This is a genomic window from Micromonospora aridisoli (assembly GCF_056150025.1).
In genome coordinates this window covers 1-50,775 of the sequence record NZ_JAXCFK010000024.1, presented here as the reverse complement: position 1 = coordinate 50,775, position 50,775 = coordinate 1, and the positions used below count along the sequence as shown (strand labels likewise).

Sequence of the window (50,775 nt, the reverse complement as noted above, 5' to 3'; positions counted from 1 at the left end):
CTCGACTTGCATGTGTTAAGCACGCCGCCAGCGTTCGTCCTGAGCCAGGATCAAACTCTCCAACAAAAACCTGAAGGAAAATCATCCCAGCAACAAAAAATGTTGCCAAAGAAACCCCAAACCAACCAGAAAAACTGGCCAGCCCGAGAAAAAAACTTGGCACTGGCTTATCAAGCACCCTGTTGAGTTCTCAAAGAACAACCACACACCATCCCCGGCCTCGCCTAGCGAAACCGTGTCCGGGGCAACCGCTCCAAACTATCCGAACCGCGCTCCGAGGTCAACCCGACGAATCAGGCTGATTCTTAGCTCGTCCGGGCCCACGCCATCGCGCGCCTTACGGCGATCGCGACTGTCGTGGAGAACCGCAGACCGGCCGATCGCCACTGAAGGCAACCCGCCCGGCTCCTGCCGGCTCCAGAACCTTACCCGGTCGGCTTCGCGATCGCAACTCCATCTCATGGAGCCGTACCGCACCGCCCGGTCTCAGCCTCGCGACGACTCATCGTCCCGCTGCTGGCGCCCGTTCTCGGCCGGTTTGCCCCGGCCTCCCGCGTGCAGAGAGAAAGTTACGCGGACGCCCCGGATAAGGCAAATCAACGACGGTCAATCGATGGTGAACCGACCTGCCCTCACGCCGCCGCAGGCTCAGGAACGGCCGCCAGGTTGGCGGGTGTCTTCGCGCCGACGACCACGAGGGGTGCAGACGTGCCAGAGTGTCTGGCATGGATGACGTGTCCCGGCCCGTGAGCCCGGTCCTCGCCGAGGACGCGCTGCTCGGCCTCCTCCTGCCATTCTGGCAGGTGATCATCGGGGCCTTCGTGCTCTTCGCCGTTCTGGTCTCGATCGGCCGCCTGGTCCGACGCGGTCCGTCCCGGATGAGCACGGCTCTCCTGATCACCGCCGCCGCCATCGCCGGCTTCGCGCTGATCGGCGTGCTGCTGCAGGGTTAGGGCCAGAGCCGGCGGTTGGCCAGACTCGGCAACTCGGCACGGATCCGCTCCAGACAGGCCAGGTCGATGTCGGTCACCGCGAGCCCGGGGCCGTCGGGCACCTGGGACAACACCGTCCCCCACGGATCGATCACCATGCTCCGCCCGTAACAGGTGCGACCGGGCTCGTGGTCACCCGTCTGTCCGGCCGCCGCGACGAAACACTGGTTCTCGATCGCGCGGGCCCGGAGCAGCACCTCCCAATGGTCTCGCCCGGTGTGCATCATGAAGGCCGCCGGCACCACCATGAGCTGCGCGGCCCCGGTGGTGGCCAGTTGCCGGTAAAGCTCCGGGAAGCGCAGGTCGTAGCAGATCGAGAGGCCCACCCGGAGCCCTTCCACGTCGACCACCACCGGCTGGTCACCGGGGGCGACGGTGGCGGACTCCCGATAGGAGACGCGCCCGGGGATCTCCACGTCGTACAGATGGATCTTCCGGTAACTGGCGGCGAGCGTGCCGGAACGATCGAAGACCAGCGTGGTGTTCCAGGTGCGCTCCGGGTCCGGCCCGGCCTCGTGGAAGGAGCCGGCGATCACCCAGACGCCGCGCCGGCGAGCGGCGGCAGCGAAGAACCGTCCGACCGTGCCGTCGGCGGCCTCCGGCGGTGGCATCCCGGCGCCGGGGCCCAGATAGTCGACGTACTCCGGCAGCAACACCAGGTCCGCGCCGGCCTCGGCGGCGCGGTCGATCAGAGCCCCCGCGGCGGAGAGATTCGCCTCTCGGTCGTCGCGGGAGTTCAGCTGGCAGACGGCGACACGCATGGCTGCCAGCGTACGGGCGGACGCGCCCCGGCCGCAGCGTGCGGCTCGGGGCCTGCGTCGGTCAGGCCGACTTCTCCTCGCGCTCACGCCGGGCACGACGGCCGGTGAACTCGCGCGGGACGATCGTCGGGTTGACGTTCTCCAGCACCGCCTCGCGGCTGATGAGCACCCGGGCGGCGTCGGGGTTGCTGGGCACCTCGTACATCACGGAGAGCAGGACCTCCTCCATGATGGCGCGCAGACCGCGCGCCCCGGTGCCACGCAGCATGGCCTGGTCGGCGATGGCTTCGAGGGCCGGCCGTTCGAACTCCAGCTCGACGCCGTCCAGCTCGAACAGGCGCTGGTACTGCCGTACCAGAGCGTTGCGCGGCTCGGTGAGGATCCTGACCAGCGCGGTGCGGTCCAGGCTGCGGACGCTGGTGATCACCGGCAGCCGGCCGATGAACTCCGGGATCAGCCCGAACTTGAGCATGTCCTCCGGCATCACCTGGCTGAAGATGTCATCGGTGGAGCGCTCGGAGACGGCTCGGAGACGGGCGCCGAAGCCCGTGCCGCCGTGCCCCGTACGCGCTTCGATGATCTGATCCAGGCCGGCGAACGCCCCACCACAGATGAACAGCACGTTGGTGGTGTCGATCTGGATGAACTCCTGATGCGGGTGCTTGCGGCCGCCCTGCGGGGGCACGTTCGCGACGGTCCCCTCGAGCATCTTCAACAGCGCCTGCTGGACGCCCTCACCCGAGACGTCGCGGGTGATCGACGGATTCTCCGACTTGCGGGCGATCTTGTCGACCTCGTCGATGTAGATGATGCCGGTCTCAGCCCGCTTGATGTCGTAGTCCGCGGCTTGGATCAGCTTGAGGAGGATGTTCTCCACGTCCTCACCGACATAGCCGGCCTCGGTGAGGGCGGTGGCGTCGGCGATCGCGAAGGGCACGTTCAGCATCCGGGCCAGGGTCTGCGCCAGGTGGGTCTTGCCGCAGCCGGTCGGCCCCAGCAGGAGGATGTTCGACTTGGCCAGCTCGACCCCGTCGTTACCGGAACCCGGCGCACCGGCCGCCTCGGCCTGGATCCGCTTGTAGTGGTTGTAGACCGCGACGGCGAGCGCCTTCTTGGCCTGCTCCTGCCCCACGACATAGTTGTCGAGGAACTGGCAGATCTCCATCGGCTTGGGAAGCTCTTCCCACTTCACCTCGCCGGACTCGGCCAGCTCCTCTTCGATGATCTCGTTGCAGAGATCGATGCACTCGTCGCAGATGTAGACCCCGGGGCCCGCGATGAGCTTCTTGACCTGCTTCTGCGACTTGCCGCAGAAGGAGCACTTCAGTAGGTCGCCGCCGTCACCGATCCGTGCCACCTACGTTCTCCCTGCACTCATCGGCCGGAGCCCCGGCCACGACCTGCGGACGCTGACGCTCCGCCCGTCTTTCTGCCACCCCGCCGGTCGCCCGGCTGAGCGGTACGGACCCGACGTTACCCGCTGCCGGAGGTTTCTCCGACCCCCAAAACGGGTGTGTCAGAGGTCGGCCGACGACAAGCCCGACCGACCTCTGACCCCGGTCACGGTCAGCTCGCGGCGTTGGCCGCCAGCAGACCCTTCTTACGACTGGTGAGGATCGTGTCGACCAGCCCGTACTCGCGGGCCTCCTCCGCCGTCATGATCTTGTCACGGTCGATGTCCTTGCGGACCAGTTCGACCGCACGGTTGCAGTGCCGGGAGAGCATCTCCTCCAGCTGCGTGCGCATCCGCAGGATCTCCCGGGCCTGGATCTCGATGTCCGAGCCCTGCCCGTAGCCGCCCTCGGTGGCCGGCTGGTGGATGATGATGCGCGAGTTCGGCAGGGCCATCCGCTTACCCGGAGTGCCTGCCGCGAGCAGCACCGCGGCGGCCGAGGCGGCCTGACCGAGACAGACCGTCATGATGTCCGGTCGGACGTACTGCATGGTGTCGTAGATCGCCGTCATCGCGGTGAACGAGCCGCCGGGCGAGTTGATGTACATGATGATGTCCCGGTCGGGGTCCGTCCCCTCCAGCGTGAGCAGCTGGGCCATCACGTCGTTCGCCGACGCGTCGTCCACCTGGACGCCGAGGAAGATGATCCGGTCCTCGAAGAGCTTGTTGTACGGGTTGGACTCCTTGACCCCGTACGACGTGCGCTCGACGAACGACGGCAGGACATAGCGGTTGTGCACGGCCCCGAACTGGGGCGGCAGGCTCAGGTCGGTCATCGTCTGCTCCTCGATCAGCTCAGGGTCCCGGCGCCCTCGGGAACCTGCGCGGCTCCCGTGATCACCTTGTCGATGAAGCCGTAGTCAACGGCCTCCTGGGCGGTGAACCAGCGGTCCCGGTCCGAGTCCGCCTCGATCTGCGCCGGCTGCTGACCGGTGTGGTAGGCGACGCGCTCCTGGAACATGCGCTTGGTGTACAGCATCTGCTCGGCCTGGATCGCGATGTCGGCGGCGGTGCCGCCCATCCCGCCGGAGGGCTGGTGCATCATGATGCGGGCGTGCGGGAGGGCGTAACGCTTGCCCTTCGTGCCCGCGCAGAGCAGCAGCTGGCCCATGGACGCGGCCATGCCCATCGCCACGGTCGACACGTCGTTGTCGATGAACTGCATGGTGTCGTAGATGGCCATGCCGGAGTAGACCGAGCCACCCGGCGAGTTGATCCAGAGGTTGATGTCGCGGTCCGGGTCCTCCGCGGCGAGCAGCAGCAGCTGCGCGCAGATGCGGTTGGCGACCTGGTCGGTCACCTCGCTGCCCAGGAAGACGATCCGTTCCTTGAGCAACCGGTTGTAGACCGAGTCGTCGAGGTTGCCAATGGTGTCACCGCCACGGGCGTCGATCGCCCGGAGCGGCTTCGCTGGGATGTGCATGTCGGTCATGGCAGCCCTTCGCTCTCCGTACCGTCGTGTCCGACACTAACCGCTGGGCCGGTCGGCAGAGTCCCGGTCCGGGCACTGTTCGCTCTCAGCGCAGCATGCCGGAGGCGTACCCGGAAAGGGATCGGGCCACCACCCACCGCGACCGGCGGACGGTGGCCCCACCCGGCGATCAGTGCTCGTGCGAGTGCTCCTGCTCGCTCGCCTCACGCAGCGCGTCCATGGTGACGACGTTGCCGGCCGAGTCCTTGATCGTGATGCGCTCCATCACCGCGGCCAGGGCCTTGCCCCGCCGGACGTCACCGTAGACCGCGCCGGCCGTGCCGGAGCGCACCAGCTGGTCGTAGTACTGCTGGGGTGCCATGCCGGCGCGCTGGGCGCGGTGGACGATCTCGTGACCGAACTCGTCGTCGGAGACCTGCACGTCCTCGGCGTCGGCGAGGGTGTCGAGCAGCAGCTGCACCTTGACGCCCTGGGTGGCGGCGTCGGTCAGCTCGGCGTCGATCTGCTCCTCGGTCTTCTCCTCGGCGGCGAGGTAGTCCTCCATGGAGGCGCCGATGCGCTCGAGCTGGTCCACCATCGCCTGCTTGCGACTCTCCACCTCGTCGCGAATGACGCCCTCCGGCGCCGGCACCTCGGCGGCCTCGACGATCTGCTCGAGGGCCTTGTCGCGAGCGGCGTAGATCTGCTCGACCCGCTTGCCCCGGGTGACCCGCTCGCGCAGGTCGGCCCGCAGTTCCTCGATGGTGTCGAACTCGCTGGCGAGCTGTGCGAACTCGTCGTTCAGCTCAGGCAGCTCCTTCTCCTTGACCGTCCGCACGGTCACCACCACGTCGGCGTCGCGACCGGCGAAGTCGCCGCCCACGAGCTGGGTGGTGAAGGTGGTGTCCTCGCCGGCGGAAAGGCCTACGACCGCCTCGTCCAGGCCCGGCAGAAGCTGCTTGCTGCCCACCTCGTGCGAGATGTTGCTGGCCGAGCCGCCCGGCACCTCCTCGCCGTCGACGGTCGCCCGCAGGTCGATCTGCACGTAGTCGCCCTCGGCGGCGGCGCGCTCGACGGTCTTCAGCGTGGCGAAGCGCTCACGCAGGCTGTTCACCTGCTCGTCGATCTCGGTGTCGCCGACCTGCAACTCGTCGACGGTGACCTCGATGCTCGCCAGGTCCGGCACGGTGATCTCCGGCCGGACGTCGACCTCGGCGGTGAAGTTCAGCGAGTCACCGTCGTTGAACTCGGTGATGTCGACCTCGGGACGGCCAAGCGTCTTCAGGTCGTGCTCACGGACCGCGGCGAGGATGTTCTGCGGGATCGCCTCCTGCACCGCCTCGTTGAGCACGGTGCCCCGGCCCACCCGCTGGTCGATGATCGCCGGCGGCACCTTGCCCCGACGGAAGCCGGGAATCTGGATCTGCTGACCGATCTCCCGGTACGCCTTCTTGAGGCTCGGCTCGAGCTCGACGAACGGCACCTCGATGGCGAGCCGCACGCGCGTCGGGCTCAGAGTCTCGACGGTGCTCTTCACAGGCGTACTCCTTGACGGATCTCGGTTGATTCTGGGCGCACTTTCGGCCCATCGAGTGTAGGCGAGCCGACACGACGGACCAGCAGCGCCCGGGACCGGCAGCGGGCCTGACCCGCGCGCCGGTCGTCCGGGTGCCGCCCTCCGGTGCTTGCGGCAGTCGGGGTGGCGGGATTTGAACCCACGGCCCCTCGCTCCCAAAGCGAGTGCGCTACCAAGCTGCGCCACACCCCGTGGCGACGAGCAGTCTATGCCGTCCCGCCGACAACAGGATGCCGGGGCGTCACCCAACGCGCCGAACGAGGACGAACCGGGCACCCCTTCCCCGGGCGTCGGGCGTCGGGCGTCGGGCGTCGGGCGTCGGGCGTCGGGCGTCGGGCGTCGGGCGTCGGGCGTCGGGCGTCGGGCGCAGTTTTCGGGATGTTGCGGTGTCCTGGGCGGCCGGTGGCTACAACATCCGGGATGTTGCGGTGTCCGGGGCGGCGGATGGCCACAACATCCCGGATGTTGGGTGGATCGATGACGGTGCGGCAGCGGGATACGGCCGCGCGGACGTCGACGGCATTGGGTAGGCTGTCGCTCGCGTCCGGTTCTGCCGGGCGTACGCGGGCGTAGCTCAATGGCAGAGCTTCAGTCTTCCAAACTGACGGTGCGGGTTCGATTCCCGTCGCCCGCTCCACAGCACGCGCCAGCCGTGGGCCACATCCCGCGAAAGGCTTGTCGAACAGCTTGGGTGCTGTTCAGACGCGGCCGCGCACGAGGGGCAGGAATACCTCGTCGACGATCTCGATCAGCACCTCGTCGGGTACCGAGGGGATGCCGCGCATCGCGTACTCGGCTCTCAGCAGCATCATCGGTGTGGTCGCGACGCGTGGGTGGGCGGCCTTCGGTGGCGCCTCGCCGCGTGCGACCGCGCGTTCGAGCAGGGTCAACCAGGTGCGGTCCATGACGTCCGCGCCTGATCGTTCGCGCATGAGGTCGAGCAGCGCCGGGTCATCGGCCGCCGCAGCCAACAGGCTACGGAGGACGGTTCCGTGCGGCGAGGACCACGTCTCGTTCGCCCGCCGCAGCATCTCGAGCGCGTCGCCCCGCAGAGTGCCCGTGTCGGGGTTCGGCATCGCTGCGTCGGAGAGGTGGCGGTACGCCGCGACGCCCAGCGCCGCCCGGTGTGGCCACCGCCGGTAGATGGCGTTCTTGTTGGTCCCGGCCCGGGCAGCGACCCGGTCCATGGTCATCCCCGCGTAGCCGGACCTGCTGAGTTCCTCGGCGGCCGCGTGCAGGATGGCCCGTTCCAGCTCCGCGCCCCGCCGTCTCGTGCCCACACCTTGCAGGCTACTGACCATCCCCTTAAGGTACGTCGCGTACCCTATAGCGAGGAGGACCCGGGTGCGCGTCTTCGGCATGAACTACGACACCGGCTTCGTGAGCGCCGATTCAACGACCCACGAGCCGTTCCGTCCCGAGACCGTGCGGCGCGACCTGCGCGTCATCCGTGAGGAGTTGCACTGCGACGCGGTGCGCCTCACCGGCGGCGTCCAGGATCGGCTGGAGCTGGCCGCGCGATTAGCCGCCGAGGCGGGGCTAGAGGTGTGGTACTGCCCGTTCACCAACGGCCTCGACCGCGACGGTCTCCTGGCGTTCGTGCTCGACGGCGCGGAACGGGCCGAACGGCTGCGGCGCAGCGGAGCCGCGGTCGTCTACCTCACCGGCTCCGAGATCTCCATGTTCACCGACGGCTTCCTACCCGGCCGTGACCTGGCAGAGCGCATGGCGCTACTCACCGATCCGCTGCGGATGCGGGAGGCAGTCCCGGCCGCACGCGCCGCGGTACGCGACTTTCTCGCCGAAGTGGTACCCGGGGTACGGGAGCGGTTCGGCGGCTCCGTCGGTTACGCCTCGATCCCACTGGAGGATGTCGACTGGGCGCCGTTCGACATCATCGCCAGTGACGCCGGCTACCGCGACGCGACCAACGCCGCAGCGTTCCCACAGACCCTGGCGGCGGCGGTGGGCCAGGGCAAGCCGTACGCCGCGACGGAGTTCGGCTGCTGCACATTCCGCGGCGCGGCCGACGTCGCGGGTGCGGTCGAGCCGGTGACGTACGACGAGCAGGGTCGCGCCGCGAAACTCACCACCGAACTGGTCCGTGACGAGGAGGGCCAGGCCCGTTACATCCTGGACCTGCTGCGCGACTACGAGCGTGGTGGCGTGGAGGCTGCGTTCGTGTACACGTTCGCAAACCGACACCTACCCACCACCGGCGACCCGCAGCACGACTACGACCTGGCCTCGCGGGGAATCGTACGGGTGCTACCGGACGGCTCGTGGACGCCGAAGGCGGCGTTCCACGCTCTGGCCGAATACGGCCGCACCCGCACGCAGACCAACGCTCACTGACCGTCCGGTCAGAGCCGCGATCAGCGCGATCAGGTGCCGCCCTGGGGGTACAACTGTCACGCTTGATTTCGTGACTGGAGTGGCCATGTCCGGTGAACCGGAGCCGGGTCTGCAGCCGGAGTTTCTGCGGCCCGGCCATGAGCGGGGTGATTCGGTCGTGGTGACGGTCGATGGGCAGGACTTTCGCGTACAGGCGCGGGCCGGGGCGCCCGGCACGTACGACTTCGACTGGCTCAGCGGGCCGCACGAGTACGGCTTCGCGCTCTCCAGGTCTGCCGGCCCGGTGATGAGCCGGGGTGAGATGGAGGCGGCGATCCGTGACTTCCTGGCCGGGATCGACCCCGACACCGGCTACCTGGCGGAGTGACGGGCGTCCGCGAAGACACCGGCGGCGGCAGAGCTGGCACCGTCACCGCAGCATCACCGGTGGCCGAGCCGGCGCTGCAACCAGGTGACGATCAGTTCGTCGAAGCCGGGGGCGCGTGCGGTGCCCCCGAGGATCCGGATGTTGTGGTCGGCCCCGGGGAACACCACGATCTCGTGGTCGTCGTGGCCCGCCTCGCCGAGGATGGCGGCGACGGCCCGTGCGCTCTCCCCCACCGGTACGAGCAGGTCGTCGGCTCCGAAGACGGCCAGCATCGGGCAGGTCAGTGTCCTGAGCGCGGCAGCCGGATCGTGGTCCGCGATGCCGGCGAGGAAGGCGATCGACCGGGGTGTCGTGCCGGCGAGCAGCGGATACCAGGCGGCGTTCTCCCAGCGCGCCTGTGCGGCGTGGACGCGTACGGGATCCTCGCCGGAGCGCACCCGGCGGACCTGGTCACGGAGCAGCGTCAGCGCCTGCTCGACCTCCGCGTCGGTGAAGCCCTCGGCGGGAAGCTGGTGGCGGAGGCGGTGCTCCTCCTGGGCCAGCACACCCACGCCCGGGCCCGAGACGCAGACCACCGCCGCCAAGGTGTCGCTCCGGGCGGCCGCCAGCTGCGCCACCCAGCCACCCTGGCTATGGCCGATCAGGGCGACCGCGTCGGCTCGTACGTCCGGCAGTTGGCTCAGGGTGCGTACCGCTGCCAGGGTCTCCCCGCACCGGTCGGTGAGGGTCTGTCTGGTCCAGTCACCGGTCGAGGCGCCCGAACCCGGCTTGTCGTAGGCGAAGCTGGCGAACCCGGCGGCGGCCAGGCGGGTCGGCCACGCGCCGAGGTCACGCCCGCCGGGCCCGGAACCCTCCACGAAGACCACCGCCGGATACGGACCGAGCCAGGGCGGCCGGACCAGGTCCCCGACCAGTTGGTCGCCGTCGTGCCGGAAGGACAGTTCCGTCGACACCGGCGCGAACAACACGTCGTCACGATATCCGTGCGGTCGGGGTTCAGCGCGTCGCGTGTTCCGCACGGGCCGGTGCGCCCACGTCGTGCAGGTGTCGCAGGGCCTGTCGGTAGGAGGCGAGGAGACCGGTCTGTTCGTAGGCGACGCCGATCTCGGCGCAGTACGCCTGCACGATCGGTTGGGCCCGGCGCAGGTTGGGTGTCGGCATGCCGGGGAAGAGATGGTGCTCGATCTGGTAGTTGAGACCGCCGAGCGCCACGTCGGTCAGCCAGTTGCCGCGCACGTTGCGGGAGGTCAGTACCTGCTTGCGCAGGAAGTCCTCGTCGCCGGTCGGGTGCGGCATGCCCTTGTGGTTGGGGGCGAACGTCATGCCCAGGTAGACGCCGAACAGGGCCTGGTGCAGCAGCAGGAAGGTGAGGGCCTGCGGCGGCGTGAGAACGACCAGCAACGCTGCGAGGTATCCGACGGCGTGCACCATCAGCAGGGCGCTCTCGACGCCGCGCCGCCGCACCGTACCGTCGCGCAGGGCCTTGACGCTGGACACCTTGAGGCTGATGGCGAGCAACGTGAGCAGCGGGAAGAACAGGGCGGCCTGGTTCCTGGTGATGAAGCCCTTCAGTCCGCGTCGGCCGACGGCCGACTCCGCGGCCCAGACGAGCACCTCCGGGGCCACGTCCGGGTCGAGGTCGTCGTGGTTGGGGTTGTTGTGGTGCCGGGTGTGCTTGTCCATCCACCACCCGTAGCTCATCCCGACGCCGAGGTTGCCGGCGAGCAGGCCGGCGATTTCACTCGGGCGTCTGGTGCGGAAGACCTGACGGTGCGCAAGGTCGTGCGCCACGAGTGCGACCTGGGCGAACGTGACGGCGAGGAACACGGCCGTGATCAGCTGCCACCAGGAGGAGCCGATCACGAGGAACGCCGTCCAGCCGCCGAGATACATGAGCGCGACGACGCCCAGCCGGGCGACGTAGTAGGCGGGCCGGCGCCGCATGAGTCCCGCCGCGGTGATCCGGCGAGACAGCGCGGCGAAGTCACTGCCGGTCGTCGTGGTAGTCATGGCTTCAGCAGACCGGGCCACGACCCAGGTCGTCAGGAGCGCTATCCCCTCCGGCGCAGGGGTGCTGGCACCACCGACGGACGGCGGAAAGCCGCGCACAATATGGCCGTGGACGTGGCCGGAGTTGGTGTGCGGGTGCCCCCGTGGGTACGGCGTGGAGTGCGCTCGGTGCTGGCCGGCGTTGCCGCGATCGGTCTGGCGCTCACGAACTTCCCGCTGCTCGTGCTGTCGTTGGTCGCGCTGGCGCTGGTCCCGGTGCCCTTCCTCGGCATGGCGCTGGTGCCCTGGACGGCGAAGCTGGTGCGCAAGCGGACCGATCTTGAGCGGCGGCTCGCCGCTCAGGAGGGCGTCCCGGTGGCACGTCCGTACCATCCGCCTCCGGAGCGGGCGATCCCCGGCGGATGGCGACGCTTCCGGTGGACCGTCACCGACCCGGCCACCTGGCGTGACCTCGCCTGGCTGGTGCCGGGCGCGATCGTCGGAATCGTCCTCGGCACGATCGCGGTGGCCGTACCGCTGTACGGGCTGGCGGGTCTGACGCTCACGCCGTTGTGGATCTGGTTGGGGACCGACTGGTACGGCTACGGCACCGTCTGGTCCATCGACACGTTCGGCGAGGGCCTGCTGTGTGTACCGCAGGGTGCCGTCATCCTGGCCGGCGGTCTGTGGCTGGCGCCGTGGCTGCGGCGCGTCAACGCGTCCTTCGCCCGGCTCCTCCTCGCGCCGACCAGAGCCGCCGAGCTTCGGCTACGCGTCACCCAGCTGACCGTCACGCGCGCCGACACGATGGACGCTCAGGCCGCCGAGCTGCGGCGCATCGAGCGGGACCTGCACGACGGCATCCAGGCGCGGCTCGTGTCGCTGGGCATGATGATCGGGCTCGCCGACGAGCTGATCGACCGGAACCCGGCCGGTGCCCACGAGATGCTGGCCGAAGCGCGGGAGGCGAGTGGAACGGCCCTGGTCGAGCTGCGGCATCTCGTGCGCGGCATTCACCCACCCGTGCTGGCCGAGCGTGGACTGGAGGGCGCGGTGCGGGCGCTGGCGCTCAGCCTTCCCGTGCCCATCACGGTCGACGTCGATCTTCCGGGCCGGCTCGACACACCCGTCGAGTCGGCGGCGTACTTCGCCGTGGCGGAGACCTTGACGAACATGGTCCGGCACAGTCGTGCCGGGCAGGCGTGGGTCTCGCTGCGCCACGCCGAGGGGCGGTTGGCGATGGTGGTGACCGACGACGGGACGGGAGGCGCCGACCCCACCGCCGGTACCGGTCTGCAAGGTATCGAACGTCGCCTCGCCGCCTTCGATGGCACGATGGCGTTGTCGAGCCCACCGGGCGGACCCACCGTCGTCACCATGGAGTTGCCGTGCGCGTTGTCATCGCCGAAGACCACGCACTCCTTCGCGACGGACTGACCCGGCTGCTGCGGGCCTTCGACTTCGACGTCGTCGCCTCCGTCGACAACGGCCCGGCCCTGCTGCCTGCCCTGGTCACCCACCGGCCGCAGGTGGCGGTGATCGACGTACGACTGCCTCCGACCTTCACCGACGAGGGCCTGCAGGCCGCGATCGCGGCCCGCACCCAGATTCCCGGGCTGCCGATCCTCGTGCTCTCCCAGCACGTCGAGCCCTTGTACGCCCGGGAACTGCTCGCCACCCCGCAGGGCGGCGTGGGCTACCTGCTCAAGGACCGCGTCGCCAACGTCGGCGAGTTCGTCGACGCGGTGCGCCGGGTGGCCGCCGGCGGCAGCGCCATGGACCCGGAGGTGATCTCACAGCTCCTCGCCCGCCGGGAACCGCTGGCGGTCCTCACCGCGCGCGAACGGGAGGTGCTCGGCGAGATGGCCGAGGGGCGCTCCAACGCCGCCATCGCCACCAAGCTGCGCATCACCGAGAAGGCGGTGAGCAAGCACATCAACAACATCCTCACCAAGCTGGACATGCCGCCGTCGGAGGACGACAACCGGCGGGTCCTCGCCGTGCTGGCGTACCTCAACGCCTGACGCGGAGCCGGCACGTACCGGCTCACGGGTCGGTGCGCGGCGAGTCCGCGGTGGCCGGCATCGGCGCGAGTCGGCGCAGTGCCCGGAAGGCCAGCACGGCAAGGGGTACGCCGACGGCCAGGACGGCGACGAGCTGCACCGCGGCGGTCGCCGCGAGTGCGGTGCGCTGCGTCTGGTCGGCGAAGTCGGGCAGGGTCACGGTACGCAGGGCGAGTGCGGTCACGGCGAGCAGGACGAGCGCCAGCGACCAGGGCAGCGTACGGGCCGGCGGGCGGGACGCCCTCCCGACCAGATGCACCGCCATCGCGACGACGACCAGCACACAGCACAGGCCGGGCCAGTCCAGCAGCAGCGACGCCGGCATGGCCGCCTGGATGGCGAACAGCGGCACCGGTACCGCCAGGATGCCGATCGGCAGGGCCAGGAGCCAGGGACGACGCGCCACCGGTGGGGCGTCGCGGTGGAAGGCCGCCATCGCGACCAGCAGGAGCAGTTCGACCAGCAGCATCGCCCAGGGCGACACGGTCAGCGGTCCGGGGCCGGTGGCCTGGTCGACGGCGATGGTGATGGCCTGCGGCACGATGGCGATCGCGGCGACGGCCTGGGCCACGCGCCGGCGCCCGAGGACCAGGGCGACGAAGGCCGGCAGCCAGGCGTAGCCGGCGAGGTTCCAGGTGGCCTGCCAACTGCTGCTGGGCGGGACGAGGACCCATTCGGACGCGGGTGCGGGCAACCAGCTCAGGCGACCGGAGAGCCAGAGCGTGAAGGCGAGTCCGGCGGTGGCCATGACCGCCTGGGTGAGCACTCCCGCCAGGACGGCCAGGCGGACCGCCTGCCCCCAGGCGTACGGGCGCGGTGGCGCGTCGGCCCCGCCGATCCGCAACCGGACGGCGAGGGACAGCACGCTGGCCGTCTCCGACAGGCTCGGGCGGCCGTGATCCGCGAGGTACTCATCGGTCTCGGCGTCGCCGGTCTGCATGGTCTCCAGGAAAGCGGCGACCATGTCCTCCTCCCACTGCCGTCGGTAGTCGGCGGGCAGCAGGCGCAGCACTCGGCGATAGCGCTCCTCCAGCCGGCTCATGCGGACGTCCCTTCGGCCGGGTTCGGGTGGTGCCGTAGCCGGGTCGAGGCGAGCCGGGCGTTGGCGGCCAGCCGTCGGGCCTCCGCGTCGAGGGCCTGGCGCCCACGTTCGGTCAGCCGGTAGTACCGGCGCAGCCGGCCCTGCCAGGCCTCCTCACGGTCCAGTTCGATCAGGCCGCCGCCGGCGAGTCGGTCCAGCGCTCCGTAGAGCGAGCCGATCTTCAGCTGCACGCGGCCCTGCGACAGGTCCGTCACGTCGGCGACGATGCCGTACCCGTGGCGCGGGCCGTCGAGCAGCGCGGTGAGAACGAAGAAGGTGGGTTCGGTCATCGCCCCGGGACTCATCAGCCCAATATAATGCCAGACAAGATATCTTGGCCACCCTGTTGTGGAGCGGCCACCGGCGGAGCCGGCCCAGGCATGGTGGCGTGGCGCCGGGGTATGGACGGCCGTGACCTTCTCGATCGTCGCCCGGTGCGGGCGTACCGGACAGTTGGGGGTGGCGGCGCTCACCGCCAAGCCGGGTGTCGGCAAGCTGGTGGCCCACGTACATCCCGACGGTGCCGTGGCCACCCAGGCAATACTCAATCCGTTCGTGGCCTACGACGGCCTGCCGCTGCTCGGCGAGGGTCGTACGCCCGAGGACGTGGTGACCGAACTGCTCGACCGGGACCCGGGTCGGGAGGTACGGCAGGTCGGGATGGTGGACCGCGAAGGTCGGGCGTACGCCTTCACGGGCGCCCGCACGCTGGACTGGTCGGGCCACCGCATCGGCTCGGGCTACGCCGTGCAGGGCAACCGGCTGGTGGGTGCCGAGCCGCTCGACGAGATCGTGCGGGCGTACGAGGGCAGCGATGATCTCGACCTGGCCGAGCGGCTGCTGCTCGCGATCGAACTCGGCGAGGACGCCGGCGGCGACCGGCACGGGGCCCGGTCGGCGACCGTCACGGTCATCGGCGAGCAGCCGTACCCGCTGTGGGACCTGCGGGTCGACGACCACGACCATCCGGCCAAGGAACTGCGCCGGCTCTACGACGTCTTCCATGAGGAGATGACCACCACCGTGCGGCAGATGCCCACCCGGGACGACCCGATGGGCGAGGCCGCCCGCAGGGCGCTCGGCTGACGGGTGAGGCCGTCACCCCGACGATCAGCGTGCCCCGCGGACGGCGGGGATGAATCGCGTCGGGCGGGGTAAGCAGGCCGCCGTCCTGGTGGAGTGACGACCTCGGTCGCGGTGCCACGCGACCGCCTCCCGGGCGGGCCGGCCGACGGGCCGGCCCGCCCGGTGACCGGGCACTCAGGTGGTCAGCCAGTTCCAGGCATCCATGATCCACTGGGTCTGTTGCAGGTATGCGACGCCCAGGCCGGTGAGGAACACCGCCGTGACCAGGTGCGCACCCCGTGCGGTGCGCCGTATCCGGCCCAACTGCCGCTCCAGCACCACCCGGCCGAGCAGCCGGGCCAGGGTGAACAGACCCGCCGCCACCAGCAGGCTCAGCACGAAGATCACGATCGGCCCGACGAGGTCGCCGCCACCCGAGATCGCCCAGATGCCCCAGCAGACGAACGCGAACAGCGCCCCTGCGGCGCTCCACTCGCCCCCTCGCTTCAGGCGTGCCACGTGCCAGCTCAACGGCTGGCGCGGCGCAGGCTCGCCCGGCCAGCCCGTCCCCGTCGGCTCGTGCTCCACCGCCGGAAACGACTCGGTACGCGGTGCCCGGGGGCCGACCTGGGCCACTCCACGGCGGTACGGGTCGCGCTGTGGCGGTACCCCGGTACCGGGCTGTGGCGGCACCTCGACGGTCCGCTCCGCCCACGGCTGCGTCTGCTCGGCCATGTCGTCCCCTCCCCTTCACCGGCGGCGACCCCGGACACCGCTGGAGACTTCGAGGGTAGCCACCCCGCAAATCGGTCGCCGTACCCGCACCGATCGGCTAGACACGAGCGGTGACCACCTCCACCCCGCCCATCGAGACCGCCAGCGCCGACGATTTCGACGAGATGAACCAGTTCCTCGGTTCCCTGTTCCACCAGGCGGTCGACGCCGAAGCCCGGGAAGTCGAACGTCCGATCTTCGAACCGGACCGCGCGCTGCTGCTACGTGACGGACCGGACCTGGTGGCCACCGCCACGGCCTTCACCCGGAAGCTGGGCGTACCCGGCGGGGACCTGGCCGCCGCCCACGTGAGCATGGTCGGAGTCGCGCCCACCCATCGTCGCCGCGGCCTGCTCACCGCGATGATGCAGCGGCAGCTACGGCAGATCCATGATGAGCGCCGGGAACCGGTCGCGGTGCTCTGGGCCAGCGAGGGCCGGATCTATCCGCGTTTCGGCTACGGCCTGGCCGCGCAGCGATTCCACGTCTCCGGCGAGATCACCGAACTGCGGCTACCGGCACCGACCCCGGACGAGGGCCGGCTGCGAGTGGACCGCCCGGCCGACCGCCAGGCCGACCTGGCCCGGGTGTACGACCGGGCCCGGGCCGACCGTCCCGGCTGGTCTGCGCGCGACGACCGATGGTGGCGGTACGTGCTGGTCGACCCGGAGGCACACCGCGGCGGCGCCACCGAGCGGCGGGTGGTGCTGCATGAGGGACCCGACGGAATCGACGGCTACGGACTGTTCCGCACCAAGGCCGAATGGGACGACGCCGGCCCGAACAGCCTCACCACGGTCGACGAGGTGGTGGCGACCAGTCCGGCCGGGTACCGGGCGATCTGGCGGATGCTGCTCTCGCTCGACCTGACCCGACGGATGCACTGGATGCGCGCGGCGGTGGACGAGCCACTGCTGCGGCTGCTGAACGAGCCGCGCCGGCTCAACTTCCGGCTGGTCGACGCCCTGTGGATCCGGGTGGTCGACGTGCCGGCCGCGCTCGCCGCCCGGCGCTACGCCACCGACGTCGACGTCGTCATCGAGGTGACCGACGACCTGCTGCCGGAGAACACCGGCCGGTGGCGACTCCAGGGCGGCCCGGCCGGGGCGAGCTGCACCCCGACGGACGGCCGGGCCGATCTGGCCTGCGACGTACGCTGCCTCGGCGAACTCTTCCTCGGCGGCGCGACACCGGTGGCCCTGGCCGACGCCGGCCGGCTCCACGAGCTTCGCCCCGGCACCCTCGCCACCGCCAGCCCAGCCTTCACCTGGCACCGTGCCCCCTCCGCCATGGAGATCTTCTGAACCCAAACCCTCCGCGATCTTGCACTTTCGGTCGCCGCTCTGTCCCCTTGCTCCCCTTCTGTTCCCGACGAAAAGTGCAAGATCGGCGGGGGAAGGGTGGGTGAGGGCGGGTGCGGGCGGGGGTACGGTCGGGGGGTGGCGGATGGCGGGGAACGGCGACGGCGACGGCACCGGCACCACGGCGGTCAAGGTGGTCAGGGCGGTCCGGGTGGCGGGGCCGACGGTGGTGCGGCGGCCAGCACGGCCGGGGTGCACGACGGGGGTGAGACGCCGCGCGGGCGGCGTAACGGTGCTCCCGAGGAGGGTGAGCGCGGGCTGCGCGGGCTGGTCGGCTCGGGCTCGTCGCAGGTGAGCGTGACCGCGGCGATGCGGGCCCGCGACGCCGCCCGGCCCACCGACGAGGACCTCGTCGCGGCGGCACACCGGGTCGTCATCGTCCGCCGGAACTGGACCCCCCGCGACGAACTGCCCCGCCGCTGACCCGGATCCGGTCCGGGGCCGGGTGACCAGCTCGCGGGCCACCCGACCCCGGATGATGTCTGATCGTCAGGGAATCGGCGGTCAGGGCAGGTCGGGCAACTGCCGGGTGCGCTCGTACTCGGCAACCTGGGCGATGCGGCGGGCGTGCCGCTCGCTGCCGGAGAAGGCGGCGGTCAGGAACGCCTCGACTATCGCGGTGGCCTCGTCGAGGGTGTGCTGGCGGGCGCCGACGGCGACCACGTTGGCGTCGTTGTGCTGCCGGCCCAGCTGGGCGGTCTCGACGTTCCACGCCAGCGCCGCGCGCACCCCCGCGACCTTGTTCGAGGCGATCTGCTCGCCGTTGCCGGAGCCGCCGATGACCACACCGAGGCTGCCCGGGTCGGCCACCACGCGGGTGCCCGTGTGCAGGCAGAAGGCCGGGTAGTCATCCTCCGGGTCGTAGGCGTGCGGGCCGATGTCGACCACCTCGTATCCCTGCTTGGCGAGGTGGTTGGCCAGGTGCACCTTCAGCTCGAAACCGGCGTGATCGGATCCCAGGTAGACGCGCATACCGGCAGTCTGTCAGGCCCGTCCCACCGGACGCCGCGGGGGCGGGGCCGGGTGGGACGGGCCGGACGGGTCACGACCGGTCGGGCAGTTCGGCGACGACCAGGCCGCCGCGCGCCTTCGGGGTGAACCAGGTGCTCTTGCGCGGCATCTTCTCCCGGGCCAGGTTCACCGCGACGAAGTCGTCCACGGTCACCGGCGCGATGAGGACGGCCAGCTCGGCTCGGCCGGCCGCGACCTCACCGGTCAGCCAGCTGGCCGGATAGTCACCGCCGACGTAGGTGATCCGCTTGTCGCCCGGATCCAGGCCCAGGGCGTCACGCAGCAGCAACCGCTCGACCAGGGCGTGATCGAGATTCTCCAGCCGGCTGGCGTCGGTGTGCGGCAGGGTCACCGCGTACGCCCGGCCGGGAAGCTGGAGCACGACGGTGCCGCCGGTGGCCGGGACCTCCACCGGGCCGTCGACCGCGGTGATCCGCGCGCCGCCGGCGGTCAGTCGCTCCAGCAGCTCCTCCGGAGTGGTGGTCAGCTCGCTGACCAGCCGGTTGTACGGCTGGATGCTCACCGAGGCCGGCGTCGTGACGACCGCGAGGAACCGGGACATGCCGCCGATCTGCGCGGCCAGGCTGCGGTGGTTGCCGTCGGCGACCACCAGCTCGCCACCGCCCGCCAGGGCGGTCAGCTCGTCCTGCTGCCGGCCGGGACCCACCAGCCAGATGGCGTGCGTACGCCCGGCCTGGTCGGTGTCGGTGGCGGCCGGCGCCCCGGCCGCGTCGGTGGCCGCCGCGAGCGCGGCGTGCAGCTCCTCGCCCCGCCCGGTCTGCAACAGCAGCACCGGCGAGAGCAGGTGGCCCAGCGCCTCGGCCAGCGCGACCCGCTCCCGCACCTTGTTGATGAAGACGTCCTCGTTACGGATGACCAGGCCGGGCTCGTCGGCCCGGGTGGAGATCTGGTCGGTGTCGACCATGGCGAACAACCCGTAGGCGGGCTCCTCCCCCGCCGCGCTGATCCGGTACAGCACCACCACCTGCTCGGCCGGGGTGTAGCTGCCGTCGGCCTTCGCCTCCGCGAGCCGGCTCACCGCGTCCGGCAGGGCGTCGAGGAAGGACCTGCCGAGGCTCTCCGGGGCCTTGTGCGGCATCTCGATGCCGAGGGCGCTGTGCGGATTCGCCTCGATGATCGCGGTGATCTCCGCGTCGTCGGCGAACTCGTCGTAGTTCTGGGCGCCGGTACCACCGGTGGTGATCCAGGCTCGGTTGATCGGGTGCACGACCGTCATGACCGTTGACGCTACCGGCGTCTCACCCGGCACCACCGCCGGACCCGCCTTCGCCCACCAGATGAAAGCAAGGGCCCCTTCTTAACGCCTCGTGCATAGCAAGGGCCCCTTCTTAACGCTCCGGCTCAACCGGTCGTCGATGGCGGCCCACGGGGGCTGGTAGCGCCGTGGCACGGCGTACCGGCACCGGGCGTGGACGCTGGTTTCGGATCTCCAGCCCTGGAGGGGTCAACCGCGACGTGGCGGGGACCGAAGCGACCCCCACCGCACGGCTCCGGCCCGAGTTCGGCGAACGATCCTGCCGGGGAGCCGACCAGTTGCCCGACCGCCCGTTCCGGGGTATCGGCGAGTTCCAGGTGACCGCCGATCGGGGCGTTCCCCCGCCGACACCCTCCTCCCGACTCCAGCGATCGTCGACCGGGGCACGATGCTTGGCCATCAGGCGCCTCCACGAGCGGTGGGCTGCGGCCAGCGGACACGGAGCGGCCAGCCGGATCTCTGCGGACATCCGGTCAACGAATCCGTTCGGGCACGAGTGACGCGTCCGGTCAGCCGCGCTGCCGCCCGGGCCGGCGGCGATGGTGGTGCTGTTAAGAAGGGGCCCCTGCTCTACACGAGGCGTTAGAAAGGGGCCCTTCCTTACACCTCAGTCGAAGATGGGGTCGAGGTCGCGGCTGCGCTTGAGTTCGAAGAAGCCGGGAGTACCGGCTACCAGCAGGACACCGTCCCAGAGACGACCGGCCGCCTCGCCCTTCGGCGCCGGGGTGACCACCGGCCCGAAGAAGGCGACCTGCCGGCCGTCGGGGCCGGGAGCGTGGATGACCGGGGTACCCACATCGGTGCCGACCGGTCGCATGCCAGCCTCGTGGCTGGCCCGCAACGGCGCATCGAGGTCGCGGTCCCCGGCCACCTCGGCCAGCGCCGGGTCGAGTCCGGCGTCGGTCAGGGCGGCGGCGTACAGTTCCGGGCCGAGTGGCTCCTTGCCGAGGTGGATCCGGGTGCCCAGGGCCGTGTAGAGGGCGCGCACGGCGTCGGAGCCGTGCCGCTGCTGCACGGCGACGCAGACGCGCACCGGCCCCCATCCGGAGCGCATGAGCTCCTGGTAGTCCGCGGAGAGTTCCCGGCCCTCGTTGAGCACCGACAGGCTCATCACGTGGAAGCGGACGTCGACGGGGCGGACCCGCTCCACCTCCAGCAGCCACCTGGAGGTCAGCCACGCCCACGGGCAGATCGGGTCGAACCACATGTCGACGTTGACGCGTTCGTTCACGACAAGTTCCCTTCACGTACGTTGCCGCCGCCTCGACGGCGTACCTCCGATCTTTGCTCCGCCGTCATCCATCCGCGCGAGGATCGACCCGTGACCTCGCCCACCACCGCCTGCCCGTACATGGAAGACTCAGGCCGGACCGGCCGTCACGAGCGGTCGACGGACGATTCGACCGTGCCGTGCGGCGAGAGTGGGATGGAGACGAACAGTGCCGGGAGTGCGCAACCTGACACAGGTCGAGGCAACCGAGCGGGCCCGCCTGCTCGACGTGACCGGGTACGACATCAGTCTGGACCTGTCCAGCGCCGTTCACGCCGCCGGCGGTCGTACCTTCCGGTCGACCACCGAGGTGCGCTTCAGCTGCGCCGAGCCGGGGGCCAGCACGTTCATCGAGGTGGCGGCCGACTCGGTACGCTCCGCCACGCTCAACGACGCCCCGGTCGACCTGACCGACTTCTCGGCCGAGAAGGGGCTCACGCTGACCGGGCTGGCCAGCGAGAACACGCTGGTCGTGGAGGCGGACTTCGCCTACTCCTCCTCCGGTCAGGGGCTGCACCGCACCGTCGACCCGGTCGACGGTGAGACCTACCTCTACAGCCAGTTCGAGACGGCCGACGCACAGCGGGTGTTCGCCTGCTTCGACCAGCCGGACCTGAAGAGCGTCTACACCTGGCACGCCACCGTTCCGGAGCACTGGAGGGTGGTCTCCAACATGCCGGTGGAGCGCGAGGAGGCGGCGGGCGAGGGCCACAAGACCGTCCACTTCGCCACCTCCGCCCGGATGAGCACCTACATCACGGCGCTGTGCGCCGGGCCGTACCACGAGGTCAGGTACACCCACGACGGCATCGACCTGGGCTACTTCTGCCGGGCGAGCATGGCCCCCTACCTGGACGCCGAAGACCTGAACCTGGTCACCACGCAGGGTTTCGACTTCTTCCAGGAGCAGTTCGGGGTGCGGTACCCGCTGCCCAAGTACGACCAGCTGTGGGTGCCGGACTTCAACGCTGGCGCGATGGAGAACTTCGGCTGCGTGACCCACGCCGAGTCGCACTACCTGTTCCGCTCGCAGGTCACCGACTTCGAGTACGAGCAGCGGGCCAACACCGTCCTGCACGAGCTGGCCCACATGTGGTTCGGCAACCTGGTCACCATGCGCTGGTGGAACGACCTGTGGCTGAACGAGTCGTTCGCCGAGTGGGCGAGCCACTGGTGCAACACGCACGCCACCCGGTTCACCGAGGCGTGGACGACCTTCCTGTCCATCCGCAAGAACTGGGGCTACCGGCAGGACCAGCTCTCCTCCACTCACCCGGTCTACTGCGAGATGCCCGACCTGGAGGCGGTCGAGGTCAACTTCGACGGCATCACCTACGCCAAGGGCGCGAGCGTGCTCAAGCAGCTGGTCGCGTACGTGGGTGAGGAGCCGTTCCTGGCCGGTCTGCGGGCCTACTTCGCCCGGCACGCCTGGGGCAACGCCACCTTCGACGACCTGCTGTCCGAGCTGGAGGCCGCCTCCGGCCGCAAGTTGACCACCTTCGCCTCCCAGTGGCTGGAGACCGCTCAGGTCAACACGTTGCGCCCGGAGTTGACCGTCGGTGCGGACGGCACGTACGAGCGGGTCCTGGTACACCAGGAGGCCCCGGAGGGTCACCCGACCCTGCGTACGCACCGGATCGGAGTGGGGCTCTACGACCTCAGCGACGGCCGGCTGGTGCGCCGCGAGCGGTACGAGATCGACGTCGACGGCGAGCGGACCGAGCTCACCCAGCTCGCCGGCGTGCCCGCGGCCGACGTGCTGCTGCTCAACGACGACGACCTCACCTACGCCAAGCTGCGACTGGACGAGCGGTCGATGGCGACGGTGGTGCAGCACATCGCCGGCTTCGAGTCGTCGCTGGCGCGGGCGCTGTGCTGGGCCGCCGCGTGGGACATGACCCGCGACGCCGAGCTGGCGACCCGCGACTACGTGGCCCTGGTGCTGGCCGGACTGCCGGCGGAGCGGGACATCAACCTGGTCACCGCCACGCTCCGCCAGGTCAGCACCGCGATCACCTTCTACGCCGATCCGGCCTGGGCGCCGACCGGCTGGGCCGAGCTGGCCCGTACCGCGAAGACCGCGCTCGCCGCCGCCGAGCCGGGCAGCGGCTTCCAGCTGGCCTGGGCCCGGGCGTACGTCTCCGCGGCCCGCTCCGGCGAGGACCTGGCGGTGCTGCGCGGCTGGCTGGAGGGTACGCAGGTGACCCCCGGCCTGACCATCGACACCGAGCTGCGATGGAGCGTCCTCCAGGCGCTGGTGGCCAACGGAGTGGCCGGGGCAGCGGAGATCGACGCCGAGCTGGCCCGGGACAAGACGTCCAGCGGTGAGCGGGAGGCCGCGTACGCGCACGCCCTGGTGCCGACCGAGGAGAACAAGGCGGCCGTCTGGGCCCAGTTGACCGGCCCCGAGGCGCTGCCGAACTGGCGACACCGGGCGCTGCTGCAGGGCTTCAGCCACCCGACGCAGGTGGAGCTGGTCACGCCGTACCGGGATCGGTACTTCGCCACGGTCGGGCAGGTCTGGGCGACCCGGGACAGCGAGCCGGCGCAGGAGTTCGCCATGCTCATGTACCCGGCGTACCTGGTGGAGGACGACACCGTCGAGGCCACCGACGCCTGGCTGGCGCAGGAGGGAAGCCCGGGGCCGTTGCGGCGGCTGGTCGCCGAGGGTCGCGACGGCGTGGTCCGTGCGCTCGCCGCTCGGGCCCGCGACGCCCGGACGGCCTGACGACAGATCGACCGGCCCGGGAGCGTCGTGGAACGCGATGCTCCCGGGCCGCATGAGCCTGGTCACGCAAGAGCCCGGCCGCGCGCGACGCGGGCCGGGCTCTTTGTCGTACTGGGTTGGCTCAGCCCTTGCCGGCGTAGCGGGAGAGCTGGTCGAGACCCTGGATGATGCCGCCGGCGAGGTCGCCGCCGCCGAACGCGGCCACCATCGACAGGGCCGCGATCTTGGCGTACGTGTCCGGGACCCGCTTGCGGGCGTACCGGCCGGTGACGATCTCCAGCTGCCGCTGGTTGGGTGACACCGCGATCAGCACCGACCGGTCAGGCTCGGCGAGCTGCCGGTGCAGCCGCTCGGCATGTTCCCGGATCGGCTCGTCGAGGCCGCCGACGAAGACGGAGAAGACCAGTCCGGTCGTCTTGTCGGCCAGGCGCAGCGCCTCGTCGATGCGCAGCAGCTGGCGGGTCGAGAACGGCCCGTCGAGCACGTCGGGCGGGGTTTCCGTCCCGGCACCGTGCTGCTTCTCACCAACGGTCACTTGCGCCTCCGGTTCCACCGGTCGGCGCCTCGACGCCGGCCTGTTCCTGCGTGCGGCTGGTCAGCGCGGGCGCCTGTGCCCCCACCGACAGCGAGGTGCCGGCGGAGTCGGCCAGCTCCTCCGGGCGGCCCAGGAACCACACCGGCGTGAAGCTGAACGGCCGGCCCGGCCGGTAACGCTTGGCACCGCCGCCACCACCCCGGCTGCCCGCGTAGACGAGGCCGGCGATCACCAGCACGATGGCTGCCGGGATGCCGACGAAGACCAGCAACGTGTCGGTTACAGACAATCCCAACGCCCCCAGGCGGAAAGAGAGACCTTCGACCGGGTCGGGTGGCGGATCACCGCGGTGACCTCCCGACTCCGCTGTCATTCACGTTAGCGGAGCCGACGCTCCGCCAGACTGCGGGGTGCCGATCCCACCCGCCACTGGAGGCCTCCAGTTGCGCAGCGGTCGCGATCAGCCTCGCGTCGTCGCCGTACTGCCCGGTGAGCAGCGCCCCGACCGGCAGTCCCTCGTCGGTCACCCCGACCGGCAACGAGACGGACGGCTGGCCCGTGACGTTGAAGACCGCGCAGTACGGGGAGAACCGGCGTTGCCGGTCGAAGTCCTCCTGCGGGGTACGCCCCTGGCTGAACCAGCCGACCGGTGCCTGCGGGGCCGCCAGGGTGGGACAGAGGAGCAGATCACAGCCGGCGGTACGGCTGGCGCCGAGGCGTACCTGGGCCTGTAGTTCACCGAGGGTCGCGGTGAGCGTGCCGACGGAGATCCCGGCCCCCTGCGTCCGGAGGAAGCGGGTCAGCGGCAGCAGCTCGGCTTCCCGTTGCGGCGGCACCGGAGCCAGCGCGAGGACGTACCAGATGATCTCGAACAACGGCCAGACCTGCGGACCGAGTGGCGCCGGCACCTCGACGACCTCGTGCCCGGCGGCGGCGAGCAGCGCGGCGGCCCGGTCCACCGCGGCGACGCAGTCCGGGTGGACCGGTTCGTCGGCGAGCATCGGGGCGATGAACCGGCCGACGCGTAACCGCCCGGGCTCGGCCGCGCGGGCGGCGGCCAGGAAGCCGCCCGGCGGCGGTGGGGGCGGCAGGTACGGCTCGCCGGGCACCGGCTCGGCCAGCACGTCCAGCAGCGCGGCCACGTCGGTGACGGTCCGGCCGAGCGGGCCGTTGGTCGGCAGGCCGAAGGCGCCGAAGCCGAGCGGACCGCCGGAGACCAGGCCACGGCTGGGCTTGTAGCCGATCAGGCCGCACAGCGACGCCGGGATCCGCAGGGAACCACCGCCGTCGGAGCCCTGCGCCACGGGCACCAGGCCCGCTGCCACGGCCGCGGCCGCGCCGCCACTGGACCCACCGGCGGTGTACGACAGCTCCCACGGGTTGCGCGCCGGTGGTGCCACCAGGGTCTCCGAGTAGAGCGAGCAACCCAGCTCGGAGGTGGTGGTCTTACCGAGGCTGACCAGGCCGGCGGCCCGGATGAAGCGCACCACGTCGGCGTCGAGGGGTGGTACGAAGTCGGCGAAGACGGCCGAGCCGAAGGTGGTGCGGACGCCGGCCGTCAGCGTCAGGTCCTTGATCGCGGTCGGTACACCGTGCAGTGGGCCACGCCGTTCGACCGGCGTCGCGTCGGCGACCCGCGCGGCCTGACGGGCCAGGTCCTCGGTGACGGTGACGAAGGCACCGACCGTGTCGCCGAGCGCGTCGATCCGCCGCAGGTGATGGTCGACGAGGTCCAGGCTGGACAGCTCGCCACGGGCGATGGCGGCGGCCTGTTCCAACGCGGTGAGGTCGTGCGGCTCGGCCATGCCGTCATCCTGCCCGCTCAGGTCACCCGCTGCCGCCTCGACACGAGTGCGACGGTCTCAGGACGGGGTGCCTGGCGGCGACGCGCCCTGTGTCTGTGTGTCGAACTTGCCGAGGAAGCGGAGGGCGTTGGTGGAGAGCAGGCCGGTGCGCTGGGCGTCGGTGAGGAAGTCGGCCTGATGGACCACCGCCCCGGCCGGGCGTTCACCCAGGGGGTACGGGTAGTCGCTGCCCACCAGCACCCGTTCGGCGCCCATGGTGTCCACGAGCAGGCGCAGTGCCGGGGACGAGAAGACCACCGAGTCGACGTAGAACCGGTCCACGTAGGAGCTGGGTGGGGCGGCGGAGGCGCCCCGTACCAGGTCGCCACGACGATGCCAGGCGTTGTCGGCGCGCCCCAGCCAGAACGGGAAGCTGCCACCACCGTGGGCGAAGCAGATCCGCAGCGTCTCCGGTACCCGGTCGAAGACGCCGCCGAGGATCATCGACAGCACCGACAGGTGGGTCTCGGCGGGCATGCCGGTGAGCCACCGGGCCATCCAGCGGTCGAGTCGGGGGCCGCCGGCCATGTCCCAGGGGTGGACGAAGACCGGCGCGCCGACCTCGGCGCAGTGGGTCAGGAACGTCACGATGCCGGCGTCGTCCAGGTCCCGTTCGCCGACGTGGTTGCCGATCTCCACGCCGACGTGGCCGGCCGCCAGGCAGCGGTCCACCTCGGCGCAGGCCGCGTCCGGGTCCTGCAACGGCACCTGACAGAACGGCAGCAGTCGACCGCCACCGGCGGCGGTGACCTCCAGGGTCAGGTCGTTGAAGATCCGGGCCATCTTCACCGCCTGGTCGGCGGGACGGTCGTAGCAGAAGAAGACCGGCGTGGGCGAGACCACCTGCACGTCGATCCCGTCGGCGGTCATGTCGGTCAGCCGGGTGTCGGCGTCCCAGCATTCGGCGCCGACCGGCCGGAACTCCGTGTCCCCGACCATGATCATGGCGGCGCGCTCCGAGTCGACCCGCAGCCAGGGCCAGCCGGACCCGCCGCACGCAGCGGTCAGATCCGGCCAACCCTTCGGTACGACGTGCGTGTGCACGTCCACCACCGGAGTCACCGAAGACCGGGCCGGGCCGACCGGACGCGCCATCAGCCCTTGCCCGGGTGCAGGGTGCCGCAGTTGTCACAGGTGCGCGCGGACTCGTCGGCGTAGAACGCGGCGAAGACCGGCGGTAGGTCGGCGGCGATGTCGCGCACCTGCAACTCCACCTCGTGCACCTTGTGCGAGCACTCGGGGCAGTACCACTGGAACTTCTCCAGCGTCCCCTCCTCGCGTACCCGCTCGATCACCATCCCGATCGAGCCGGCCTCGGGCCGCTGCGGCGAGTGCGGGGTGTTCCGCGGCAGCATCCACATCTGCCCCTCGCGCACGTGCACCGTACGCGGCCCCTCGGGGAGCATCAGGTTGACGTGCATGTTGCCCTTGACCTGGTAGAAAAACTCCTCGTACGGGTCGACGTGAAAATCGGTGCGCTGGTTCGGCCCACCGACCACCATCACGATGAAGTCGTCGGAGCCGGGCAGCATCTCCTTGTTGCCCACCGGCGGCTTCAGCAGGTGCTGATTCTCCGCGATCCACCCGGGGAAGCTGAACGGCTCGGCGATCTCACTCATGGCTGGCCTCCTTCTGGAGCAGGGCGACGGCCTGCATCTCGATCAGCAGGTGCGGATGCGGCAACTGGTGCACGGCGACCGTCGTCCGGGTCGGTCCGGTGGCGTCGAAGAACTCCGCCCACACCTCGTTGTACCCACCGAAGTCATTCATGTTGACCAGATAGGTGGTGACCTGCACGAGGTCGGTCAGCTCGGCGCCGACCGACCGGAGTAGATCGGCGACGTTCCCGATCACCGCCCGGGTCTGCGCCCGGATGTCCAGATCGGTCGTGCCGAACTCGTCCACCGAGACGCCCGCGAACGTGTTGTCCGGTCGCCGCGACGAGGTACCCGACACGAAGACGAACCCGCCCGCCACCTTCACGTGCGGAAACGCCCCCCGAGGCACCGCCTTCCCCGCCACCACCCGAGCATCACCACTCACGACAGACCCCGCAACGAAGCCGTACCGAGCTTCTCGACCACCGCACGCACATGAGCACCCGCCCGCAACGGCACCGCAGCCGTCGCCGCGCCGGCCAGGAACACCCAGCCCTCGCACAGCCGTACCCCGTGCCGCCCCGCCAGCCGGATGCCCTCGTCGAGCGCTCGTCGCGGATCGCCGAGGATGGCGGCGGTCGAGCCGACCTGGGTCGGGCGCCCGTCGATCTCCAGCAGCACACCGAGGTTGTCCAACCCGTCGGGCACCGGCGACCACGGCCCGATCACGAACGCGCCGGCCGACGTGTTGTCGGCGATCACGTCCGGCAGCGAGAAGGTGAAGTTCGCGTACCGGGAGTCGATCAACTCGATCGCCGGGGCGACCGCCCGGACGGCGTCGGTGAAGTCGCCGACCGGTTCGCCGGGCTCGGGCAGCCGGTCCAGTAGGAACGCCACCTCCGGCTCGACCCGGGGATGGATGAAGGCGGACACGTCGACGGTGCCGCCGTCGGGGACCCGCATCACGTCGGTGAGACGCCCCCAGATCACCTCGTCCACCCCGACCTGGGCCATCTTCGCCCGGCTGGTGAGCCCCATCTTCAACCCGACCAGCCGCTCGCCCCGGTCCAGCCGGCGCTGCACCAGGGCGGCCTGCACCGCGTACGCGGCGTCCACGTCCAGCCCGGTCTCGGCCGCGAGCTGACCGATCGCGGTGGCCGTGTCGGCAGCCCTGCCGAGCCTCTCGGCGATCCCGGCGATGTCCGGCCCGATCATGAGTTCTCCTTGCCGGCCAGGTCCAGCGCCACGTCGACGATCATGTCCTCCTGCCCACCGACCATCCGCCGCCGGCCCAGTTCCACCAGGATCGAGCGGACGTCCACGCCGTAGCGCGCCGAGGCCCGTTCGGCGTGCCGCAGGAAGCTCGAGTAGACCCCCGCGTACCCGAGGGAGAGGGTCTCCCGGTCGACCTGGACGGGTCGGTCCTGCAACGGGCGGACGATGTCGTCGGCGGCGTCCATCAACGCGAAGACGTCGCAACCGTGCCGCCAGCCGTGGAGCTCGGCGACCGCGACGAAGACCTCCAGCGGTGCGTTGCCCGCGCCGGCACCCATGCCGGCCAGGGAGGCGTCCACCCGGACGGTCCGGCCGGCCGGCGAGCCCACCGGGCCGGCGCCGACGACCCGGCCGTGCTCGACGGCGACCACGCTGTTGGCCACGCCCAGGGAAAGGTTGTGGTGGGCGTGGATGCCGATCTGCGTGGTCGGTTCGAGGACCTGCCGGTACGCGTCGATCCGCTGCGCCACGTCGGACATCAGCAGCCGCCCGCCCGAGTCCGTCACGTAGACGCAGTGCGCCCCGTACGACTCCATCAGCTTGGCCTGGGCGGCCAGGCCGGCCGGGTCGTTCATGTGGGACATCATCAGGAAGCCCGACACGTCCATGCCGTTCTCCCGGGCCCAGGTGATGTGCTGGGCGGAGATGTCCGCCTCGGTGCAGTGGGTGGCGATCCGGACGCTGGTCACCCCGAGCGCCCGGGCGGCCTTCAGGTCGGCGATGGTGCCGATGCCGGGCAGCAGCAGGGTGGTCAGCTTCGCGTTCGTCATCACCTCGGCCGCCGCCGAGATCCAGTCGGCGTCGCTGGCCGCGCCGTGGCCGTAGTTGACGCTGGATCCGGCCAGACCGTCGCCGTGCGCCACCTCGATCGCGGCCACCCCCGCGGCGTCCAGTGCGGCGGCGATGGTCCGCACCTGGGCGACGGTGTAACGGTGGGCGATGGCGTGCATGCCGTCGCGCAGGGTCACGTCCTGGATGTACAGATCAGTCATCGGACCGGCACCTCCGCGCGCTCGGCGGCCAGCCGCTCCGCGGTGCGCAGCGCGGCCGAGGTCATGATGTCCAGATTGCCGGCGTACGCGGGTAGGTAGTGTCCGGCGCCGGAGACCTCCAGGAAGACCGAGACCTGCAACGCGTCGAGACGTCGCCCGAGCGCGGGCAGGTAGGCGTCCACCCGGTCGAACTGCACGTCCTGCTTGAGCCGGTACCCGGGGACGTACTGCTGCACGGTCGCCACCATCTCCTCGACGGAGGCGGCGATCGCGCCGCGATCGGCGTCGACGTCCGGGCAGAGGCAGTACACCGTGTCCCGCATCAACAGCGGCGGGTCGGCCGGGTTGAGCACGATGATCGCCTTGCCCCGGTCGGCGCCGCCGACCACCTCGATCGCCCGGGCCGTGGTCTCGGTGAACTCGTCGATGTTGGCCCGGGTGCCCGGACCGGCCGAACGCGAGGCGATCGAGGCGACGATCTCGCCGTACGCGACCGGGGTGACCCGTCCCACCGCGGCCACGATCGGCACGGTCGCCTGCCCACCGCAGGTGACCATGTTGAGGTTGGTCTCGGTCAGGTGCTCGTCCAGGTTGACCGGCGGCACGACATACGGCCCGATCGCCGCCGGAGTCAGGTCGATCACCACCCGCCCGTGCGCGCGCAGCACCGTGTCGTTGTGCCGGTGGGCACTGGCCGAGGTGGCGTCGAAGACCAGCTCGACGTCGGCGAACTCGGGCATCGCCACCAGGCCGTCCACGCCCCGCGCGGTGGTGGCCACGCCGAGCCGGCGGGCCCGGGCTAGCCCGTCGGAGTCCGGATCGATGCCGGCCATCGCGACCATCCGCAACGAGTCCGACAGTCGAAGCACCTTGATCATCAGGTCGGTGCCGATGTTGCCCGACCCGATCACCGCCACACCCGTCATCAATCAGCCTCTCTGCTGAAACAGGTCCGGACCGAGCCGAGGCCGGAGATCCGGGCCTCGTACGCCGCCCCGGCGGTCACCGCCACCATCGGGCCGAGCGCGCCGGAGAGCACCACGTCACCGGCGCGCAGCGGGTCGTCGGCGCGGGCCATCGTGCCGGCCAGCCAGGCCAGCGCGTGCAGCGGGTTGCCGAGGCAGGCCGCGCCGGCGCCCACCGACACCGGCTCGCCGGCGTGTTCCAGCACCATCCCGCAGAGCCGCAGGTCCACGTCGGCGAGCCGGCGGGGCGTGGTGCCGAGCACGAACAGTCCGCTGGAGGCGTTGTCGGCCACGGTGTCCACGATGGAGATGTCCCAGCCGGCGACGCGCGAGTCGACGATCTCGATGGCCGGCAGCAGGTGGTCGACGGCGCGCATGACGTCGACGCTGGTGACCCGCTCGTCGGGCAGGTCGGCGCCGAGCACGAAGGCGACCTCCGCCTCCACCCGGGGTTGCAGCAGCCGGTCGACCGCCACCTCGGCGCCGTCGGGCACCGCCATCGCGTCGGTGAGCACCCCGAAGTCCGGCTCGTAGACGCCGAGACTCTCCTGCACCACCCGGGAGGTGAGCCCGATCTTCGCACCCACCCGGCGCTGCCCGCCCGCCAGCCAGTCGCCCACCTGGAGCTGCTGCACCCGGTACGCGGACGCCACGTCCCCCTCCGGCAGCAGTCGCCCACGCAGCGGCGGGCAGGGCTTGCCGCTCTCGCGCGCCTCGGCCAGTTCCCGGGCCGCCGACTCCAGATCGATCATGAGAGGTCCACGCAGACGTTGGTGAGTTCGGAGTAGAAGTCGAGCGAGTGCACGCCGCCCTCCCGGCCGATGCCGGAGGCCTTCACCCCGCCGAACGGGGTACGCAGATCGCGCAGGAACCAGGTGTTCACCCAGACGATGCCGGCGTCCAGCCGGGTCCCGGCCCGGTGCGCCCGGCCCACGTCGCGGGTCCAGACCGTCGCCGCCAGGCCGTAGTCGGTGCCGTTGGCCAGTTCGTACGCCTCGTCCTCGTCGTCGAAGGGCGCCACGTGCACCACCGGGCCGAAGATCTCCTCGGTGTTGGTCCGGGCGTCCGGGCCCAGCCCGGTCAGCACGGTCGGCTGCACGTACGCGCCGCCGTCGCGGGCGTCGCCGAAGCGCGGTACGCCGCCACCGACGAGCACCTGTGCGCCCTCGGTGCGGGCCAGGTCGTAGTGCCCGAGCACCTTGTCCCGGTGGCCGTGCGAGATGAGTGGCATGTTCACCGTCGCCTCGTCGGCCGGCCAGCCGTACGCCAGTTCCCCGGCGCGCTCGGCGAGCCGGGCGGTGAACTCCTCGAACACCGGCCGCTGGACGTAGATCCGTTCGGTGCAGAGGCAGACCTGCCCGCCGTTGGTGAAGCTGGAGCGCACCGAGCCGGCCACCGCGGCGTCCAGGTCGGCGTCGGCGAAGACCAGGCCGGCGTTCTTGCCGCCCAGCTCGAAGCTGACCGCCTTCACCCCGTCGGCGGCGGCCCGCATGATCGCTCCACCGGTGGCCGACTCACCGGTGAAGGTGATCGCGTCGACGCCGGGGTGCCGGGTGAGGAACTCGCCGGCCGAGTCCGGGCCGAAGCCGTGCACCAGGTTGAACACGCCGTCCGGCACACCGGCCGCCGCCATCACCTCGGCCAGCAGCGTGGCCGAGGCCGGGGTCTCCTCGCTGGGCTTGACCACCACCGCGTTGCCGCAGGCCAGGGCCGGGGCGACCTTCCAGGTGAGCAGGAGCAGCGGCAGGTTCCACGGCACGATCACCGCGACCACGCCGACCGGCCTGCGAACCGCGTAGTTCAGGGCCCGGCCGCCGGTCGGGGTGACCGTGGTGAAGGACTCGGTCGGCGCGGTCGCGACGATCTCCGCGAAGGCCCGGAAGTTCGCCGCACCGCGCGGGATGTCCAGGGTCCGGGCCTGGGAGATGGCCTTGCCGGTGTCGGCGACCTCGGCGGCCACCAGGTCGTCGAAGCGGCGTTCCAGCTCGTCGGCGATGCGGCGCAGCACCTCGGCGCGCTCCCGCTCGCCGGTGCGGCCCCACGGACCGCGCAGCGCCGCGCGAGCGGCGGCCACCGCGTCGTCCACCACGGACGACCCGGCCTCGACCACCTCGAAGACCGGCTCACCGGTCACCGGGCTGGTCTTGGTGAACCGGGTGCCGTCGTCGCGGAACTCTCCGCCGACGAAGTTGCGCAGCAGGCCGGGACCGGCCGGCGCCCGTCCGGTCATCAACCGGGGATCCCAGAGCGTCATCGCCGCCCCCGGACGCCGAGCACCACCGCCGCGCCGACCGCCGCCACCAGACCGGCCGCCACCACACCGAGCGCCTGGTACTGGCGACGGACCCGGCGGCGCACCTGGGCGTACGGGACGGTGGAGAAGGAGACCAGCTCGTACTGGGAGACGTACCGACCGGGCAGCGCGCGCTCCAGCGCGTGCTCGATCTTCTTGCGGGTCCGGAACACCGGCGAGGCGACCTTGTCGCGCATCTCCACGAAGTTGGCCAGCGCCATCCGGGCGATCGCCTCGGCGTTGTCCTGCCGACGGCGCTGGAACAGCGGCAGCGCCGCGGACCAGTCCCCGGCGCACTCGTCAAGGCAGCGGTCCAGTTCGACCACGTCCTCGAAGGCGCAGTTCGCGCCCTGGCCGTAGAACGGCACGATGGCGTGCGCCGCGTCGCCGAGCAGGGCGACCCGCCCGTCCGTCTGCCACGGGTCGCACCGCACCGTGCCGAGCACCCCGACCGGATTGTGCTGGTAGTCGTCGACCAGGTTCGGGGCGATCTGCGGCAGGTCCGGATAGTGCTGGGCGAAGTGCCGCTCGATCGCCGCCGCGCTGCCCAGCGAGGCGAAGCTGGCGGTGCCGTGGGTGGGCCAGAACAGGGTGCAGGTGAACGAGCGGTCCGGGTTGGGCAGCGCGATCATCATCGAGGTGCCGCGCGGCCAGATGTGCAGCGCGCCCGGGTCGAGCGCGAAGTCACCGCCGAGCGGCGGGATGGTCAGTTCCTTGTAGCCGTAGTCCAGGAAGTCGACGCTCTCGGTGAGCAGGTCGTGGGCGAGCAACTGCCCGCGTACGGCCGAACCGGCGCCGTCGGTGCCGAGCACCACCCGCGCCTCCTCGGTGACCGCCCCCTGCGGGGTCTCGAAGGTCATCGTCGTGGTCGCCGGATCGAGCCCGACCAGCCGGTGGTCGAAGGCGATCCGCACCCCCGGCAGCTTGGCGGCGGCCTCCAGCAGGGCGTTGTTCAACGCACCCCGGCTGATCGAGTTGATCGCCCGGTCACCGGAGACGCTGTACGGCTGGAATCCCGGCTCGCCGACCACCGGGTGCACCATCCGGCCCCGCATCGGCAACGCGTCCGCCATCACCTGCTCGGCCAGCCCGATGCGGCGCAACGCGTCCAGGCCCCGTTCGGAGAGCGCCAGGTTGATCGAGCGGCCCCGCTCGGGCGTGCCGGTACGCGGGTCCGGCCGCCGCTCGTAGAGTGCCACGCGGTGGCCCCGTCGGGCCAGGAAGCAGGCCAGCAGGCAGCCGGCCAACCCGGCACCGACCACCGCGATCTCGTCGTGTTCCCGGGTCACCGGGCCACCTCCGGAACCGTCGCGGCCAGCGCGTCGGCGACCCGCCAGCAGTCGTGGTACGTCGAGTACAACGGCACCGGGGCGAACCTGACCACGTCCGGTTCCCGGGCGTCGGCGATCACCCCGTGCTCGTGGCGCAGTCGCTTGGTCAGCTCGTCAGCGCTGCCCTCGCCGATGCGTACCGAGAGCTGGCACCCGCGCCGACGCGGCTCACGCGGGGTGATCACGGTGAGCGGCCGACCGGCCGTGACCTCGTCCAGCAGCCGCTCCAGGTAACCGGTGAGCCGGAGGCTGCGCTCGCGCAACGCCGGCATGCCGACCGAGTCGAACAGCTCCAGCGACGTGCGGACCGGGCCCATCGCGAAGATCGGCGGGTTGGAGATCTGCCACGCCTCGACGGTGGCCGGTGGCCGGCTGACCGGGGCCATCTCGAACCGGGTGGCCGCGGCCGTGCTCCACCATCCCTCGAAGCGGGGCAGCGTCTCGTCGCCGTGGTGCCGTTCGTGCACGAACACCCCGGCCAACGCGCCGGGCCCCGAGTTCAGGTACTTGTACGAGCACCAGGCGGCGAAGTCGACGTCCCAGTCGTGCAGCGAGAGCGGCACATTGCCGGCCGCGTGCGCCAGGTCCCACCCGACGACCGCGCCGGCGGCCCGCCCGGCCGCGGTGATCGCCGGAATGTCCATCAGTTCGCCGGTGAGGTAGTTGACCCCGCCGAGCAGGATCAACGCGACCGTGTGCCCCTCGGCCGCCAGGTAGGCCGTGACGTCCTCGGTGCGCAGGGTGTCCTCGCCCGGGCGCGGCGCGAGCCGGACCACGGCGGTGTCGGGGTCCAGGCCGTGGAACCGTGCCTGGCTGCGCACCGCGTAGCTGTCCGACGGGAAGGCGCTGTCCTCGATGACGATCCGGGTCCGCTCGCCGGCCGGTCGGTAGAAGCTGACCATCAGCAGGTGCAGGTTGACCGTGAGCGAGTTCATCACCACGGTCTCCGTGGGCAGGGCGCCGACCAGCCGGGCGGCCGGTGCCGTCAGCAGCTCGTGGTACGGCAGCCAGGGCCGGTCCGCCGCCAGGTGTCCCTCGACGCCGAGCCGGCTCCAGGCGTCCAGGTCGGCCAGCAGCTCGTCACGGGTGGCCCTCGGTTGCAGGCCGAGCGAGTTGCCGGCCAGGTACGCGGCCTGCGGGTAGCGGCCGCCGTCGGCCGGCGGCACGTGGAACAGGTGCCGGTGCCCTGGCTCGGCCGCATCGAGGCGCAGCGCCTCGGCCTCGCCGTGCCCGCTGGTCATCGTCGTCACGTCCGCCTCACATCGCCGTCCGGGCCGACCACAGCTCCGGGAAGACCACCCGGGCCATGCTTCGTTGCAGCCACGCCAGCCCGGCGGAGCCGCCGCTGCCGACCTTCGCGCCCATCGTCCGCTGCACCGCCTTGATGTGGTGGTGCCGCCAGTCACCGAACTGCTCGGCCACCTCGGTCAGCGCCTCGCCGAGCAGCCGCAGGTGGTTGTCCGGGCCGGCGTCGGCGTAGATCCGCACCCAGGCCGCCTCGACCGCGGGGTGTGCCTCGTGTTCGGCCGCCACGTCCCGCTCCAGCAGATCGGCAGGCAGGTCGTGCCCGTGCCGGGCGAGCAGCGCGATCACCTCGTCCCAGACGCTCGGCGTGGCCAGGGCATCGGTGAGTTCGGCGTACACCTCGGTCTGTCGACGGAACGGACGGATCAACGCCGGGTCGCGCAGTCCGAGCAGGAACTCCAGGTGGCGGTACATCGCCGACTGGAAGCCCGACCCCTCGCCGAGCAGGTTGCGGAAGCGGTTGAAGTCGGCCGGGGTCATCCAGCGCAGGCCCCGCCAGGCGGCGTTGAGCCCTTCCAGGTGCAGCGCGGCACGGCGCAGCGGGGCCAACGCCTCCCATACCCGGTCGGCGCGCAGCAGCCGGGACGTCTCCCGCAGCTCGTGACAGGTCAGGCCGAAGTACAGCTCCATGATCTGACTGACCATCAGGAAGGACATCTCGCCCGGGTCGCCACTCAACGGCTGTTGCAGCCGATGCAGCGTGCTGGCCTGCACGTACGCGTCGTACGGCACCCGCTCGGCGAAGTCGAGGGTCGGCTCACCGCCGTTGTGCGCGGCGCGGGCCACGCGCTGTCGTGCGGTGACCGGACGTACCGCCGTCCGGGTCGCCGGGCGCAGTTCCGTCTGCTCCATGCGTCCGCTCCTTCCGGGTCGCCGTCCAGTCATGATCCCCTGCCAGGTTGGCCGGACGGAATGCCTCTTCAACGGCTCTTTCGGCGGTCCACCTAAGGAACGGAAGCTGCTCGCCGGGATTCACCTGTCAGACGTAAGGTCGCGGGCATGGACGAGATGGACTGGGCCCTGCTCCGCGAGTTGCAGGCCGACGCGCGGTTGTCGTTCAGCGAGCTGTCCCGGCGGGTGCACCTGTCCCCGCCGGCGGTCGCCGAGCGGGTGCGCCGGCTGGAGGAGACCGGCGTGATCACCGGGTACCACGCCCACGTCGACCTCGCCCGGGCCGGTCGCACGGTGGTCGCGCTGATCCGGATGTCCTGTTACGGCGCCCGGTGCATCCTGCACGACCCGGAGGTCCCCCGGTGGCCGGAGATCCTGGAGATCCATCGGATCACCGGTGACGCGTGCAGCGTGCTGAAGGTCGCGGCCGGCTCGATCGGAGCGTTCGAGGCCGTCATCGACCGGCTCGCTCCCTATGGCCAGCCGTCGAGCACGATGGTGCTCTCCACCCCGCTCGACTGGCACCCCGTCACCCCGCTGCCGGGCTCCGGCGGTTAGCCGCCCGGGCAGGGGGAAAGCACCGCGGGTCGCCCCAGCAGGACCGGTGCGCCGGTGCCGGGAGGGAGGATCATGCGGGGTCTGCGACAGTACGGAGGCGTCCGCCACGCCCCGTCGACCATCGCCCGACTGTTCGGTGCGTTCGTCCTGGTCGCGGCATTCGCCCTGGCCGGGGTGCTGGTCCTGCCCGGCGCGGCGCCCGCCAGAGCGGGTGAGAACACCTTCGTCGAGGTGACGCCGAACAGCGTCCAGGCCGGTTCCCGGGTGAGCATCCGGGCCAGTTGCGACAACGCCAACGACCGTCAGGCCGAGGTGACCTCGGACGCGTTCAACCGGGTCTTCCTGCGGCCGGACAACGGCTTCCTCACCGGTTCGGTCACCGTGCCCGGCAACAAGGCCGCCGGCGACTATCCGGTGCACCTGCGCTGCGACAACGACCGGACGGCCAGCACCACCCTGACCGTGCTGAACATGGACCAGCCCACCAAGGGCCCGGCGACCGGTGGTGGCGGTACCGCCGACCGGAGCACCGGCTCGATGCTGCTGCTGGGTGGCGTCGCCACGGTGACCGCAGTCGTGGTCTTCGGGCTGTTCAGCAGCCGACGCCGGGCCGGTTCCTGACCTCTGCGTCGCCATGGCCGGCTTCCGCGTACCCACGCCGGAACCGGGTCCCGGTCGGCGTCGGGCCACCACCCGCCAGACCCGTCGCGCCTGGCGGCGAGTGGTCACGGCGGCCCGCCGCCTGGCCCGGGTCACCGCGCAGATGGGTTCGGCCAGCGTCGCCACGCCCGATCCGGCGGCAGCGCCGCTACCACCCAGGCGGCGTCAGGCCTGGGCGGTGGGGACCCGACGATCAGGTCACTCCGGCCCCGGGCTGCCGGTACTGGTGATCGGTTCGCTGATGCTGCTGATCATCACGATGCTCGGCGTGGAGCGGCTGACCGGGCTGAGCCTGCTGCCGGACCGCTTCATCGCCGGGTTGGCACCGCCACCGAAGAAGTTCCCGTTGCTGGCGGCGAGCGAGCCGGTCGGCATCGAGATCAGCAGGATCGACCTGTCGGCCCCGGTGCACAACGTGGGCATCGCGCCCGACGGCAGCATCGCCGCGCCGCCCGCCGAGCGGGCCCAGGAGGCCGGCTGGTACGACCAGGGGCCCACCCCCGGTCAGTACGGGCCGGCCGTCATCGTGGGACACGTCGACACCACCACCGGCCCGGCCGTCTTCCATCAGTTGCCGGAGCTGCGGGCGGGCGACCGGGTCGAGGTGGCCCGCTCGGACGGCTCGGTGGCCGTCTTCGAGGTGGACCGGGTCGGCCGGTACGACAAGGAACAGCTGCCGGCGGACGACGTCTTCGGCGACTTCAGCCGTCCCCAGTTGCGGCTGATCACGTGCGGCGGACGCTGGGTCGGTGGGGAGACGGGGTACGCGGACAACGTGGTGGTGTTCGCTTCTCTGGTCGAGGCTCGGTGATCTTGTCTTGCTGTGGGGTTCGGCGCACTCTCCGTGCGGAGGGCGCGGGGATGTCGTCCGCGAGGGCGGATGGGTATCTTGAGCGGGGTTGAGCTGGGGGGCAGGCGGCCGGTGACGGGTCAGGCGGCTTCGGGTTCGCGGAGGTCCAGCCAGTCGGCCCAGCGCGGGTCGGGCGCGCGGTGGCCGAGCACCCGCCAGGCGATCCCTTTCGGGGCGGTGGGCAGCGAGTGCAGTCGCCAACCGAGTTCGGCGGGGGTTTTGTCGCCCTTGGTGTGGTTGCACCTGGCGCAGGCGGCGACCACGTTCTCCCAGGCGTGCCGGCCGCCCCGGCTGCGCGGGAAGACGTGGTCGATGGTCTCGGCAGGGCCCCGGCAGTACGCGCAACGCCAGCCGTCCCGGGCGAAGATGGCCCGGCGGGACAGCCCCACGTGGGTGCGGTACGGCACCCGGACGAAACGGGTGAGCCGGACGACCGACGGCACCGGCAGCGCGCTGCGGGCGCTGTGCAGGATGCCGTCGCCGTCGGCGACACAGACCGCCTTGGCGGAGAGCACGAGGATCGCGGCACGACGTACCGACACGACACACAGCGGCTCGTAGGTGGCGTTGAGAACCAGCGCGCCGGAGCCCACCGTGGGTCGTATGTCAGGCATCGCGTCACCCTCCCGGTCAAGCGGCTTCCCACTCGCCACCGCCGACCGGTCCCGGGCACGGCCGGGCACCACGTCGACGCCGGCCGGATCACCGACGTCCGCTGCGCCAATCGTCCCTGATCGGACCCGCGAATGCACGTACTAATCCTGGGTACCACCGGCGCTTTCCCCCGGGCGCGCTCGACCGGGCCGGCGTCACCGGCCGGTGGGTCGGCGGCGAACCCACCGGGCGGTTGCGGTACGAAAACAGGGTGACCGTAAGCAGCGTCAGTCCCACCCCCGCCCCGTCCAGCCCGGAACCGGTCGATACGCCGAGCCCGGAGTGCCTGGACGAGGCTCTGTGCAAGATCGTCTTCAACTGGACCGACTCGGTGTGGTTCGCCGAGGGCAGCTTCTGGATCCTGGTCAAGCCGCTGCGGATCGTCATGATCCTGCTGCTGGCGTTGGCCGCCCGGTGGCTGGTGCACCGCACGATCCACCGGCTGGTACGCAGCACCAGCGACGCCGGTGTGCCGACCATGCTCCGCCCGCTGCGCGAACGCATCCCGACCGCCGCCACCGAGCCCGGCGAGTTCGTTCCGGAGCGCCGCCGGCAGCGCGCCGAGGCGATCGGTTCGGTGCTGCGCAGCATGAGCACCGCGTTCATCTACGGCATCGCCCTGCTGATGGTGCTCAAGGAGTTCAGCTTCGACCTGGCACCACTGCTGGCCAGCGCGGGCATCGCCGGTGTGGCGCTCGGTTTCGGGGCGCAGAGCCTGGTGAAGGACCTGATCGCAGGGCTGTTCATGTTGATCGAGGACCAGTACGGGGTGGGCGACAACGTCGACCTCGGCGAGGCGACCGGCGTGGTCGAGGCGGTCGGACTTCGGGTCACCACCGTCCGCGACGGGCGGGGCGTGCTCTGGTACATCCGCAACGGCGAGATCGTGCGGGTGGGTAACAAGAGCCAGGGCTGGGCGTTGGTGGTGGTCGACCTGCCGATCGGCTTCGCCGGCACCGAGGAGGCGACAGCGGTGCTGCGTACCGCCGCCGCCTCGGTCACCGTGGACCCGGAGCTGGCGCAGTCCATCGTCGAGCCGCCGGAGGTGCTCGGCGTCGAGCAGGTCACGGTGGAGGGCACGGTGATCCGGACGGTGGTGAAGACCACCGCCGACGGACAGTTCAGCGTGGGTCGGGAACTGCGGCGCCGGCTCGCCGAGGCGCTGGAGAACTCCGGCATCACGGCACGGATCGCTGCGGGCCGCCTCTACCCCGGTGTACCTACTCGATCCGACTCCGAGACCGGCCAGGGCGGTGCCACCTGAGCCGACCGTCGGGGGTCGCGGCCGAGCGGCCCCTCGGGTATCGTCCGTTCGTTCAGTCGGAGATGCGACCAACCAACCGTTCGCCCTAGCCAGTTGTCAGACGATCGGGCAGAATCCGGTGCACGCGCTTACCGAGCGGTGTCACGTCCTCGCTGATCCGCAGACCTGACGATGGTCCCGGCAGCCCATCACGAGTGGCCAGCAACCGGGACGATGGAGGCGATGGTGTCCGACGAGCGACCTTCTCCGGAAGGGCCGGCCACCTTCCGGGAGGTTTTCGCCCAGCGTGAGTATCGAGCCGTCTTCGCGGCCAGCACGCTGACCTGGGTCGGTGACTACGTCGCCAAGGCGGCGGTCACCCTCCTGATCTACCGGGAGACCGAGTCCGTGGCGCTGTCGGCCGCCGCCTTCGCGGTCAGCTATCTGCCCTGGCTGGTCGGCGGGCCCCTGCTGGCCACGATCGCCGAACGGCACCGGTTCCGGCAGGTGATGGTCGTCTGCGACCTCATCCGCATGGCGCTGATGCTGCTCGTCGCCATCCCCGGGATGCCGGTACCGGTGATCCTGGCGCTTCTGTTCGCCACCACGCTGGCGAACCCACCGGGTCAGGCCGCCCGCTCGGCCCTGCTACCGCTGATCCTGCCCGGGGACCGACTCGTCGTCGGGCTCTCGGTCAACGCCAGCGTGGGGCAGGCCGCCCAGGTGGTCGGCTACCTGCTCGGTACCGCCGTGGCGACGGTCAACCCCACCGCGGCGCTGCTGATGAACGCGGGTGCCTTCGCGCTGTCGGCCCTGCTCGTCCGGCTCGGGGTGCGCGATCGACCGCCGGCCATGACCAGCGACCACCGCAGTCACCTGCTACGGGAGACCGCCGCGGGTTTCCACATCGTCTTCCGGACGCCCGTGCTACGGGCGATCGCCGTGCTGGTCTTCAGCGCCATGCTCTTCTCCATCGTGCCCGAAGGACTGGCCGCCGCCTGGGCGAACGAACACGCGGGCGAGAGCATGGATCCCGGGCTGGCGCAGGCCGTGATCATGGCGGCCACCCCGGTCGGGTTCATCCTCGGCGGGCTGATCATCGGCCGCACCATCGCACCGGCCCGACGGCTGCTCCTGCTGCGACCGTTGGCCGTGGTCGCGCCGCTGGCGCTGGTGCCCGCGTTGCTCGACCCGCCACCGGTCGTGGTGGCGCTGCTCGCCGCCGTCTGCGGGTTCGCGGTCGCCGGGCTGCTTCCGATGGCCAACGGGCTCTTCGTGCAGGCTCTCCCGGACGGGTTCCGGGCCCGGGCGTTCGGTGTCATGGCCACCGGTGTACAGGTCATCCAGGGTGCGGCCGTACTGGTGACCGGGCTGATCGCCGAACGTTTTCCGATCCCGATCGTGGTGGGCGTGTGGAGCGCCGCCGGGGTGGTGCTGATGTCGATCGTCGCCCTGCGCTGGCCCGACCAGCAGACCGTGACCGCCTCGGTCGAGGAAGCCCGAGCCGCCTCTCGCCGCGCCAACGGGACGGTGGCCAACGGCACACCGCCGGACGGGACATCCCCGGAGGAGCCCGGGTCCGGACATGTGGGCCCGGGACGGCCCCGGCACGCGGTGACCTGAGCCACCGTGCTCACCCGGTGCCGGCCGGGCGAGCGCCGGCCCGGCCCTGGCAGGATGGAACGGTGAATCCCGCAGGTGAGTCCCAAGGCCACGGCGAGGCGGTCACGTTCTTCGACGCCGTCGGCGGCGAGCCCACGTTCCGCAAGCTGGTCGAGGAGTTCTACGTCGGCATCGCCGCCGATCCACTGCTGCGCCCGATGTATCCGGAGGAGGACCTGGGCCCGGCCGCCGACCGGATGCGGCTCTTCCTCATGCAGTACTGGGGAGGACCGAACACCTACTCCGCCCAACGGGGACACCCCCGGTTGCGGATGCGGCACGCCCCGTTCCGGATCGGTGCCGCCGAACGCGACGCCTGGCTACGCCACATGCGCCGGGCGGTCGAGAGCCTCGACCTGCCCCCGGCGCTCGCCACCGAGCTGTGGAACTACCTCGAACGGGCGGCGTACTTCATGGTGAACGACATGGAGGACCCGGCGACCCGCGCCTGACGCCGCCCCGCCGCTAAACGGGGCGGCCGTCACCGCCGGTCGGAGCTTGTCGGGAACCCGCGAGGTTCCCCGACGGCTCTCAGAGCAGGGCACCCTCGTCGTGCAGCCAGTCGACGAAGCTGGTGGCCACGGCGGCGCCGCAGTCGAGCAGCTCCACGAGCAGGGCGTCGTGCGTGCCGGCCGCGAGCGGAACCTGCAACTCCGCGTAGATCGGCAACTGGCCGCGCTCGGTCGCGTCGCCCACGTACGCCTTGCAGAAGCGCCGCGTGTGGTTCCACTCGTTGACCACCCGGTAGGCCCGGTCCGCCCAGTCGGGCGGCACCGTGGCGTGTGGCCGGGCCCGCAGCACGAGGATCTCGTCCTCCGGCCCCTCCAGGGTGACCAGCACCGCGTGCCGCTCCCACATGGCCAGCAGGTTGCCGTCGCCGTCGGCCAGGTACCGCACGTCGAGCAGGTCGAGCGCGTCGCAGATGCGGCGCAGGGTGACCTGTTCGACGGTGGCTGGCATGTCGGCAATCAACGGGCGCTCCGCACCCGGGCAGTCGTCGCCCGGCTGGCGGGGCGCCGGCGGTCCGACCCGGACGGCACCTTCCACCGTGATCCTGCTTCGAGTTTCCGGGTCACCGCCACTGGCGGGACCTGGGCGCCATGACCACCACGGCATCGCTCGCGCACCTCACTCCCCAGCGGATCCAGTCGCCTACGGTGGGTTGGATCCGAGGATGGACGGTACCCGGACAGCCGGAACGAAGCATCCCCCCAACGCCAGCACCAAGCCGGAAGGATGAAGAGAGGTCATCCGTTCGCATGAGCCACAGAGGGCCGTACGACAAGATCCGTGGCCTTCTGCGACCAGACGGCTCCGTACGGTCCCACCAGTCCGACCCATCGTCCGGCCGCGCGTACCTGCACGTCGTCACCATCCGGCGAATTCCCGGACGGACCGAGGAAATCCATCCGAATCAGCCCCTGCACCATCCGCTGGGTCACCTCCACTGGACGGTCAGGCTCGTCGTCCGGAGTGACCACCACCGCCACGTGGTCCAGCAGGGCGTCGCGCAGCATCCGCTGCCCCACCGCCCGGCCGCCGATCCCGTGCTCGGCCGCCTCGCGCAGGGTGCCCGCCGCCGCCTCGGCCAGCCGGCGCAGTTCACCACCCGGCAGCGTCTCGACCCGACGGCTGGTGCCAGGTGGCAGCGCCCACCGCCACTGCGCGTCGCGCCGGGCCGGCAGTTCCGCGCGGCCGGCGGCGAGTTCGGCGAGCAGCTGCCCGGCGGCGACGGTGACGTCACCGGCACCCGGACCGGCCACCGTCCGCACGGCCAGCACACCCCACGGGAGGCGGGCCCAGAGGGCGGTACGCGCGCCGACGGCCGCCGGCCGGAGCCGAACCAGGGCGGCCCGCTCCAACCGCACGAGCCGGGCCAGGAAGGCCCCCGCGTCGGCGACGTCGGTGATGCCGTGCCCGACGCTCACGGCGTGCCGCCCTGCGGGGCGTACCCGAGCAGGAACGTCCGCTCGTGATCGCTGAGCCGCCGGGGCACCTGAAGCGCCAGATCGAACGGCACCAGCACCGAACGGGCCCGGCTGATGAGCAGTTCACCGTCGTACATCTCGTAGCCGACAGTGAAGGACGCGGCGCGCAACTGCTCGACCCACAGCTCGATCCGGACGGTGGGTGCCGACTCGGGGGTGGCCCGGTCCAGGGCGTAGTCGACCGGCCGCAGGTAGTCGACCTCGTGCCGGCGGATCACCACGCCCTCGGCGAACGAGTCCACCCCGTTCGCCCGCGCACCGACGAACATCAACGCCACCCGGGCTTCCTCGTAGAGGGTGAGGAAGCGGGCGTTGTTGACGTGACCGTACGCGTCCAGGTCGGACCAGCGCAGGGTGCAGTGGTAGACGAACCGGTCAGCCACGACAGACCCGCCCGGTCAGTCGCGGGTCAGCTTGCGGTACGTCACCCGGTGCGGACGAGCCGCCTCGGCGCCGAGCCGGTCGACCTTGTTCTTCTCGTACGCCTCGAAGTTGCCCTCGAACCAGAACCACTTCGCCGGGTTCTCGTCGTCGCCCTCCCAGGCCAGGATGTGCGTGGCGACCCGGTCCAGGAACATCCGGTCGTGGGAGATCACCACGGCGCAGCCGGGAAACTCCAGCAGCGCGTTCTCCAGGCTGGAGAGGGTCTCCACGTCCAGGTCGTTGGTCGGCTCGTCGAGCAGGATGACGTTGCCGCCGATCTTCAGCGTCAGCGCCAGGTTGAGCCGGTTGCGCTCGCCACCGGAGAGCACCTTGGTCGGCTTCTGCTGGTCGGGGCCCTTGAACCCGAACGCCGCGATGTAGGCCCGCGAGGGCATCTCGACCTTGCCCACCATGAGGTGGTCCAGCCCGTCGGAGACGACCTCCCAGACGGTCTTGTCGCCGTCGAGGCCCTGCCGGTTCTGGTCGACGTAGGACAGCGACACCGTCTCGCCGACGCGGACCTGGCCGGCGGTCGGCTCCTCCAGCCCCACGATGGTCTTGAACAGGGTGGTCTTGCCGACACCGTTCGGGCCGATGATGCCGACGATGCCGTTGCGCGGCAGCGAGAAAGACAGGTTGTCGATCAGCACCCGGTCGCCGAAGCCCTTGGTCAGGCCGTTCGCCTCGATGACGGTGTTGCCCAGGCGCGGGCCCGGCGGGATCTGGATCTCCTCGAAGTCCAGCTTGCGGGTCTTCTCCGCCTCGGCGGCCATCTCGTCGTACCGGTCGAGACGGGCCTTGGACTTGGTCTGCCGGGCCTTGGCGTTGGAGCGCACCCACTCCAACTCGTCGGCCAGGCGCTTCTTCATCTTGGCGTCCCGGCGACCCTCCACGGCCAGCCGGGCGGCCTTCTTCTCCAGGTAGGTGGAGTAGTTGCCCTCGTACGGGTACGCCCGGCCACGGTCCAGTTCCAGGATCCAGTTGGCCACGTTGTCCAGGAAGTACCGGTCGTGAGTGATGGCGACGACGGTGCCGGCGTACTTGGCCAGGTGCTGCTCCAGCCACTGCACGCTCTCCGCGTCCAGGTGGTTGGTGGGCTCGTCGAGCAGCAGCAGGTCGGGGGCCTCCAGCAGCAGCTTGCAGAGCGCCACCCGCCGACGCTCACCACCGGAGAGCTGGGTGACGTCGGCGTCCGGCGGCGGGCAACGCAGCGCGTCCATGGCCAGTTCGAGCTTGGAGTCGATGTCCCACGCGTCGGCGTGGTCCAGCTCCTCCTGAAGCCGGCCCATCTCCTCCATCAGCTCGTCGGAGTAGTCGGTGGCCATCTGCTCGGCGATCTTGTTGAACCGCTCCAGCTTGGCCTTGGTCTCCGCGACCGCCTCCTCGACGTTGCCGAGGACGGTCTTGGCGTCGTTGAGCGGCGGCTCCTGGGCGAGCATCCCCACGGTGAAGCCGGGCATCAGCCGGGCCTCGCCGTTGCTCGGCTGGTCCCAGCCCGCCATGATCTTGAGCAGGCTGGACTTGCCCGCGCCGTTCGGACCGACCACACCGATCTTGGCACCGGGCAGGAAGTTCAGCGTCACGTTGTCGAGCACGACCTTGTCGCCGTGCGCCTTGCGCGCCTTGTCCAGGACGTAGATGAACTGGGCCACGGTGCGGGCTCCTCCGTCGCTTTCGATCGCCGATTCGCGTGGTACGGACGCGGCTTCAGGGCCGCCGCCCGCCGCCGTCGGCCGGGAGCCGGCCGCGCGCACGCCATCGTCAATCCTGACAGGTACGACGGGCCGCGCCCACATCGCCCCGCCAGCGGCGGTACGCGGCCCTCCGAACCGACCCGGAAATCGGTCGGAAGTGCTCGCCTGTCAACATGATCACGTCCACGGTTCGGCGAGTTCGGGACGGGTAGGTGAGTCCGGCACAGGGGAACAGACGCCGCAGCTACGCTCAGTACGCTCATCGCGGTGGACCCGTCAGCACCCGGAGGTGGCCGATCGTGACCGTCCGTAGCTCCTTTGTCGTAGTGGCGAACCGACTGCCGGTCGACGAGGTGAGCACACCCGAGGGACGGCAGTGGCGACGCAGCCCGGGCGGGCTGGTCACCGCGCTACATCCTGTCCTCGCCGAGCATCAGGGCACCTGGGTGGGCTGGGCCGGCGGCACCGGCGCAGCTCCCGAGCCGTTCGACCTGGAGGGCATCCGGCTACACCCGGTGCCGCTGAGCGCCGAGGAGCTGGAGCGCTACTACGAGGGACAGTCCAACGCGACGATCTGGCCGCTGTACCACGACGCCGTCGAGACGCCGGCCTACAAGCGCCGCTGGCGTGAGGCGTACCGCCTGGTCAACGCCCGGTTCGCGGAGGCCGCGGCGGAGGTCGCCGCCGAGGGCGCCACGGTCTGGGTGCAGGACTACCAGCTCCAGCTGGTGCCGGCGATGCTCCGGGAGCTCCGCCCCGATCTGCGGATCGGCTTCTTCCTGCACATCCCGTTCCCGCCGATCGAGCTGTTCATGCAGATGCCGTTCCGCACCGAGATCCTGCGCGGCCTGCTCGGCGCCGACCTGGTCGGTTTCCAGCAACGACTCGCCGCGCAGAACTTCGTCCGGCTGGCCCGGCACCTGCTCGGGCTGCGCTACGAGGGCCAGATGATCCAGGTGGACGGCCGTCAGGTCAAGGCCGGCGCCTTCCCCATCTCGATCGACACCAAGGAGATGGAGCGGCTGGCCGCCGACCCGGCGATCCAGGCCCGGGCCAAGGAGATCCGCGAGGAGCTGGGCAACCCCCGGACGATCATCCTCGGCGTCGACCGGCTCGACTACACCAAGGGCATCGAGTTGCGCCTCAAGGCGTTCCGAGAGTTGCTCGCTGACGGAAAGTTGACAGTGCCCGACGCGGTTATGGTGCAGGTCGCGACGCCGAGCCGCGAGCGCGTGGAGCACTACCAGGCACTTCGCGTCAAGGTGGAGCGCGAAGTTGGTCGGATTAATGGCGAATTCGGCCGGGTTGGCGTGCCGGCGGTGCATTATCTGCATCAGTCGTACAGTCGGACCGAACTGGCTGCGATGTACGCCGCCGCCGACGTGATGATGGTTACCCCGCTGCGAGACGGAATGAATCTGGTCGCCAAGGAGTACGTCGCGTCGAGGGCGGACCACGGGGGCGCGCTCGTACTCAGTGAGTTCGCCGGCGCGGCCACCGAGCTGCGTCAGGCGTTCCTGTGCAACCCGCACGACCCCGACGCGGTCAAGGACGCTCTGCTACGGGCCGTGCATGTGGAGAAGCCGGAGGCTCGTCGCCGTATGCGGACCATGCAACGCCATCTGCGCACCCACGATGTGGGGCACTGGGCGAAGTCCTTCCTCACCGAACTCGGTGTGCCCGACATGGAGGCGGCGTGAACGCGACGTCCAACGAGATCGTCACGCCCGTCGCCGGGACGATGGATCCGGAGCTGCGCGCCGCCATCGGGCGGATCGCCCGGGTACCCCAGCTCCTGGTCGCCTGCGACTACGACGGCACACTCGCTCCGATCGTGGAGGACCCCAGCAAGGCCGTACCCCTGCCCGAGTCGGTGGCGGCGGTGCGGGCCCTGGCCGCGCTGCCGCAGACCACCGTGGCGGTCGTCTCCGGCCGCGCCCTTCGTGACCTGGCCGCGCTCTCCCGGCTGCCCAGTGAGGTCCATCTGGTCGGCAGCCACGGCTCGGAGTTCGACATCGGCTTCGTCGAGCGCCTCTCCCCCGAACTGATCGCCGTGCGCACCCGGCTGCGTGACGCGCTGCGGGAGATCGCCGCGGAGCACCCCGGTGTTCGACTGGAACGCAAGCCGGCGAGTGTCGCCGTCCACACCCGTGGCGTGGATCCGCAGGTCGCCGCCGCCGCCATCGACGCGGTCCGCAGCGGCCCGGCCACCTGGCCGGACGTCACCGTCACCCAGGGCAAGGAGGTCATCGAGATCTCCGTGGTCGCCACCCACAAGGGGACGGCGGTCGACCAGCTGCGCACCCAGCTCTCCGCCAGCGCGGTCCTCTTCATCGGTGACGACATCACCGATGAGAACGCCTTCGGCAACCTGCACGGTCCGGACGTCGGCATCAAGATCGGCCCGGGTGAGACCAAGGCCGGCTACCGGGTGGCGGAGCCGATCGAGGCGGCCCGCGCGCTCGGGCTGCTGCTGGAGACGCGCCGGCACTGGCTGTTCGGCGAGCGGGCGGTACCGATCGAACGGCACTCGATGCTGGCCAACGGTCGCACGGTCGCTCTGCTCACGCCGGACGCCAAGGTGAGCTGGCTGTGCAACCCCAAGCCCGACTCGGCGGCGATCTTCGCGGACCTGGTCGGCGGCAGCCCGGCCGGACACTTCAGCGTCGCCCCGGAACGCGGGGGCATCCCGCTGGGCCAGCGCTACCGGTCCGGCACGATGACCGTGGAGACCCGTTGGTCGGGTCTCACCGTCACCGACTGGCTCGACAAGCCCGACCCCCGGGCCACGCCGGACGGCCCGGCGGTCATCTCCGGTGACTCGACGCTGATCCGGGTCCTGACCGGCAGCGGTCGGGTCCGGGTCGAGTTCGCGCCCCGGCCGGAGTTCGCCCAGGTCGCCGTGCAGCTTCAGCCGGTCGGCGACGGCCTGCTGGTGCTCGGCTCGAACGAACCGGTCGCGCTCTACTCCCCCGGCGTGGAGTGGGAGGTCGGCAACGACGGCGGGTACGAGACCGCGAAGGCGGTGGTGGACCTCGCCGCGCTCGGCGGGCAGGTGGTGCTGGAGCTGCGGTTCGGTACGCACAGCCTGGAACATCACCGGCTGCCGATCCACGAGCGGCAGGCCGCGGCGGAACGCCCCTGGAAGGAGTGGGTGGCCTCGCTACGGCTGCCGACCACCGCCCGGGACCTGGTCGCCCGCAGCGCGCTGACGCTACGCGGCCTCTGCCACGAGGCGACCGGTTCGATCCTGGCCGCGGCCACCACCTCGCTGCCAGAGGAACTCGGCGGGGTACGCAACTGGGACTACCGCTACTGCTGGCTGCGTGACGCCGCGATGACCGCCCGAGCCCTGGTCGATCTGGGTTCGATCGCCGAGGCCGAGGCGTTCCTGCGCTGGGTGGACGGCTGCGTGGAGCGCACCGGCGGGCACCCCGAGCGGCTGCACCCGCTCTACACGGTCGACGGTTACGAACTGGGCGCCGAGGCGGTCATCGACACCCTGCCCGGCTACGCCGGATCCCGCCCGGTACGCGTCGGCAACCTCGCCAACCACCAGCTCCAGCTCGACGTTTTCGGTCCGATCGCCGACCTGATCGCGGCCACCGCCGACGTGCGCGGCTCGGTACGCGCCGAGGAGTGGCGGGTGCTGGAGAACATGGTCGAGGCGGTCCGCCGCCGCTGGCACGAGCCGGACCACGGCATCTGGGAGGCCCGCCTGCCGCCCCGGCACCACGTCTTCTCCAAGGTGATGTGCTGGATGACCGTCGACCGGGCGCTGCACGTGATGCGCCAGCACGGCGGCGAGGACCGGCCGGAATGGGTGGAACTGCGCGACCGGATCGCCGCCAACGTCCTGGAGTACGGCTGGCACGAGCACGCCGAGGCGTACAGCGTCGCGTACGGCGACGAGGACATGGACGCCTCGTCGCTGTGGATCGGGATCTCCGGGCTGCTCGCCGGCGACGACCCCCGCTTCCTGTCGACCGTGCTGAAGATCGAGGCGGATCTGCGCAGCGGCCCGGTCGTCTACCGCTACCACTGGGACGACGGCCTGCCCGGCCGCGAGGGCGGCTTCCACATCTGCACGGCATGGCTCATCGAGGCGTACCTGCGCACCGGCCGGCGGACCGACGCCGAGGAGCTGTTCATGCAGATGGTCGACACGGCGGGCCCGACCGGGTTGCTGCCCGAGCAGTACGACCCGCTCGCCGAGCGTGGCCTGGGCAACCACCCGCAGGCCTACAGCCACCTCGGGGTGATCCGCTGCGCGCTGCTGCTGGACAACATGCTCAAGCAGTAACGACCGTCAGACGCGGCGGCCGGAGATCCACGTATCTCCGGCCGCCGCGGTTTGTGGGCGCTGCGTGGGCTGGCGTGCCCCGTTTGTGGGCGCTGTTGGGGGTGTGGCCCGCCGTGCCCGGTTCCGGGCGGTCAGGCTTGATTCCTGCGCGGGGCGCGGCGGGCCACACCCTCGTCGT

49 protein-coding genes, 2 tRNA genes, 1 rRNA gene and 1 pseudogene are annotated in these 50,775 nt (G+C 70.9%); 18 read left to right on the top strand and 35 right to left on the bottom strand.

Translation table 11 applies throughout. The annotated features are described in order from the left end of the window. A 16S ribosomal RNA gene (locus tag SM447_RS28780) occupies window positions 1-66 on the bottom strand; the annotation flags it as partial. A gap of 659 nt (window positions 67-725) precedes the next feature. Between SM447_RS28780 and SM447_RS28775 the strand changes: the two genes are divergently transcribed. Beyond that, window positions 726-953 (top strand): hypothetical protein, encoded by a 228-nt coding sequence (locus SM447_RS28775; protein WP_474576014.1) that lies wholly within the window; start codon window positions 726-728, stop codon window positions 951-953. Here SM447_RS28775 and SM447_RS28770 read toward each other — a convergent pair. The 6 genes from SM447_RS28770 to SM447_RS28745 all read right to left on the bottom strand — a co-directional run bounded on the left by SM447_RS28770 (window position 950) and on the right by SM447_RS28745 (window position 6,385). Continuing rightward, the gene (locus SM447_RS28770; RefSeq protein WP_474576013.1) at window positions 950-1,753 is read right to left on the bottom strand and encodes a carbon-nitrogen hydrolase family protein; all 804 of its coding nucleotides are present in this window, start codon (window positions 1,751-1,753) and stop codon (window positions 950-952) included. The two genes, SM447_RS28775 and SM447_RS28770, sit on opposite strands and share 4 nt — an antisense overlap. A 61-nt stretch (window positions 1,754-1,814) precedes the next feature. Then, window positions 1,815-3,110 carry an ATP-dependent Clp protease ATP-binding subunit ClpX gene (gene clpX, locus SM447_RS28765; protein ID WP_474576012.1) on the bottom strand — a complete coding sequence of 432 codons (1,296 nt, stop codon included), beginning with the start codon at window positions 3,108-3,110 and terminating at the stop codon, window positions 1,815-1,817. 209 nt (window positions 3,111-3,319) lie between these two features. Next, complete coding sequence (locus SM447_RS28760) at window positions 3,320-3,982, bottom strand: ATP-dependent Clp protease proteolytic subunit (protein ID WP_474576011.1); 663 nt, start codon at window positions 3,980-3,982, stop codon at window positions 3,320-3,322. 14 nt (window positions 3,983-3,996) lie between these two features. Beyond that, window positions 3,997-4,638: a ClpP family protease gene (locus SM447_RS28755; protein WP_093411495.1), complete on the bottom strand. Its 642-nt coding sequence runs from the start codon at window positions 4,636-4,638 to the stop codon at window positions 3,997-3,999. A gap of 169 nt (window positions 4,639-4,807) precedes the next feature. Beyond that, window positions 4,808-6,154, bottom strand: a complete 1,347-nt coding sequence (tig, locus tag SM447_RS28750) for a trigger factor (RefSeq protein ID WP_474576010.1) — start codon at window positions 6,152-6,154, stop codon at window positions 4,808-4,810. Between the two features lie 157 nt (window positions 6,155-6,311). Further along, a tRNA-Pro gene (locus SM447_RS28745) sits at window positions 6,312-6,385 on the bottom strand. A 371-nt stretch (window positions 6,386-6,756) separates the two neighbouring features. Here SM447_RS28745 and SM447_RS28740 point away from each other — a divergent pair. Continuing rightward, a tRNA-Gly gene (locus SM447_RS28740) sits at window positions 6,757-6,830 on the top strand. Between the two features lie 61 nt (window positions 6,831-6,891). Here SM447_RS28740 and SM447_RS28735 read toward each other — a convergent pair. Continuing rightward, entirely contained in the window at window positions 6,892-7,473 is a 582-nt protein-coding gene (locus SM447_RS28735) for a TetR/AcrR family transcriptional regulator (protein WP_474576009.1), read from the bottom strand. A 64-nt stretch (window positions 7,474-7,537) separates the two neighbouring features. Between SM447_RS28735 and SM447_RS28730 the strand changes: the two genes are divergently transcribed. Beyond that, complete coding sequence (locus SM447_RS28730; RefSeq protein ID WP_474576008.1) at window positions 7,538-8,548, top strand: hypothetical protein; 1,011 nt, start codon at window positions 7,538-7,540, stop codon at window positions 8,546-8,548. Window positions 8,549-8,618: 70 nt separating this feature from the next. After that, entirely contained in the window at window positions 8,619-8,915 is a 297-nt protein-coding gene (locus tag SM447_RS28725) for a hypothetical protein (protein WP_474576007.1), read from the top strand. A 53-nt stretch (window positions 8,916-8,968) separates the two neighbouring features. Here the strand turns inward: SM447_RS28725 and SM447_RS28720 are convergent, their stop codons facing one another. After that, window positions 8,969-9,883: an alpha/beta hydrolase family protein gene (locus SM447_RS28720; RefSeq protein WP_474576006.1), complete on the bottom strand. Its 915-nt coding sequence runs from the start codon at window positions 9,881-9,883 to the stop codon at window positions 8,969-8,971. Window positions 9,884-9,911: 28 nt separating this feature from the next. Further along, complete coding sequence (locus SM447_RS28715; protein WP_474576005.1) at window positions 9,912-10,925, bottom strand: fatty acid desaturase family protein; 1,014 nt, start codon at window positions 10,923-10,925, stop codon at window positions 9,912-9,914. Between the two features lie 108 nt (window positions 10,926-11,033). Here SM447_RS28715 and SM447_RS28710 point away from each other — a divergent pair, with 108 nt between their 5' ends. After that, a complete protein-coding gene (locus SM447_RS28710) occupies window positions 11,034-12,341 on the top strand; it encodes a sensor histidine kinase (RefSeq protein ID WP_474576004.1) in 1,308 nt (435 codons plus the stop codon). Further along, entirely contained in the window at window positions 12,293-12,928 is a 636-nt protein-coding gene (locus tag SM447_RS28705; RefSeq protein ID WP_474576003.1) for a LuxR C-terminal-related transcriptional regulator, read from the top strand. Before SM447_RS28710 ends, SM447_RS28705 begins: the two co-directional genes overlap by 49 nt. Before the next feature lie 22 nt (window positions 12,929-12,950). Here SM447_RS28705 and SM447_RS28700 read toward each other — a convergent pair whose 3' ends face one another. Further along, window positions 12,951-14,009 carry a hypothetical protein gene (locus SM447_RS28700; protein ID WP_474576002.1) on the bottom strand — a complete coding sequence of 353 codons (1,059 nt, stop codon included), beginning with the start codon at window positions 14,007-14,009 and terminating at the stop codon, window positions 12,951-12,953. Continuing rightward, window positions 14,006-14,338, bottom strand: coding sequence for a PadR family transcriptional regulator (locus SM447_RS28695; RefSeq protein WP_474576017.1), 333 nt, complete (start codon window positions 14,336-14,338; stop codon window positions 14,006-14,008). The genes SM447_RS28700 and SM447_RS28695 overlap by 4 nt, the downstream gene beginning before the upstream one ends. A gap of 121 nt (window positions 14,339-14,459) precedes the next feature. Between SM447_RS28695 and SM447_RS28690 the strand changes: the two genes are divergently transcribed. After that, window positions 14,460-15,134 carry a DUF1028 domain-containing protein gene (locus SM447_RS28690; protein WP_474576001.1) on the top strand — a complete coding sequence of 225 codons (675 nt, stop codon included), beginning with the start codon at window positions 14,460-14,462 and terminating at the stop codon, window positions 15,132-15,134. Between the two features lie 174 nt (window positions 15,135-15,308). Here SM447_RS28690 and SM447_RS28685 read toward each other — a convergent pair whose 3' ends face one another. Further along, window positions 15,309-15,848: a hypothetical protein gene (locus SM447_RS28685; RefSeq protein WP_474576000.1), complete on the bottom strand. Its 540-nt coding sequence runs from the start codon at window positions 15,846-15,848 to the stop codon at window positions 15,309-15,311. A 110-nt stretch (window positions 15,849-15,958) separates the two neighbouring features. Here SM447_RS28685 and SM447_RS28680 point away from each other — a divergent pair, with 110 nt between their 5' ends. Continuing rightward, window positions 15,959-17,191 (top strand): GNAT family N-acetyltransferase, encoded by a 1,233-nt coding sequence (locus SM447_RS28680; protein ID WP_474575999.1) that lies wholly within the window; start codon window positions 15,959-15,961, stop codon window positions 17,189-17,191. Window positions 17,192-17,326: 135 nt separating this feature from the next. Beyond that, window positions 17,327-17,671, top strand: coding sequence for a hypothetical protein (locus SM447_RS28675; protein ID WP_474575998.1), 345 nt, complete (start codon window positions 17,327-17,329; stop codon window positions 17,669-17,671). A gap of 81 nt (window positions 17,672-17,752) precedes the next feature. Here SM447_RS28675 and SM447_RS28670 read toward each other — a convergent pair whose 3' ends face one another. From SM447_RS28670 to SM447_RS28660, 3 genes are all read right to left on the bottom strand, one after another. Continuing rightward, on the bottom strand, window positions 17,753-18,220 hold the full coding sequence (locus SM447_RS28670; protein ID WP_474575997.1) for a ribose-5-phosphate isomerase: 468 nt from the start codon (window positions 18,218-18,220) through the stop codon (window positions 17,753-17,755). A 70-nt stretch (window positions 18,221-18,290) separates the two neighbouring features. Next, window positions 18,291-19,496: a DUF1015 family protein gene (locus tag SM447_RS28665; RefSeq protein WP_474575996.1), complete on the bottom strand. Its 1,206-nt coding sequence runs from the start codon at window positions 19,494-19,496 to the stop codon at window positions 18,291-18,293. A gap of 646 nt (window positions 19,497-20,142) precedes the next feature. Beyond that, window positions 20,143-20,766 (bottom strand): mycothiol-dependent nitroreductase Rv2466c family protein, encoded by a 624-nt coding sequence (locus tag SM447_RS28660; protein ID WP_474575995.1) that lies wholly within the window; start codon window positions 20,764-20,766, stop codon window positions 20,143-20,145. 217 nt (window positions 20,767-20,983) lie between these two features. Between SM447_RS28660 and pepN the strand changes: the two genes are divergently transcribed. Further along, window positions 20,984-23,533 (top strand): aminopeptidase N, encoded by a 2,550-nt coding sequence (gene pepN / locus SM447_RS28655; RefSeq protein ID WP_474575994.1) that lies wholly within the window; start codon window positions 20,984-20,986, stop codon window positions 23,531-23,533. Between the two features lie 121 nt (window positions 23,534-23,654). Here the strand turns inward: pepN and SM447_RS28650 are convergent, their stop codons facing one another. The 14 genes and pseudogenes from SM447_RS28650 to SM447_RS28585 all read right to left on the bottom strand — a co-directional run bounded on the left by SM447_RS28650 (window position 23,655) and on the right by SM447_RS28585 (window position 36,523). Beyond that, window positions 23,655-24,068 carry a DUF5130 family protein gene (locus tag SM447_RS28650; protein ID WP_474575993.1) on the bottom strand — a complete coding sequence of 138 codons (414 nt, stop codon included), beginning with the start codon at window positions 24,066-24,068 and terminating at the stop codon, window positions 23,655-23,657. Further along, on the bottom strand, window positions 24,055-24,357 hold the full coding sequence (gene ctaJ, locus SM447_RS28645) for an aa3-type cytochrome oxidase subunit CtaJ (protein ID WP_474575992.1): 303 nt from the start codon (window positions 24,355-24,357) through the stop codon (window positions 24,055-24,057). Before ctaJ ends, SM447_RS28650 begins: the two co-directional genes overlap by 14 nt. Window positions 24,358-24,409: 52 nt before the next feature. Then, entirely contained in the window at window positions 24,410-25,873 is a 1,464-nt protein-coding gene (locus SM447_RS28640) for an amidase (protein WP_474575991.1), read from the bottom strand. 57 nt (window positions 25,874-25,930) lie between these two features. After that, window positions 25,931-27,007 (bottom strand): amidohydrolase family protein, encoded by a 1,077-nt coding sequence (locus SM447_RS28635; protein ID WP_474575990.1) that lies wholly within the window; start codon window positions 27,005-27,007, stop codon window positions 25,931-25,933. Then, window positions 27,007-27,531, bottom strand: coding sequence for a 3-hydroxyanthranilate 3,4-dioxygenase (locus SM447_RS28630; protein WP_474575989.1), 525 nt, complete (start codon window positions 27,529-27,531; stop codon window positions 27,007-27,009). Before SM447_RS28630 ends, SM447_RS28635 begins: the two co-directional genes overlap by 1 nt. After that, a pseudogene (locus tag SM447_RS28625) lies at window positions 27,528-27,955 on the bottom strand (RidA family protein). Before SM447_RS28625 ends, SM447_RS28630 begins: the two are co-directional and overlap by 4 nt. Continuing rightward, window positions 27,952-28,725, bottom strand: coding sequence for a 2-keto-4-pentenoate hydratase (locus SM447_RS28620; protein ID WP_474575988.1), 774 nt, complete (start codon window positions 28,723-28,725; stop codon window positions 27,952-27,954). Before SM447_RS28620 ends, SM447_RS28625 begins: the two are co-directional and overlap by 4 nt. Continuing rightward, window positions 28,722-29,777: a 4-hydroxy-2-oxovalerate aldolase gene (dmpG, locus tag SM447_RS28615; protein WP_474575987.1), complete on the bottom strand. Its 1,056-nt coding sequence runs from the start codon at window positions 29,775-29,777 to the stop codon at window positions 28,722-28,724. The genes SM447_RS28620 and dmpG overlap by 4 nt, the downstream gene beginning before the upstream one ends. Continuing rightward, window positions 29,774-30,706, bottom strand: coding sequence for an acetaldehyde dehydrogenase (acetylating) (locus SM447_RS28610; protein WP_474575986.1), 933 nt, complete (start codon window positions 30,704-30,706; stop codon window positions 29,774-29,776). The genes dmpG and SM447_RS28610 overlap by 4 nt, the downstream gene beginning before the upstream one ends. After that, entirely contained in the window at window positions 30,703-31,494 is a 792-nt protein-coding gene (locus SM447_RS28605) for a 2-keto-4-pentenoate hydratase (RefSeq protein WP_474575985.1), read from the bottom strand. The genes SM447_RS28610 and SM447_RS28605 overlap by 4 nt, the downstream gene beginning before the upstream one ends. Beyond that, window positions 31,491-32,972 carry a 2-hydroxymuconic semialdehyde dehydrogenase gene (locus SM447_RS28600; RefSeq protein WP_474576016.1) on the bottom strand — a complete coding sequence of 494 codons (1,482 nt, stop codon included), beginning with the start codon at window positions 32,970-32,972 and terminating at the stop codon, window positions 31,491-31,493. The genes SM447_RS28605 and SM447_RS28600 overlap by 4 nt, the downstream gene beginning before the upstream one ends. Before the next feature lie 20 nt (window positions 32,973-32,992). After that, window positions 32,993-34,324: an FAD-dependent oxidoreductase gene (locus tag SM447_RS28595; RefSeq protein WP_474575984.1), complete on the bottom strand. Its 1,332-nt coding sequence runs from the start codon at window positions 34,322-34,324 to the stop codon at window positions 32,993-32,995. Continuing rightward, window positions 34,321-35,607: a kynureninase gene (kynU, locus tag SM447_RS28590; protein ID WP_474575983.1), complete on the bottom strand. Its 1,287-nt coding sequence runs from the start codon at window positions 35,605-35,607 to the stop codon at window positions 34,321-34,323. The genes SM447_RS28595 and kynU overlap by 4 nt, the downstream gene beginning before the upstream one ends. Window positions 35,608-35,623: 16 nt before the next feature. Next, window positions 35,624-36,523: a tryptophan 2,3-dioxygenase gene (locus SM447_RS28585; protein ID WP_474575982.1), complete on the bottom strand. Its 900-nt coding sequence runs from the start codon at window positions 36,521-36,523 to the stop codon at window positions 35,624-35,626. A 147-nt stretch (window positions 36,524-36,670) separates the two neighbouring features. On the opposite strand from SM447_RS28585, the gene SM447_RS28580 reads away from it, so the two are divergent. The 3 genes from SM447_RS28580 (at window position 36,671) to SM447_RS28570 (ending at window position 38,591) form a co-directional block, all read left to right on the top strand. Beyond that, on the top strand, window positions 36,671-37,120 hold the full coding sequence (locus SM447_RS28580) for an Lrp/AsnC family transcriptional regulator (protein ID WP_474575981.1): 450 nt from the start codon (window positions 36,671-36,673) through the stop codon (window positions 37,118-37,120). Window positions 37,121-37,192: 72 nt separating this feature from the next. After that, complete coding sequence (locus SM447_RS28575) at window positions 37,193-37,741, top strand: hypothetical protein (protein WP_474575980.1); 549 nt, start codon at window positions 37,193-37,195, stop codon at window positions 37,739-37,741. A 13-nt stretch (window positions 37,742-37,754) separates the two neighbouring features. Beyond that, a complete protein-coding gene (locus SM447_RS28570; protein ID WP_474575979.1) occupies window positions 37,755-38,591 on the top strand; it encodes a class F sortase in 837 nt (278 codons plus the stop codon). A 119-nt stretch (window positions 38,592-38,710) separates the two neighbouring features. Here SM447_RS28570 and SM447_RS28565 read toward each other — a convergent pair whose 3' ends face one another. Continuing rightward, a complete protein-coding gene (locus tag SM447_RS28565) occupies window positions 38,711-39,244 on the bottom strand; it encodes an HNH endonuclease (RefSeq protein WP_099853138.1) in 534 nt (177 codons plus the stop codon). Window positions 39,245-39,495: 251 nt separating this feature from the next. On the opposite strand from SM447_RS28565, the gene SM447_RS28560 reads away from it, so the two are divergent. The 3 genes from SM447_RS28560 to SM447_RS28550 all read left to right on the top strand — a co-directional run bounded on the left by SM447_RS28560 (window position 39,496) and on the right by SM447_RS28550 (window position 42,641). Continuing rightward, window positions 39,496-40,548 carry a mechanosensitive ion channel family protein gene (locus SM447_RS28560; protein WP_474575978.1) on the top strand — a complete coding sequence of 351 codons (1,053 nt, stop codon included), beginning with the start codon at window positions 39,496-39,498 and terminating at the stop codon, window positions 40,546-40,548. 222 nt (window positions 40,549-40,770) lie between these two features. After that, window positions 40,771-42,150, top strand: a complete 1,380-nt coding sequence (locus SM447_RS28555; protein ID WP_474575977.1) for an MFS transporter — start codon at window positions 40,771-40,773, stop codon at window positions 42,148-42,150. A gap of 62 nt (window positions 42,151-42,212) precedes the next feature. Beyond that, window positions 42,213-42,641: a globin gene (locus SM447_RS28550; RefSeq protein WP_474575976.1), complete on the top strand. Its 429-nt coding sequence runs from the start codon at window positions 42,213-42,215 to the stop codon at window positions 42,639-42,641. Between the two features lie 79 nt (window positions 42,642-42,720). Here the strand turns inward: SM447_RS28550 and SM447_RS28545 are convergent, their stop codons facing one another. The 4 genes from SM447_RS28545 to ettA form a co-directional block, all read right to left on the bottom strand. Further along, window positions 42,721-43,305: a type III secretion system chaperone family protein gene (locus SM447_RS28545; RefSeq protein ID WP_474575975.1), complete on the bottom strand. Its 585-nt coding sequence runs from the start codon at window positions 43,303-43,305 to the stop codon at window positions 42,721-42,723. A 131-nt stretch (window positions 43,306-43,436) separates the two neighbouring features. After that, a complete protein-coding gene (locus SM447_RS28540; RefSeq protein ID WP_474575974.1) occupies window positions 43,437-44,117 on the bottom strand; it encodes a DUF8185 domain-containing protein in 681 nt (226 codons plus the stop codon). After that, the gene (locus SM447_RS28535; RefSeq protein ID WP_474575973.1) at window positions 44,114-44,560 is read right to left on the bottom strand and encodes an acyl-CoA thioesterase; all 447 of its coding nucleotides are present in this window, start codon (window positions 44,558-44,560) and stop codon (window positions 44,114-44,116) included. The genes SM447_RS28540 and SM447_RS28535 overlap by 4 nt, the downstream gene beginning before the upstream one ends. A 15-nt stretch (window positions 44,561-44,575) precedes the next feature. Further along, window positions 44,576-46,252 carry an energy-dependent translational throttle protein EttA gene (gene ettA / locus SM447_RS28530; protein ID WP_474575972.1) on the bottom strand — a complete coding sequence of 559 codons (1,677 nt, stop codon included), beginning with the start codon at window positions 46,250-46,252 and terminating at the stop codon, window positions 44,576-44,578. Between the two features lie 341 nt (window positions 46,253-46,593). Between ettA and SM447_RS28525 the strand changes: the two genes are divergently transcribed. Continuing rightward, complete coding sequence (locus SM447_RS28525) at window positions 46,594-47,994, top strand: alpha,alpha-trehalose-phosphate synthase (UDP-forming) (protein WP_119579773.1); 1,401 nt, start codon at window positions 46,594-46,596, stop codon at window positions 47,992-47,994. 41 nt (window positions 47,995-48,035) lie between these two features. Next, complete coding sequence (otsB, locus tag SM447_RS28520; RefSeq protein ID WP_474576015.1) at window positions 48,036-50,597, top strand: trehalose-phosphatase; 2,562 nt, start codon at window positions 48,036-48,038, stop codon at window positions 50,595-50,597. Window positions 50,598-50,775 lie beyond the last annotated feature (178 nt).

Coding starts and splice junctions, on each gene's coding strand:
- kynU (WP_474575983.1), bottom strand. CDS start 35,607: ATGACCAGCGGGCACGGCGAGGCCGAGGCGCTGCGCCTCGATGCGGCC.
- SM447_RS28545 (WP_474575975.1), bottom strand. CDS start 43,305: ATGCCGTGGTGGTCATGGCGCCCAGGTCCCGCCAGTGGCGGTGACCCG.
- SM447_RS28565 (WP_099853138.1), bottom strand. CDS start 39,244: ATGCCTGACATACGACCCACGGTGGGCTCCGGCGCGCTGGTTCTCAAC.
- otsB (WP_474576015.1), top strand. CDS start 48,036: ATGGATCCGGAGCTGCGCGCCGCCATCGGGCGGATCGCCCGGGTACCC.
- SM447_RS28605 (WP_474575985.1), bottom strand. CDS start 31,494: ATGATCGATCTGGAGTCGGCGGCCCGGGAACTGGCCGAGGCGCGCGAG.
- SM447_RS28640 (WP_474575991.1), bottom strand. CDS start 25,873: ATGGCCGAGCCGCACGACCTCACCGCGTTGGAACAGGCCGCCGCCATC.
- SM447_RS28685 (WP_474576000.1), bottom strand. CDS start 15,848: ATGGCCGAGCAGACGCAGCCGTGGGCGGAGCGGACCGTCGAGGTGCCG.
- dmpG (WP_474575987.1), bottom strand. CDS start 29,777: ATGACTGATCTGTACATCCAGGACGTGACCCTGCGCGACGGCATGCAC.
- SM447_RS28575 (WP_474575980.1), top strand. CDS start 37,193: ATGCGGGGTCTGCGACAGTACGGAGGCGTCCGCCACGCCCCGTCGACC.
- SM447_RS28775 (WP_474576014.1), top strand. CDS start 726: ATGGATGACGTGTCCCGGCCCGTGAGCCCGGTCCTCGCCGAGGACGCG.
- SM447_RS28620 (WP_474575988.1), bottom strand. CDS start 28,725: ATGATCGGGCCGGACATCGCCGGGATCGCCGAGAGGCTCGGCAGGGCT.
- SM447_RS28695 (WP_474576017.1), bottom strand. CDS start 14,338: ATGACCGAACCCACCTTCTTCGTTCTCACCGCGCTGCTCGACGGCCCG.
- SM447_RS28665 (WP_474575996.1), bottom strand. CDS start 19,496: ATGACGGTCGTGCACCCGATCAACCGAGCCTGGATCACCACCGGTGGT.
- SM447_RS28570 (WP_474575979.1), top strand. CDS start 37,755: ATGGCCGGCTTCCGCGTACCCACGCCGGAACCGGGTCCCGGTCGGCGT.
- SM447_RS28670 (WP_474575997.1), bottom strand. CDS start 18,220: ATGCGCGTCTACCTGGGATCCGATCACGCCGGTTTCGAGCTGAAGGTG.
- SM447_RS28580 (WP_474575981.1), top strand. CDS start 36,671: ATGGACGAGATGGACTGGGCCCTGCTCCGCGAGTTGCAGGCCGACGCG.
- SM447_RS28635 (WP_474575990.1), bottom strand. CDS start 27,007: ATGGCGCGTCCGGTCGGCCCGGCCCGGTCTTCGGTGACTCCGGTGGTG.
- SM447_RS28630 (WP_474575989.1), bottom strand. CDS start 27,531: ATGAGTGAGATCGCCGAGCCGTTCAGCTTCCCCGGGTGGATCGCGGAG.
- SM447_RS28600 (WP_474576016.1), bottom strand. CDS start 32,972: ATGACCGGACGGGCGCCGGCCGGTCCCGGCCTGCTGCGCAACTTCGTC.
- SM447_RS28755 (WP_093411495.1), bottom strand. CDS start 4,638: ATGACCGACATGCACATCCCAGCGAAGCCGCTCCGGGCGATCGACGCC.
- SM447_RS28700 (WP_474576002.1), bottom strand. CDS start 14,009: ATGAGCCGGCTGGAGGAGCGCTATCGCCGAGTGCTGCGCCTGCTGCCC.
- SM447_RS28585 (WP_474575982.1), bottom strand. CDS start 36,523: ATGGAGCAGACGGAACTGCGCCCGGCGACCCGGACGGCGGTACGTCCG.
- SM447_RS28715 (WP_474576005.1), bottom strand. CDS start 10,925: ATGACTACCACGACGACCGGCAGTGACTTCGCCGCGCTGTCTCGCCGG.
- SM447_RS28555 (WP_474575977.1), top strand. CDS start 40,771: ATGGTGTCCGACGAGCGACCTTCTCCGGAAGGGCCGGCCACCTTCCGG.
- SM447_RS28770 (WP_474576013.1), bottom strand. CDS start 1,753: ATGCGTGTCGCCGTCTGCCAGCTGAACTCCCGCGACGACCGAGAGGCG.
- SM447_RS28760 (WP_474576011.1), bottom strand. CDS start 3,982: ATGACCGACCTGAGCCTGCCGCCCCAGTTCGGGGCCGTGCACAACCGC.